General features: G+C 28.9%; 33 protein-coding genes, 1 other RNA gene and 2 pseudogenes. 4 read left to right on the top strand and 32 right to left on the bottom strand.

What is annotated here, in order from left to right; all coding sequences use genetic code 11:
- From A500_RS14060 to A500_RS14030, 7 genes are all read right to left on the bottom strand, one after another.
- A partial coding sequence (locus A500_RS14060; protein ID WP_016208234.1) for a DEAD/DEAH box helicase family protein occupies window positions 1-1,550 on the bottom strand: 1,550 nt, incomplete at its 3' end.
- Window positions 1,543-2,757, bottom strand: coding sequence for a hypothetical protein (locus A500_RS14055; RefSeq protein ID WP_016208233.1), 1,215 nt, complete (start codon window positions 2,755-2,757; stop codon window positions 1,543-1,545). The genes A500_RS14055 and A500_RS14060, both read right to left, overlap by 8 nt.
- Before the next feature lies 1 nt (window position 2,758).
- Entirely contained in the window at window positions 2,759-5,518 is a 2,760-nt protein-coding gene (locus tag A500_RS14050; RefSeq protein ID WP_016208232.1) for a DNA-directed RNA polymerase subunit alpha C-terminal domain-containing protein, read from the bottom strand.
- Window positions 5,519-5,877: 359 nt separating this feature from the next.
- Window positions 5,878-6,129: a hypothetical protein gene (locus A500_RS14045; RefSeq protein ID WP_016208231.1), complete on the bottom strand. Its 252-nt coding sequence runs from the start codon at window positions 6,127-6,129 to the stop codon at window positions 5,878-5,880.
- A gap of 68 nt (window positions 6,130-6,197) precedes the next feature.
- Window positions 6,198-7,433: a DNA (cytosine-5-)-methyltransferase gene (dcm, locus tag A500_RS14040; RefSeq protein ID WP_016208230.1), complete on the bottom strand. Its 1,236-nt coding sequence runs from the start codon at window positions 7,431-7,433 to the stop codon at window positions 6,198-6,200.
- 287 nt (window positions 7,434-7,720) lie between these two features.
- Window positions 7,721-9,142, bottom strand: coding sequence for a Sau3AI family type II restriction endonuclease (locus A500_RS14035; protein ID WP_016208229.1), 1,422 nt, complete (start codon window positions 9,140-9,142; stop codon window positions 7,721-7,723).
- A 169-nt stretch (window positions 9,143-9,311) separates the two neighbouring features.
- Complete coding sequence (locus A500_RS14030; RefSeq protein WP_016208228.1) at window positions 9,312-10,370, bottom strand: NERD domain-containing protein; 1,059 nt, start codon at window positions 10,368-10,370, stop codon at window positions 9,312-9,314.
- A gap of 276 nt (window positions 10,371-10,646) precedes the next feature.
- On the opposite strand from A500_RS14030, the gene ssrS reads away from it, so the two are divergent.
- A non-coding RNA gene (ssrS, locus tag A500_RS20065) (6S RNA) lies at window positions 10,647-10,839 on the top strand.
- 139 nt (window positions 10,840-10,978) lie between these two features.
- Here the strand turns inward: ssrS and A500_RS14025 are convergent.
- From A500_RS14025 to A500_RS14010, 4 genes and pseudogenes are all read right to left on the bottom strand, one after another.
- On the bottom strand, window positions 10,979-11,599 hold the full coding sequence (locus tag A500_RS14025; RefSeq protein ID WP_016208227.1) for a flavodoxin family protein: 621 nt from the start codon (window positions 11,597-11,599) through the stop codon (window positions 10,979-10,981).
- A gap of 17 nt (window positions 11,600-11,616) precedes the next feature.
- Window positions 11,617-13,974 carry a ribonucleoside-triphosphate reductase, adenosylcobalamin-dependent gene (nrdJ, locus tag A500_RS14020; RefSeq protein WP_016208226.1) on the bottom strand — a complete coding sequence of 786 codons (2,358 nt, stop codon included), beginning with the start codon at window positions 13,972-13,974 and terminating at the stop codon, window positions 11,617-11,619.
- 129 nt (window positions 13,975-14,103) lie between these two features.
- Window positions 14,104-15,906, bottom strand: a complete 1,803-nt coding sequence (locus A500_RS14015) for an ABC transporter ATP-binding protein (protein WP_016208225.1) — start codon at window positions 15,904-15,906, stop codon at window positions 14,104-14,106.
- Window positions 15,906-17,630, bottom strand: a pseudogene (locus tag A500_RS14010) (ABC transporter ATP-binding protein). Before A500_RS14010 ends, A500_RS14015 begins: the two are co-directional and overlap by 1 nt.
- 294 nt (window positions 17,631-17,924) lie before the next feature.
- Between A500_RS14010 and A500_RS14005 the strand changes: the two are divergent.
- Window positions 17,925-18,638, top strand: a complete 714-nt coding sequence (locus A500_RS14005) for a MurR/RpiR family transcriptional regulator (RefSeq protein WP_016208224.1) — start codon at window positions 17,925-17,927, stop codon at window positions 18,636-18,638.
- A gap of 81 nt (window positions 18,639-18,719) precedes the next feature.
- The gene (locus A500_RS14000) at window positions 18,720-19,508 is read left to right on the top strand and encodes a MurR/RpiR family transcriptional regulator (RefSeq protein ID WP_016208223.1); all 789 of its coding nucleotides are present in this window, start codon (window positions 18,720-18,722) and stop codon (window positions 19,506-19,508) included.
- A gap of 47 nt (window positions 19,509-19,555) precedes the next feature.
- Here A500_RS14000 and A500_RS13995 read toward each other — a convergent pair whose 3' ends face one another.
- The 13 genes from A500_RS13995 to A500_RS13935 all read right to left on the bottom strand — a co-directional run bounded on the left by A500_RS13995 (window position 19,556) and on the right by A500_RS13935 (window position 32,198).
- The gene (locus tag A500_RS13995; RefSeq protein WP_016208222.1) at window positions 19,556-21,082 is read right to left on the bottom strand and encodes a PTS transporter subunit EIIC; all 1,527 of its coding nucleotides are present in this window, start codon (window positions 21,080-21,082) and stop codon (window positions 19,556-19,558) included.
- Window positions 21,083-21,188: 106 nt separating this feature from the next.
- On the bottom strand, window positions 21,189-22,514 hold the full coding sequence (locus A500_RS13990) for a 6-phospho-alpha-glucosidase (protein WP_016208221.1): 1,326 nt from the start codon (window positions 22,512-22,514) through the stop codon (window positions 21,189-21,191).
- A 278-nt stretch (window positions 22,515-22,792) separates the two neighbouring features.
- A complete protein-coding gene (locus tag A500_RS13985) occupies window positions 22,793-23,770 on the bottom strand; it encodes a diaminopimelate dehydrogenase (RefSeq protein ID WP_016208220.1) in 978 nt (325 codons plus the stop codon).
- A gap of 50 nt (window positions 23,771-23,820) precedes the next feature.
- Window positions 23,821-24,732, bottom strand: coding sequence for a ribonuclease H1 domain-containing protein (locus A500_RS13980; protein WP_016208219.1), 912 nt, complete (start codon window positions 24,730-24,732; stop codon window positions 23,821-23,823).
- Between the two features lie 353 nt (window positions 24,733-25,085).
- Window positions 25,086-26,252 (bottom strand): iron-containing alcohol dehydrogenase, encoded by a 1,167-nt coding sequence (locus tag A500_RS13975; RefSeq protein WP_016208218.1) that lies wholly within the window; start codon window positions 26,250-26,252, stop codon window positions 25,086-25,088.
- Window positions 26,253-26,271: 19 nt separating this feature from the next.
- Window positions 26,272-27,297, bottom strand: coding sequence for an alcohol dehydrogenase catalytic domain-containing protein (locus tag A500_RS13970; RefSeq protein ID WP_016208217.1), 1,026 nt, complete (start codon window positions 27,295-27,297; stop codon window positions 26,272-26,274).
- Between the two features lie 12 nt (window positions 27,298-27,309).
- The gene (locus tag A500_RS13965; RefSeq protein ID WP_016208216.1) at window positions 27,310-27,993 is read right to left on the bottom strand and encodes an L-fuculose-phosphate aldolase; all 684 of its coding nucleotides are present in this window, start codon (window positions 27,991-27,993) and stop codon (window positions 27,310-27,312) included.
- 23 nt (window positions 27,994-28,016) lie between these two features.
- Window positions 28,017-29,063 carry a 2-hydroxyacid dehydrogenase gene (locus A500_RS13960; protein WP_016208215.1) on the bottom strand — a complete coding sequence of 349 codons (1,047 nt, stop codon included), beginning with the start codon at window positions 29,061-29,063 and terminating at the stop codon, window positions 28,017-28,019.
- 127 nt (window positions 29,064-29,190) lie between these two features.
- Window positions 29,191-30,624: a PTS transporter subunit IIC gene (locus A500_RS13955; protein ID WP_016208214.1), complete on the bottom strand. Its 1,434-nt coding sequence runs from the start codon at window positions 30,622-30,624 to the stop codon at window positions 29,191-29,193.
- Window positions 30,625-30,660: 36 nt separating this feature from the next.
- A complete protein-coding gene (locus tag A500_RS13950; RefSeq protein ID WP_016208213.1) occupies window positions 30,661-30,960 on the bottom strand; it encodes a PTS sugar transporter subunit IIB in 300 nt (99 codons plus the stop codon).
- A gap of 29 nt (window positions 30,961-30,989) precedes the next feature.
- Window positions 30,990-31,448 carry a PTS sugar transporter subunit IIA gene (locus A500_RS13945; RefSeq protein WP_016208212.1) on the bottom strand — a complete coding sequence of 153 codons (459 nt, stop codon included), beginning with the start codon at window positions 31,446-31,448 and terminating at the stop codon, window positions 30,990-30,992.
- Window positions 31,449-31,495: 47 nt separating this feature from the next.
- Window positions 31,496-31,903 carry a hypothetical protein gene (locus tag A500_RS13940; RefSeq protein ID WP_016208211.1) on the bottom strand — a complete coding sequence of 136 codons (408 nt, stop codon included), beginning with the start codon at window positions 31,901-31,903 and terminating at the stop codon, window positions 31,496-31,498.
- Window positions 31,904-31,937: 34 nt separating this feature from the next.
- Window positions 31,938-32,198, bottom strand: coding sequence for an HPr family phosphocarrier protein (locus A500_RS13935; protein ID WP_016208210.1), 261 nt, complete (start codon window positions 32,196-32,198; stop codon window positions 31,938-31,940).
- Window positions 32,199-32,514: 316 nt separating this feature from the next.
- Here A500_RS13935 and A500_RS13930 point away from each other — a divergent pair, with 316 nt between their 5' ends.
- The gene (locus A500_RS13930) at window positions 32,515-34,611 is read left to right on the top strand and encodes a BglG family transcription antiterminator (RefSeq protein WP_016208209.1); all 2,097 of its coding nucleotides are present in this window, start codon (window positions 32,515-32,517) and stop codon (window positions 34,609-34,611) included.
- 267 nt (window positions 34,612-34,878) lie between these two features.
- Here the strand turns inward: A500_RS13930 and A500_RS13925 are convergent, their stop codons facing one another.
- From A500_RS13925 to A500_RS13890, 8 genes and pseudogenes are all read right to left on the bottom strand, one after another.
- Window positions 34,879-36,822, bottom strand: coding sequence for a KUP/HAK/KT family potassium transporter (locus A500_RS13925; RefSeq protein WP_016208208.1), 1,944 nt, complete (start codon window positions 36,820-36,822; stop codon window positions 34,879-34,881).
- 470 nt (window positions 36,823-37,292) lie between these two features.
- Window positions 37,293-38,405: a sensor histidine kinase gene (locus tag A500_RS13920; protein WP_016208207.1), complete on the bottom strand. Its 1,113-nt coding sequence runs from the start codon at window positions 38,403-38,405 to the stop codon at window positions 37,293-37,295.
- Window positions 38,406-38,417: 12 nt separating this feature from the next.
- Window positions 38,418-39,040, bottom strand: a pseudogene (locus A500_RS13915) (response regulator transcription factor).
- A 78-nt stretch (window positions 39,041-39,118) separates the two neighbouring features.
- Window positions 39,119-39,790: an ABC transporter ATP-binding protein gene (locus A500_RS13910; protein ID WP_016208204.1), complete on the bottom strand. Its 672-nt coding sequence runs from the start codon at window positions 39,788-39,790 to the stop codon at window positions 39,119-39,121.
- On the bottom strand, window positions 39,790-40,884 hold the full coding sequence (locus A500_RS13905; RefSeq protein ID WP_016208203.1) for an ABC transporter permease: 1,095 nt from the start codon (window positions 40,882-40,884) through the stop codon (window positions 39,790-39,792). Before A500_RS13905 ends, A500_RS13910 begins: the two co-directional genes overlap by 1 nt.
- Before the next feature lie 113 nt (window positions 40,885-40,997).
- Entirely contained in the window at window positions 40,998-42,125 is a 1,128-nt protein-coding gene (locus A500_RS13900; RefSeq protein WP_016208202.1) for a glycerate kinase family protein, read from the bottom strand.
- Window positions 42,126-42,195: 70 nt separating this feature from the next.
- On the bottom strand, window positions 42,196-43,458 hold the full coding sequence (locus A500_RS13895) for a GntP family permease (protein ID WP_016208201.1): 1,263 nt from the start codon (window positions 43,456-43,458) through the stop codon (window positions 42,196-42,198).
- Between the two features lie 109 nt (window positions 43,459-43,567).
- A complete protein-coding gene (locus A500_RS13890; RefSeq protein ID WP_016208200.1) occupies window positions 43,568-43,894 on the bottom strand; it encodes a PucR family transcriptional regulator in 327 nt (108 codons plus the stop codon).
- Between the last annotated feature and the right edge of the window lie 119 nt (window positions 43,895-44,013).

The raw sequence follows: 44,013 nt of genomic DNA, 5'->3' as shown, positions 1-44,013 counted from the left end.
GATTTTTCCGCTATTTCTAATGCATTTCCAGCGTAAGTTCCTGGAATATCCCCCTCAACCCTTTTAACTTTATGGACTTCATCATAAACAAGCAAAGTATTTTCATCAACTATATTTTTTATATCCTCTTTTAACGTGCTAAGCGATTCATAATTAAATAAAAATAAATTACAATTTCCAGTATCAAATTGCAAGGCCTGCTTCTTTTCTTTCGTACTCTTGTATTTGGAATCGTGGCTATTAAATACTTTTAACTTCTCTTTTCCTTTAAAACAAATATTAAATTCATCCATCCAAGAACCAAAAGCATTTTTAGGTCCAATCATTACAATTCTTTTAACTAAATTTTTAGCCTTTAGGTATGCGTAAACGCCTAGTACAGATGAAGTTTTTCCTGAACCAGGAACTGAGAAATTTCCTGACTTAGTCATAGCAAACATAAAAAAAGAATCCCACATTTGCTTTTCTCTTAATTTTCTAGATATATGGTCATTAACTATTCGTGAATATTCTTCAAATCTATCCCTTAAGGATTCATCTTGCTGTTTAATTTGAATTCCTAATTTAGCCCTTTTATCAATATAAATATTTCTTGCTTCGATATAATCTAATAATCTGTTAGTACATACAAATCTTTTTCCTAATGAGTTTGCCTTATTCTTAATTAAGTCTCTAATCTTTTCAAAATCAAGATAACTAAGGGATTCTTTAAAATAAATGATATTATCATCTATTTTATCAACATATCTTTTTAATTTTATCTTATAAAATGCACTATTTAGAATCCAATTAGTATCAGCCATATAAATTCTTAAAGAAAGGATACCCTTATAATCTAAAATAACACAGTTATCTTCTAACAAAGCTTTTTCTGTTATAATTTCATTTTTATTAAACTTCAAAATTTCATTCATAATTACATCACCTGCCTTTAATACAACAATATCTTTATGTTTATTATTCCATAATATTTCAAACTCATTTTTGCTTTTAGTGAGTATTTTCTCATAGAAGCCTTTTGAATCTAACAACCAACTACACGTTACTGTAAATCCCTCATAATTACTATTAATTGCTGCTTCAGTTTCATTATTAGAACCTCTAAAACAGATAATATTTTCATATGCGTCATAAATCAATCCACATTTATCATGAAAAATACCATTTCTAACAAATGCAATTTTAATATCGACTATACCTATTGATATAAGATAAGCTAGATTTGATATATTCTTTTCTTCATCTAAAGTTAACTTAGAATGAAAATTGGATATTAATCTCTCTCTAATACTAGACTTTAGCTCATAACCTTCTTTTATTAGTAAGTAATCTGCTTCACTTATTTCTTCTGAGACTATTAATCTATACTTATAACCATTACGAACAAAATTTTCTAATCCCTTTGCATAATAAGCTAAGGACTTAGCTGAAAAATATGCACTTATTCTATCGAATCTTACTGCATTTTTTAGAACTGGAATATAAAACTCCTCAGCTATATTATCATCGTAAGAGGAATAAATAGGCTTTATATTAATTGTTTTAAACATTTGTAGCATCCTTAATAATTTTTAAAGATTCTTCAATTTTATCAACTTGAGATAATATTGAGGATATTTGTTCTTCATTTAATTTAGAAAAAATATTTATATCAATAGTTTCTAAGTAATTTTCAATTTTCTCCAGAATTTGAGTAGGCCTGTTTCTAGTTTCACTTGATTTTGCTTTTAATTCAGCTTTCTCTAAAGACTTTTTTAATTCTTCCTTAGTATCTTCATCAGTTCTAAATACTTCTTTTATTACAGCTTTAGTAACTTGTCCAACTTCAGGTAACTTGTCCAGTACCTTTTCAGCAATATCCATTTGTTCATCGAGAAATTCAGTTAAATACTTTGATGATACTACAGTTTTAATCTTTCTTATAAATCTTGTCATATCACCATGTGGTTGCACTAGAAAATTTGTAAAAACTGAATTTTTAATATTCTCTGCTTCATCATCATTATTAATCTTACGCAGTACTCCATATAATTCACGTAATGGCCCATCTATCCCCATGTCTCTAGCAATATAAAATTGTTTAGGTGCATTAATTGTTTCTAAAAATTCTACTAATAATTTTGCTACTTCGATTTCCTTATTTACTTCTGATTCAGTCATATTTGTACTCATCGCATATTCTTTTACTGTAAGAAGTTTACTTTCAATAACATCATTATAAATACCAACTAATCTATCAATTGGGTTATAATCAACCTTACTTTCTTCCCCATGCTGAATCATAAGTTCAAGCATTTTAATTTGTTTTGAATTATTCTCTAAATTTTTTTCTAAAATTACTGTTTCAAAGTAATTAAAACGTGGACTATTCTTAGATAAATTACGTAAACATGTAAATCTCCTATTACCATCAATAATTCTTCCATCAGCTAATACAACACCTGGTTCACGTTGATCTACTAATTCAATATTAGCTTGTGTTATCTTTATTGCTTCAGGATTACTCTTAACTATAAACTCTTGAATTATATCATTGTATGTTGAAATATCACTCATATCGATTTTATTAATATTATTATCAGCTTTGTATTGACTTATCCAAGTTGCAATTCTATCATTCTGATCGTTATAAAACAAATAATCTAATTTCACCTTATATACTGGATAAGCCTCTGTATGCCCATCAATAGTTATCTTTCTTGATAAATTTGTTTTTAATACTCCTCCATTTTCAATACCATCTTTTAATAAATTCATGTTATACCTCCTCAAAATACTCATCATAGTCAATATATATTTTTTCCATTATAGCATCGTAGTACAACTCTTTTTCACTAGCTATATAGGAAATTTTCCCTCTATTAATCCTAATACCATACTCTTCATACACATAATCTATTAAATCATACATATCTATCTTTCTAAATTTTGTTACTATATGTTCAACTAAATCATTTAATGTTACTGCATCATTAGATTTTTTTAATATAACATTACCTTCAACTCTTCTTGATTTATATTTTTCATTGCATTTTAATATAGAGCTATAAAACCATTCGTCAAAACCTAAATCGTCTAAATAGTGTTTAAATCCCCTTTTTCTCAAGTATTTTATTGTAAAAATCTCTTCATCAATAAACTCATCTACAGATTTTACAAAATCAAGCAAATCATTTTTAGTTATTCTATTTCTCTCTAATCGCTCTATAGTAATAAATATATTCGGTTCAAATTCTATAATTTCATATTCAAATTTCTTAGATCTGATAACATTATAAAAGGATTGGTAGTTTCCAAATCGCTTCATTAAATTAGTTGCGTCAAAAATTTCATTATTTAAAATTTTATTTTTTATACAATCTTCTAACGAATTAAACTTATCCGAATAAATAAAGAGTGATGTAACCTTAAAGCCAAGACATCTTAAACTGTAAGGATTTATTGTTGTAATATCACCTTGTGGAAAATTCTTTTCATATATACCTTTTAACTCACTTAATAAATAAATATCATCATTTAATATTTTCTTCATTTCTCCTAATTCATATTGATTTAAACATTTATAATCTATTGAATATATACCTTCATTATAATACTCTTCTATAGCCTTGAAATAATTGGCTAAAGCCGTTTCTACTTTTACTCCATACTCCATTTCGTAAAGTTTGGCTAATTCATAATTTGGGATTGGTGAAGACTGAATTAATAATTCTAAAACTTGCATATCTCTATCTGCATTACCAAATTCAATATTTGGCATACGCAAAAACTTAATACCTAAATTATTTTTATCTCCAATAACTTTTTTCATTAAATTATGGAGTTCATATTCATCTCTAATTCCCCATTCTTTCATTACTTCATTATAATCATTAAAAATCTTTAAAGTTGATATCTCTACATTTTTATAATTTTCTAGACTTAATGAGGAAATTATTTTTTGTTCATCAAAGTCACTAAAATCAAAATATCTAAGTCGTTTTTTAAATTTCCATAATACTCTATTACTATTAGCTAAAGTAGATTCAAAATATCTAACAGGATACTTAAATTCCTCTGCATCTAAATTAAAATCTTCTAAAAACATTATATAGATATCATTTAAATCCTCAACTGAAATATCATCTTTACAGAATGATTTTAAAACATAATCTAAAATATGTTGTTTTTCTTTTTTTATTCTTACATTACCTATTAGCAAGTAATCCTTATAAATAAGGCCTTCAAGCCTTTGTCTAACCTTAACTGGAATAGTATTATCTTCTAATGCTTTATTTAATTCTACTGTTCCTTTTTTATATTTATAATTTAGATAATTATAAACTTTAATACTAACTTCAAATGCATGCAAAAATGTTTCTGTGGTCCAATTATAACTTTGAAAAATATTTATAAATCTATCTTCTTTAACTCTTGGTATTTTCCTCATAATTTTTATTTCTTTTTGTCGTACTCCTTCTCTCGTAATATTCAGCATGCTTCCAACTTGTTCCAAGGTTTTTCCTAAAAGTCTATTTTCTATGATAAACTTATCTCTCTTATCTGAAATATTATCAATAATTTCAGATAAAGCTGGATAATAAACACTATATTTTCCTTCAAATTTTTCAATAATATTTTCTTTAATCATATCGTTAATCAAATTTAATATATAATTAGTTTTTTTAATATGATTAGGAAAAAAGCTTACAATATCTTCAATGGTAGATTTACCACCAATATTATTAATATTTCTAGTTATTTCCCCTTTAAAGAATGATATAAAAAATTGACTTTTATAAATAATATTAATATTATCTTCAATTAAGAAATTTTCCACATCATTTCCTTCTAAAGAATTTTCATTAGCAACTCTTTTTAAATTTGGAATGATGTTAGCTCTAAAGTTTGTTAGATTAAAGTTAATTTTACTATCACAAAAATCATCAATAAGCCAGTCTAAATATTTTTCTAAATTTATAGCAGAGTTTCTTGATTTATCTCTTTCTTTATATGTAATATAAATGCATTCGTTAATTAATTTCAAAATCTCATTTCTACTTTTCTTACCTAAATTCTTTATTGCATTAAATTCTAAATATGTAAGTTCTAATAATTCTGAAATATAATTGAACCCTGAGTTTCTTAATGCATTTTTAGACCTAACTGAAAGATTTAAATCTTTAATTGTTAAATCCTCTACATACCCCCAATATGAATTATAAAAAAATATATTTTCTCTTTCTTTTCTTTCATCACTTATTGCATCTATTAACTTTATCTCATTAAAATCCAAATTATTTGAATTATCATTTATAATGTCCTTCAAAGGTATTATTCCATCCTCTACACTTCTTTTTAAATTTTTTATTTCTTCCAAGGATTTGTTACCTAAATTTCTTATTTTGGTTAAATCATCATCATTTAAAATCATTAATTCATTTAATTTATTTATATTTGAGTTTTTTAAACAATTGTAAGCCCTTACTGATAATTTTATTTTTTCTATTTCAATATTTTCTTTAAGTACTAAACACATATCCCCTCCAAATAAATGATTTTTCCTTTACTATTATTAACCTTTAGTTTACTATATTATAAAATATTTACATAGACAATATCAAGAAATGTATAGGTAAATTTGGAATATTTGTAACATAAGTAATAGATATCTTATATTGCTTTATAATAATTCCAATTACTATTTCATCATATGAATACCTAATCTAGTATTTAATTATATATATCTGTAAAATTATATTTTCGCTAAGTACAAACATAGAAATATGATTCTTCGTGCTCTTATAAAACTATGTTTTAAAATGATTATATAAAAATATAACAAAACAGCTACTGCTAAAATATGAATACTAAGCAATAGCTGTTTATTTTATTTATCTAAAATTTATTTTTTATTCTAAATTCTTGATAAGAATCCTCATAGTTATCAGAAAGCTTATAGCAAAATATATTATCAAATGTATTCTCAATTAAATATTCTTGCTCATTCATCAAATTGTAAAACGCTTCTTGTGAATTTTCCCCTTTTGAAATACCTATAACTTGTAAATTCTCTATATCAGGTATATCAGAGTTTGACTTAGCTTGATAAGTACATCCCTCAGCTGTTAAAAATATATAATTATACATTTATGTTCTCCTTACATTAAAATATCAAATTTAATTTTATAAAAGAAGAAATCTAAACTTAAGTAATATTATTTATCTTCCTTTTCTATGATACTATGTAATTTCTTTCCCATGTGTTCTACTAAATTTACAACTAGCGCATTCCCCATACAGAAATATCTAAATGAATTAGTCATTCCTGTATTAGTCCAATTATCTGGAAATCCGTTTATTCTCTCACATTCAATAGGAGTTAATAGCCTTAGTTTTCCAGTTTCAATGTCTCTAACAACATGGGTACTTCTATTTTTACTACCTTCACTTGTCAACATCGTACGTGCAGGTTTATCTATAGGATCCGGAAAAGCTATTCCACCTTCTCTAAATACATATTTATGACCATCTTTAGAAGTTCTCTCAATAGCCTTTGGTCCTTTCATATAAGTCCATTTTTCCAAATCATCTTCAGATAATATATATTTTTCATCCACAGTTTTCTCTAGAATATCTTCTAACGTTATTGGCTTATTTACCAATAAATTGTTTGGAGTGGTTTCTACTGTATATATTACTCCATTTCTATATATACCAGAATTCTTAAATCCAAATGCAAAATTATTAGAAATTTCGAGTATATCTAAACTATACTTTTCTTTTATATCTATACTACTAATAGCATCTTCAGGAAATTTTTCTACGTTAAATGTAGAACTAAAGAATCCATAAGATTGAAGTTCTTCATATGGGCTTTGATTCTGCAACTCTTTGAAGTACTTAGTTGTATTATGTACTGCAAAAATAAATATACGTCTTCTTCTTTGTTGGAACCCATATTCAGCTGCATTTATTACTCTCCATTCAACTGAATATCCTAATTTAGCAAAACAACTTATTATAATTCCAAAATCTCTCCCACGTTGACTAGATGGCGATTTTAATAATCTATCAACATTTTCTAAAATCACAAATGGTGGTCTCTTTGCCTCCAAAATTCTTTCAATCTCCCACCAAAGTACTCCTTTTTTTCCTTGTATCCCACGAGCACCAGTACTAGCAACCGAATAATCTTGGCATGGAAATCCACCAACTAACAATGTATGATTTGGAATATGTTCTACAGGAACTTGAGCTATATCTATATTACTATATTTATCTATCCCACCAGAGGTTTCAAAATGACTCTTATAACATTCAAAAGCGTGCTGAACTTTTTTACTAGGTTCCCATTGGTTTGCCCACACTGTTTTCCAATCTAGTGAACTTTTTTCAAGCCCTACTCTGAATCCACCTACCCCAGCAAATAATTCACAAATTGTATGTTCCATATTGATAACCTCCTATTTAATGTATTGGATTATGCTATAATTTCAAACAAAATTTTACTAAACTAATATTAAATAAACTTTAATACTAATAAATCGCACACACCCAAACGATCGTTCTTCTTATATTTTTAGCACATTTTTAATACTTATTCAAGTATTATTTTTAATAATATTATTATATAGAAACTACTTAACTATAGTAAAAAAATAGATAACCTTAGTAACTTAGAAAATTAAAGGTTATCTATTATATAACTTATTCTACTTTGCTTACCTCACTGCTATTGTTAATAAAATTTATTTATCTGATCTTTAATATATTTAGCATTTAACCAAAAACATTTTCTTCTCTCATAACTTCCTTGAGGGGTAATAATCAAATCTTCCTTATTTCGAGCCTTCGGCCTTATATGTGCTATTTCATTATCACTTATTTTTATGAAAGATTCGTATTTAACCTTCTTAATTTTATCAACCGTATCAAGCCATACCCTATACATACTTCCTTCTAAATCAGATATAGGCATGTTCCAAAACATTACTTTATCCAAAATAATATCATCCAAACTTAATTCTGATTGTTTTTCAAAATTAATTTTACTCTTAAAAATTACCCACAAATGTTTTTTATTTTCGAATTTATCTTTTATAGTTGATGTTTCCCATTCTTCATTTACTATTTCGCAATAATCAATTTGTTCAAAGGACATAGATTCCTTTGGCATTCCATTAGGTTTAAGTACTATTGTTTTAAGCTCAATTGAAGCCTTTTTAAATTCCTCAAAATTTTCAAGCTTGTCTCCAAATACCGCTTTACATACATCATCTACCACTAATCTAATAAAATTTTTAGCCTTTCTTTCTCTATTTATTGAGTAAATACTCATTATTTCAGATACGCTTTTATTCAAAATTCCATTAAATATATTATAAATCTTTTCGTCAAATAGAATATTATCATCTGATAACGACTTTGATGCTTTTACTTTTTTATACTGCTCTTTTTCAAGTAACTCATCTATTATATAATCAACATATTGTCTTTTATAAGAAAATGCCCTTTGTTGGGCCATAATTTCTGAATTAGGCTGAGCTCTTTTACTTTTTTCTGCTGTGCTGCCTTTAGTGCACGCTCCTAGATACATTGTATCTCCTTCAGAAATCTCATGGGCTCTTCCCTCTTTAACCTTATTCGATATTATATTCCAATCTTTCTCTATAATCTTTATATCTTTTTCAGATGGACTCCATAAGCTTATAATTTTAAATATTAATTCTTCTTTTGGAATATCTTTCTCATTCATGTAGAACATTAAAAGAAGCTCTTTACATTTTTGCATTATAGAGTTATTTTCCCAAGACTCTTCATTTAGTTTAAAATAATCTATAATGCTAAGGACTATTCTTTCTTTTGCTGAATATCCAAGTTGTTCTCTCATACTATTTGATTTCGATTTCTTAGTAATATTCTTTAACGGACATACTTTTAATTCTACTCCAACTTCTTTGAAATCAGCTTCCTGTCTGCTATTAACTTTATATCCAAAATACTCCTCTTCTACAACTTGTCCTAATCTCCCCTTAGATTTTTCATTGTTAAATTTACTTTCTTTGCTACTCGTATTTATATTACTCAAACTTTTGTTAAGTAACCTTCTTGCATATTCCTCTATTGATTCTTTATCATTTCTATCATAGTTATATTTCATAATTTTTCATCCTCCACATAATAATCTCTATATAGATTATTATACTAAATATTCTATATAATTTAAAATTTCAGTATAAAACTTATAACTATTAATAAGAATGTACTCTAATTGACTCCTTTATTACTAAAATTATAGAAATCAATATCTAGTACTATATATTAATTATTTATAGGTACTTTTTAATTATATTAATAATATCTTCCCCATACTTACTTATCTTCACGTCTCCAAATCCAGATACCTTTTTTAATTCTTCATTACTTAATGGCATTTTAGAAATTAAATCATTTAATTGTTCATTATTGTATATAAAATATGGTTTTATATTTTCTTGCCTACTTTTATTTAACCGAAAAGATTTTAATTCCTTATAAATTTCTGTATCTTCTATATTTACTTTATTACTTATGTATTTATTATAAGTTTCTTTAACTATATTTATATTGCTTTTTATATAATCTGTTTTGCCATCTTCAACTAAATATTTATTATATTTTTCTAAGTAAGATATATCTTTTTCTTTATGAATTTTAAGAAAGGATTCTGCCCAAGAAAATAATGCTTTCTCTGACATTTCTAGTTCTTTAGATTTATTGTAATTATCTTTTATATAGCTAACTAATTGATCTGCCCTAATAACCTTATCCTTAATTTCTTTCTTTGCAAATCTTGAATTAAGTAAAGTTTTAGGATTAGCTAAAACTACTACTGTCTTATATGAACTTTCAAATAGCTTATCTGTAATAAATTTCATTATTACATTTGACTTATTTTCTATAGCTATTTTTTTCATTAACTTTAAGTGTCTCTCATTCTGAGTTATTGGTGAGTATATTCCTTCTTTAATTTTCTTACTACCGAAATCCATATTTCTAATAAAGTCACCTTGATTATTTATTTCTATATTTCCAAATAAATTTTTACACTCAATTACAAAACAAATCTTTTTTGTAATAACTAGATAATCTATTTGAGAACTCAAGTCATCACTTTCTATATATAAATCATGTATTATATACATTGGCATATGACTATTTCTTAGTTCAAACTCAATATTTTTTTCACCTATGATTCCATACTCAATGCATTTTATTTCTTTTTTAATTTTTTCTTTTCCTTCAGAATTTAATTTTGGTTCTAATTCCTTTAACTTTTCTATTTGCTCTATAGCTTTACTACTTTCCTTTAAAAACACAGGTTCCCTTAACCTATCAAATAACCCCATATATGCCTCTCCTCTGCGTAAAGTAAATTTTTTGTATTTGTAATATAGTTATATTTTTTACAAATGTACCCATCTAATAAAATTCTATTACAAAGTTTTTTTCATGTCAAATTTTGCAAAAACTTAATTTTGTTTGAGAAGAATGCTCTATAATGATATTTTATTAAAATCTTGGAATTTTATAATTAAATTCCCTAGTTAAAATCTATTGAACATATAAATTAAAAGTGTTATTATAATTTCATAAAGAAGAGCTAACTTGAAAAAAACTTTTTAAAAGTTCTGAAATATGCGTTAAGCTCCTATTTTGAACCTACACATTTGCTACGGGAGTTCGATATTTAGATAAGGAAATGTACCATCATGTGAGGCCCTTAGACGGCATTGAAGGAGATTGAGATATCTGTGAGGACACCCACCTATCGAGAGATAGGGATCAAAATTGGAGTACCGGTATTTTGGATAATTTTCTAGGAAAAGCTAAGACTATTACTTATTTTTAATGAGTAATAGTCTTTTTATAATTTCCTTCAGTTTTAAGTGAAAATATGTAAGTTTGCGTTGACTTGGAGCAAATCAAGGTCATAAGCAAACTTATATATTTAACTTTATCTTATAAAGTTAGTTCTAACTGTTTCTTCTCTTTTTGGATATTCTATCCCTGCATTTTTACCGGCTTCTATACATCTAAGAAGCCAAGCCATATTTTTCCCAAGAGTCCTCATTGTTTGCATTCCTTCTTTATCTTGAAGCACTTCTTCTCTTGTATTTCCATGAACCATATTCCAATATTGAGAAGATACAATTGGCATACAGCTAATTGTAAAATATTTGTTTATTTGATCGAAAGCTGAACTTGCTCCACCACGACGACAACTAACTATAGCTGCACCTGGCTTATTTTTAAATATACTACCATCACTATAATAAACTCTATCTAAAAATGAAGTTAACATTCCTGAAGCTGAAGCATAATGTACAGGTGATCCATATATAAATCCATCTGCGTCTTTAGCCTTGTCCAAAAATTCATTAACTATATCATTTCTAAAACATCTTTTACTATCTCGACATGCACCACATCCAATACATCCAGCTATAGGCTTATTTCCTAACTGAAATATTTCTGTTTCAATATTTTCTTTTTCTAATTCTTTTACTACTTCTAAAAGCGCAGTATAAGTACATCCATTTAAATGTGAACTTCCATTTACTAATAATACCTTCATATATCTTACTCCTTTATTTATCTAATAGGACAAATTCCACCTTCGCACCCTTCATTTCCAATATCAAATTCGACCTCTTCTTTTTCGTATTTAGATATTAATGAAGGTACAAAAGGCTTCATTTCTTTCACTCTCTTTTCATATTCTTCCTTATTTATAGCTTCATATGGTAATAACTCATAAAAACTATCATCTAGTGGCAGGAATGATACAGCAACAACTGAATCCCAATTATCCCATACCCACTGTTCAACTTCTTCCCACTCATGATTTCTAACATGAACAGTTATTGAACAATTATGCTCAACATAGTTTTCCATAAACATCTTGTAATTTTCAAGTTGTTCTATAGCACTTACTTCATACTTAGTTTTTCCTTCTGGAGCCTTAACTGGGAATTCCACTACTTTAGTTGTGCAATTTTCAATACTTTGGCCTACCTCTGGTACTACTGGATAGCCTAATTCCTCACATACTTTAACTAATGGATCATCACTTGATATTCTAACACGTCTTATAAAGTATGGTGAATGTGAATAATGCACTCCACTTGATACTGTAGGTAATTGAGATAATGTACCTTCTGGTTTAATTGTAGTTACTAAAAGTGGTTCATTTTGTCCTAATTCCTTAGCATACTCTAATGCGGCATCTTTTGCTGCCTTTTTTAGTTTTCTAAGCAATTCTGCTTCTTGCTCCTTAGTAAAGCTAGTTGCATTTATCATGTCTTGCCATCCAGTTAATGAACATCCAATTAATTTATCTCTTTGCTGTACTCTATCCCAGTCTGGAAGTTCAAGTTCTACACAAGTCATTCTATATCCTGCTCTTGCTGATAATCTTTGTGCTTCAAGTAATGCTTTTTCATCTAAGCTTCCATTTTCTTTAACAAAAGCAAATACATTTACAGTTGTTAAATTACATAAGCCTTGTGAATCTAATAATATTTCACCACATGGATTAACTCCATTCATATTTGGCCTTCTCTTCTCAGCAGCTTCAGCATTTATCCATCCTGGTTCCCCTGAATATCTCATTTTTTCTATATTCCATTTCAATCTTTCTCTAGATGGCTTCTTTGTATAATAAATTGAATTATTGCTCATTTGTCTATGAATTAAATCTTTATTAACACTCCACTTGCCATCTTCTTGCTTATATAAATTAGATTTTGCTTCTATACATTCTTCATCATTAGCATCAATTATTACCATTTCAGCGGTTCTTCTAACGCCACCTACTACAACATTTTCTCCAATAATGTTAGCAATGTCTAAACAGTCTATAGGTGAAAGCTTAATATTATCTTTTTCTAATAAAAGTGATTTTCTTTTTATTACCTTATCAATTTTGTAGAACATGTTTTTTAAGCTTTCATGTCCTGATGCTGTACCTCCAAAGGTTCTAAGTCTTTCTCCTTTTGGTCTTACATGAGAATAATCTATAATTATTGTATTTATATTTCTATATTGACTTCTTCCAACAAGATTTAAGAAGTGCTCTAGTGCTTGAACCCAGCCTTCTTTTGAATCTCCTATTACAATTTCAGCTGAAGTATTATTATAAAAAACCAATGATGTACTATCTTCTCTAAGGATTTTAGGCTTCTCTATATAATCCTTATGAATTAATTTATAATTAGTTCTAAGTTTAGGTATCTTATTTACATCTTCTCTAAGAACTCTTACTCCAACTCCAGAACCTATCATAAGTAAATAAAACAAATCTGTAAAAGCCTGGAATGAATCAATTTTTTGGAATGCACAATTAAAATTACTCATAGGATATTGCTTAGAAACATTTGTATTTCCTACCCAAAAAGTTCTTCCAGATAAAAATTGCCTAAGGTTAAATACATTATCATATAGTTTTTCTGCTTCTTCCTTTGATGTTGGCACTATAGAAGTATTATATTCTACAGCTCTTCTTACAGTTTCCCACCAATACTCTCTTCTTCCTTGTTCCATAAGAAATCTAGAATATGTTCTATAATAAACAAAGTTACCTAATTGACCCATAGGAGATGAATTGTGTTTGTATTTGCTTACAAAATCATCTTTTATCATCTTATAGGCTTCTTTACTTAAATTTTTTCTTCTTTCTTTTTCTTTTTCACTTCTATATATTATATATCTTTTTGCTACATCTTTTCTTTCACTATCCATCAATTTGAACTCTACAACATCTTGTATATCTTCAACTTCATGATACTTTTCAGGTCTATTAGATAAACTTATAAATACCTCATTTGCTATTTGCTCACTTAAATTATGATCTACTCCAATTTTAGTTTCTTCCATTGCCTTTTCAATTGCCTTAACTATTTTATCCTTAGTAAAATCTACTAAGTTTCCATCTCTTTTTCTTACTTTCATATTAACACCTCATAAATTATAGTTAAATTAATAATACTAGATAAATTTCATTATTTATCCATCTATATAATTATACTACATATTGTGTATTTATCCATAGTATTTTTAAAAATATACAATATATTGTTATTATGATGTGAATAAGTTAATATTAGTATCTTCTTTATCTGCAAATTGACTATTATAAAGATCTTTATAAAAACCGTCTTGCTTAATTAACTCTTCATGAGTTCCTTGCTCTATTATATTTCCATTGTTAATTACTAGTATTAAATCAGCACTTTTTATTGTTGAAAGTCTATGCGCTATAACAAAACTAGTTCTACCCTTCATTATATTTCTCATAGCTTTTTGTAGTAATAATTCTAATCTAGTATCTACCGAACTTGTAGCTTCGTCTAAAATTAATATAGCCGGATCTTTAAGTATTGCCCTAGCTATAGTTAAAAGTTGTTTTTCTCCTTGAGATATATTTGATGCCTCTTCGTTTAAAATCATATTATATCCATCTGGCAAGGTCTTAATAAAGTGATGAACATTTGCAATCTTAGCAGCTTCTATTATTTCTTCTTTTGATGCACCAAATCTACCATATTCAATATTATCATAAATACTTCCATTAAATAACCAAGTATCTTGAAGAACCATACCAAACATAGCTCTTAAATCTTCGCGTTTCATATCTTTTATATCTACACCATCAATTTTAATTGAGCCGCTTTGAATTTCATAAAATCTCATTAAAAGGTTAATTAAAGTAGTTTTACCTGCTCCAGTTGGTCCAACTATAGCTACCATTTGACCACTTTTAATCTCTGCACTTAAATCTTCTATTAATATCTTATCTTCATTGTACCCAAACTTTACATTTTCAAAACTTACATTTCCTTTTGGATTTTCAAGTTTATTAGTATTATTTGAAACTTTCACCTCTTCTTCTTCCTCTAAAAATTCAATTACCCTATGAGCTGCAGCTACTGCTGATTGTATTGCTGATGATAATTGAGTTACTTGAGATAAAGGTTGATTTATTTGCCAAATATAACGTATAAATGCTTGAAGATTACCAACAGTTATGCCTCCTGATATTACTGTTATAGCACCTACAACACCTATTGCTGCTATTCCTAAATAGCTAACAAGACTTACTAAAGGCGACATGATACTTGATATAAATTGAGCTTTAAAGCCTGCTGCACACAATTCTTCATTTGCTTCTATAAAATCACTTAATGAATCTTCTTCTTTACCATATAACTTTATTTCATTAAAGCCAGTATACATTTCTTGAACTCTTCCATTAAGTCTTCCTAAAGCTGCTTGTTGCTTATTAAATAACCCTTGTGATTTTTTTACTATTATATTAGTAATTAAAATACTTAATGGTATTATTAGAGTTGCTAATATTGCAAGTTTAACATTAATTGAGTACATCATTATAAGAGCTAAGCTTAGTGATAAAATAGCATTTATTACTTGAATAAAGCTTTGCTGTAATGCATTTGAAATAGTATCAACATCATTTGTAATTCTACTTAGCACATCACCATAACTATGACTATCAAAATATCTTATAGGAAGTCTACTTATTTTTCTTTGAACTTCATTTCTAATATCCCTCATAGTATTTTGAATTGCATTTGTTAATAAAAAGCTTGCTATAAAAGTTGAGCCAGCACTTCCTATATAAATCAGAAATAGCAATATTAATACTTTAATTATATAATTAAAGTTAACTGAAGCCCCGGTAACTCCTTTTACCATATCTTCAACATCTTTAATTAATTGAGTAATTATTAATCCTTCAGTTCTTGGCGCTATTGCTACAAAAACTGCTGATGAAATTATAAATAAAATAGCTCCGAAGAAAGACCATTTATACTTATTAACAAAAGGAGAAATCTTTTTTACTACTAACTTGAATTTATTCATTATGCTAATTCCTCCTCTGTAAGTTGTGATATTGCAATTTCATGGTATATTTCACAATTTTTTAAAAGTTCCTTATGAGCACCTATTCCTACAACTTCTCCTTCATTTAATACAATAATTTTGTCAGCATCCATTATAGAACCTATTCTTTGAGCCACTATTAATACTACCGAATCCCTTGTCTCAGCTTTAAGCCTTTTTCTTAAAACTGCATCTGTTTTAAAATCTAAAGCTGAAAAACTATCATCAAAAATATATATTTCTGGCTTTCTAACTATAGCCCTGGCTATTGAAAGCCTCTGCTTTTGTCCTCCTGATACATTTGATCCACCTTCACTTATTGGTTCATCAAACTTTTTGGGTTTACTAGAAATAAAATCATATGCTTGAGCAACTTTAGCTGAATATTCTATTTCTCCAGTTTTGGCATTCTTCTTACCAAATTTTATGTTGCTTGCAATACTACCTGTAAACAAAAGATTTTTCTGTGGAATAAAACCTATCTTTTTACGTAAAGCCTTTAAATCATATTCTCTTACATCTATTCCGTCTATTTTTATACTTCCTTTGGTAACATCATAAAATCTTGGTATTAAATTAATCAATGTACTTTTACCACTACCTGTACTTCCTATAAAAGCAATAGTTTCTCCCTTTTCAGCTTTAAAGGATATATCTTTAAGAACAGGAACTTCTCCATTTGGATAAGTAAATGATACATTATCAAATTCAATAACACCCTTTATTTCTGTTTTCTTAATCCCATTTTCAGGATTTTTTATTATAGGATTTTCATTTAAAATCTCGGTAATTCTATTAGCAGATACTTGAGCTTTAGGATACATAACAAATACCATTGAAAATAGCATAATAGAAAACATTGCATGGAATAAATACTCTATAAAAGCTACTAATTGACCAACTTGAAGTACTCCTATATTTATCATCTTACTTGAAACCCAAAATATAACAATAATTGCTATGTTAAGTAAGAAAAAGAAGGTAGGCTGAGACTGCCATAAGCTTATTTAACTTTTTAGATGTATCTGCATACAAATCATTAGTTTTCTCAAATCTTTTTCCTTCATATTTATCATTTCCAAAAGCTCTAATTACCCTTATTCCTGTTAGATTTTCTCTAGAAATTCTATTTAGTTTATCTAACCTCTCTTGTAATTTTTCTGATAAAGGTTCTGAAGTTTTTACTATTACTACAACTCCTAAAATTATAAATGGAATTACTACGGCTAAAATCAGAGATAATGATAAACTGGTTCTAAGTATCATTATTAAACTTACAGTAAACATTACAGGTGTAAGTAAAGCTGTTCTTAAAAGTGTATTAGTAAACTGTAAAAGAACAAAAGCATCATTTGTAGTTCTTGTTATAAGTGATGACACTCCAAATTTATCGTATTCTGTATGCGAAAATTCCTGTGCTTTTTTAAATATATCATTTCTTATATCTCTAGTAATACCTGTTGAAATTCTAGATGAACAATACCCTAATAATATTGTTCCAATAACTCCAATTATAGATATAAATGCTATAACAAATCCCATTTTTCTTATATAAGTAATATCATTATTGATTATTCCATTGTCTATAACCTTAGCCATAATAGTAGGAATTCCAAGCTCTACTAAAGCAAATCCAAATACCGATATTATGTTTAAAAGAATAAATGGCTTATAGTTTTTAAATATTTTAGTATTAATTTCATTACTGTATTTCACTTCCTTTCTTTAATTGAATCAATATAAAATAAAAATGAAATTTCTTCATTAATAACATTTTAATTTTCTTATAATACTTAATTCAAATTATCCCAACATTTTATCATAAGTTATGTTAAAAGCTATTTTTATAAATATTGTAAAACATAGATATATGTAATCTTTTTATTCATTGCTTTTAGGTAATCTAAATTTAAATAAAATTATAGCTTTTTATCCTTATTGCAATTTATTGCCCCCTTTGATAAACTGAATTTATGATGATGAAAGGGGGATATTTATTGTTAGATTCTATTGATAATGAGGTTTTAAGTAATCTCACTAAAAGTGAATTATCCATATTACAATATATTGATAATAATGCATCTAAAGTCCTAAGTATGAGTATCCATGAGTTATCTGAGAATGTATTTTCATCAACAGCTACAATTTTACGTTTATGTAAAAAGCTAAATTTTAGTGGCTATTCGGAATTAAAATTTGTATTAAAAAATAACCTTGCTTCTAAAAAAACTTTAAATAGTAATCCTTTGTCTGATGATAACATATTATTAGATTTATATTCTCAAGTTGAAAATACTGGTCGTCTTCTAAATACTAAGAATATAGAATCAGTAATAAGTTACCTCTTGAGTGATAAAAAAATCCATTTATTTTCTACTGGGATAACAAATGTAATTTCTGAATATATGCAAAGATATCTCTTGGCAGTTGATCGATCTGTAATCTTATATAAAATAGATAAATTGTCTTTGGATTCTACTATTAGTTTTACTAAAAATGATGTTTTAATTTTAGTAAGTGTTACTGGAAATGAACCATCTATATTAAAAATTGCTAGACTTGCCCAAAGCAATAACGTTCCTATTATAGCTATTGCTCCACTTACAAGCAGTCCTTTATCGCAGATAGCTAATATTACTCTATACTTTTATTCAAAAGAACGTTCTTTTTCTAATTATGATATATCAAATAGAATTTCTATTTTTATATAGTTGATATGTTATTAGAGTATTATTTCTATCATTTAAGTAATTCTAAAAATAATAATAATGTTTAAAGGAAGGAGAGATAAAGTGCTTAATAATTTTGATTCTGATGCTGTTAAATCTTTAACTTCAAATGAGGATATTATATTACAATATATTATTTCTCATAAGGATGAAGTTATAAAAATGAATATTAATCAATTAGCACAAAATACTTATGTATCTACTGCGACTATCTCTCGTTTATGCCATAAATTAAATTTAAAAGGATTTAGTGATTTAAAATTCAAATTAAAATCTGATAATTTACATAAAAATGATTTATTATCTAATAATACATTAGAAAATAAATCTTCTGAAATAAATGATATAATTCCAAATAGCCTTAAAAGATTAAAGAACACTGTTGAGAAGCTCAATGTAGAGGATTTAAATTATATAGTAAATTGCTTATGTAGTGATAAAAATATTCATATTTTTGCTAGAGGTCTTACACAAATGCCTCTAGAATATCTCTCTAATACGCTATTATCCTTAAATAGATCTTCTACATTTTATATTGATCCACCACTTATTTATCGTGCTGCTTCTCGTATGACTTCAAATGATATTATGATTATTGGGAGCTCAGGTGGAGCTACAATACCAATTATAAAGACAGCAGCCCTAAGTAAATCCAATTCTGCTATCGTAATTGCAATCACCTCAGACCCTTCTAGCGAATTAGCTAGTATAGCTGATATAACCTTATATGGTGAAATTGAACGGAAGGACTTTTTTGGAATAGATATTAATTCAAGATTATCAATTCAGTTCATTATAGAAGCTATTTTAGAACTTTATATTAATAAATTAAAAGCTAACAACATTTTATAATTATTGAATAAAAAAAGAGCAACATAAAAGTTGCCCTTTTTTATAATCTATCTTTTCATTGCGTCTTTTACTTGCTTAGCAATTTTTTCAATCTTTGGTCCATAAACCACTTGAATATGAGTATCTGATGGTTTAACTATTCCCATTGAACCTGTAGATTTTAAAAGTGCTTCATCTATTAAAGACATATCTTTAACATCTACTCTTAATCTTGATATACAATTGTTTACAGCAATTATATTATCATATCCGCCTAGTCCATCGATGATTTTTATTGCTAAACTTGTTACTCCTCCAACATTTTCTTCTTTAGAAAGCTCTTCTTCATCTTCACTAACATCTATTGAAATATTTCTGCTTGAAAAATACCATTTGAAAACAAAATAGTATATAACTGCAAATACTATACCAACTAAAACTATTACATACCATCTTGAACCTGGAACTAAAACACCATAGATTAAAAAGTCTATAACTCCGCCTCCTGTATTACCAACTCCAACACCTAATAAGCTTAGTAGTCCAAAAGAAATTCCTCCCATAACAGCATGGAATAAAAATAATTGTGGAGCGATAAACATAAATGCAAATTCTAAGGGTTCAGTAATTCCTGATACAAAACATGCAGCTACTCCTGCAATCATTAATGCTTTTACTTTTGACTTTTTCTCTATTGGAGAAGTCTTGTAAATGGCATATGCTGCTGCTGGCAGACCAAACATCATAAATGGCATTTTACCTTGACCTAAGAAAGCTGTAAATTGTCTTAATTCTGAAATAGGAACTGAATCAAAGAACTTTAAGAAAATATTTAAGCACCCTTCAACTCCTTGATATACTCCACCAACAGATGTAGTACGGAATACTCCATTTAAAACATGATGTAATCCAGTTGGAATTAATATTCTTTCTAAGAAACCAAATATAAATACTCCTACTGATCCTAAACTTGCTATTAAAGATCCTAACCAGTTAATTACTGATGAAACTGGAACCCAAATAAATGGCATTACTTGTCCTAAAAGCGTCATAGCTCCAATAACTACAATAGCAACAAATCTTTTTCCTCCATAGAAAGCGATTGCAACAGGAAAATCAACATTAAAAAACTTATTATGAAGAACTGCGGTTAATATACCTGTTATCATCCCTGCAAATGCACCCATCTCTATTGTATCTGCTATACCTAAGATAGTTGACATTTTTAGTGAACTAAAATCAAAGAATCCTGATCCTATTACTAAAGATGCACTTAATAGAAAAACATAATATCCTATAAATCCTGCAAATGCAGCAATTTCTTTTTCTTCTTTTGCTAGTCCAAATGCTATACATATTGAAAATAATACCGGAATCATACCAAATACAGTTGAAGTAATCGTTTTTATAACGGTTATTATATAATTAAATGATTGTAATTTTAAAAATGGTAGCAAATCTTGAACTTGTGGTTTTAGAAGTGCAGATGTTAATCCTAATAATAGCCCTGCTGCTGCTAAAGTAGCTATTGGTAACATTAAGCTTCTACCAAGAGCTGAAAAAAAACCCATAACTTTATTATTATTTTTTCTCATTTATAATTCCCCTTTTCTAAATTTATTTTAAAGGCTTTTATAGCATGAGCTGCCAAATTGATATACAATTCAAAGCTTTCAATATAGGCAGCTCCATACACAATTACTATTTAAACTCTGGCCAGTAGCCTTTGTTTGCTTCTATTAATGCATCTAATACTTTTCTTGCTTTCTTAGCATCATTAACTAATCTATTTAAAGTAAATGCTTGAAGTGCTTTAGAATATGATTTTTCATAATAAGCATCCACTAGTAATTTTTCACTTGATACTTGATTAACTAATAATCCTAAGTAAAATTGAGGTATGTTTCCAACCCCCATAGGTCTTGGTCCATTTATACCAAGTTCTGCAACTACTTCTACCATTGCATCATCTTGCATATTGTTTATTGATCCATTATTTTCTGTTATTATAATATATCTTCTATTTTGATTGTAAGCTATTGATTGAGCTACTTCTATCATCATTTCAGCATGAGCATCACTTTCAATTTTTACTCTGCCTTCTGTTGTACCCGCAGCTGCAACTTCTCTACATTCATTAAATACACGATTTTCTCTATTAGCCATAACTTCATCAGCTCTTGTAAAGTTTGGATCAAGATGTGAAACTTTATATTCTGGATATAAATAATATTGATCATAAGTGTTTGGTAAGTAATCAGGGAAGTCTTCCATTATTGTTTGGACCATTCCATAAGTATCTAACCAAGATTTATCTCTTTGCTCTGCATCTTGAGGTAAAAATCCTCTTTCTTTTATTAATTGCTTTAATTTAGGTAATAAATCTTCTCCTGTCTTTCTATCATATATATTAGTAAACCATCCATAGTGATTTAATCCAAAATATACAGGATCTAAATCCTTCCAGTCACATCCTAATAGTCTACTGCATGAACGTACAACATTTTCAGGTTGATCGCATATGTTTAAAATTTTCTTATCATTTGGAAATTCTCTTCTTAATGCTTCTGCAACTATAGCTGCTGGATTAGAATAATTTAATATCCATGCATTTGGAGAATATTTTCTTATATCATAAACAGCTTCAATCATTCCTACTATAGATCTTAATCCATAAGCCATTCCACCAGCTCCACAGGTTTCTTGTCCAATAAGCCCCATACTTAATGGAATATGTTCATCTTGGGCTCTCATCTTAAGTCCACCTACACGCATTTGCATAAATACAAAATCCATATCAGTATAAGCTTCTTCGATATCTGTAGTATAGCTAAATTCAACCTCTGGATATCTTTCCTTCATTAATATTTTTCCAAACTCACCAATTGGTTCTTGTCTTTCTGCATCTATATCAAATAAAACTAATTTATTTAATGGAAATTCTTCCTTCAATCTACAAAATGATTTTAAAAATCCTGGTGTAAATGTACTTCCACCACCAACTATAACAACATTATATCTTTTCATAACAATCACTCCTAATATTAATTTTATAATTACTGCGACTAAGTTTTAAATTATAACTAAAATTTATAAAAACGGCCGTTTCTTTTCTATACTCATATTCTATATTCTGATATCGTTTTAATCAATAAGTTACAAGCTTATAGTCATGAATGATTCAATATGTTATTTGTGACATGAAAAGTAATTTTTTACTCTATTTATCTTATTTATAATAAGTAAAAATAAGTATAGTAAAAGGAGCCATATTTTTAGGCTCCTTTTATTATATTTATGGAATTCTATAATAACTCTTTTCTTAATTCTTCAGCTGATTTTGGTGATAAATAGCTAAATGGTATATCTAGTACAGTACGAGCTCCCCTTTGACCTTCTTTATATAATCTATAAACTGCTCTTGCATAAGCTACTAACACGCTTGAAGTAAACTCTGGATTACTATCAAGTTTTAAACTGAATTCCATTCTTTGATTTGTACTTTCTCCAGTAATTCCTGTACGAATAACAAACCCACCATGTGGCATCCCTTTATGATTCTTATTCATTTCTTCTTCAGTTATAAAGTTCACTGTTGTGTTATAGTGCGCAAAATAGTTTGGCATATTTTCAATTTCATTTTTTATGTCCTCTAAATTAGCCCCATCCTCTGGCACGACATAACAAATTCTTTCATGTTTTTCTTTAATTGAAAGTTCTTTATTTTTTCCAGTACGAACCATTTCAATAGCACTCTCAATTGGTACCGTATATTGAACTCCATTTTTAACACCTTTTACTCTTCTAATTGCATCTGAGTGCCCTTGACTTACACCTTTTCCCCAAAAAGTATAATCTTTTCCTCTTGGAAGTACTACCTCCCCTAAAAGACGATTTAATGAAAATAATCCTGGATCCCAACCAACTGATATAAGTCCAATAGTACCAGAGCTTTTTGCTACATCATCTAACATACTAAAATATTCTGGTATCTTAGCATGAGTGTCAAAACTATCTACCGTATTAAACATTTTTACAATCTCCGGCGTCTGTTGTGGCAAATCAGTGGCAGAACCTCCACAAAGAATCATAACATCAATTTTCCCCTTATAATTCTCAATTTCTGAAATATGTAACATTTTTGAAGTTGCTACTAACTTATCTGGATTTCTCCTTGTAAAAATAGCCTCTAATTCAAAATCTGAATTTTGTGCTAAGGATAATTCTACACCTTTTCCAAGGTTTCCATACCCTACAATACCTACTCTAATCTTATTGCTCATAAATTTTCCTGACTATAAAGTCAGGTGCCCCCTTTCTATAATTTATATTTTTAATTTAGCCATTCTTCTATTAAATTTATAATAGCTATATCATGTGATATGTTTAATTTTTTACATTTGTCATCAAATTTTTCATATAGTTCATTTGGTACATTTATAAAGAACTTCGATTCGTCTTGTGATATATTCCTCTTTATACTAATGTCATCATTATTGATATTATCATTATTAATATAATTATTATTATATTCTACAATAGCATTTTTAGCAGTTTCATCTGCTAAGTCATTATATATACTTTCGTTACTATGAGCTTTAACTTTTATAAAACATATTTCAATTTCATTACTAAATTTCTCAATATTTTTTACATATTCTTGTGTATATTCATTTTTGGCTTGCCATTCTCCGCTAGCCCATAATGAAATGTTTTTCAAATCATGATATATTGCTACTCTTTTAGCCTTATATTCTTCTTTTGCTATATTTAAAGCTAATTTTGTTGCCTCTAACTCTCCTACGATATTCCATTGATTCCATTTATCATAACCAGCACAAGAATAAAGCTTATGCTCATTATTGGCTAAATCTAATACTACTACACCTGAGCCATATGTTTTGCTTTCTTTATCATAACTACCATCTACAAATGCAATAAATTCATATTTATCTTTTAATTCATTGTAATCTATATAAGATTTAAAAACATTTATTTTAGCAGAACTTCTGATTGGTGTAATAAGGCTTTCTTTCTCTAAATTATACTCTACTTTTTTCTCTTTACTTTTTATATCCTCTTTAGAAATAACTATTCCTAAAAATTCGTTAGCTTCTTCAAGTGTTGAAAATCCTTGATATTTTGCTCCTGGAAAACCATCTATGCTTTTTTTACACTCATTCCAATTATCAAATATACCTATTTCTCTACCTACTTTAACTGCATAAACCTTTTTTTTAGCCATATTTAACTCTTCCTTCTTTTTTATTATATTTAACATAACTATCTATAAATATAAGATTAAATTTTAAATTACTCTATATTTAAATTTTGCTTATATTCTTTGAAAATAGCCTTTATTTTCATTTTATCATATAAATTAAATTTAAGACTATTTATTTTAGTTTATACTTTTCAGACTTTCTACTTTTGTAACGAAAAATACCTTTCTTTTTTCAAATTTACTTCTAAAGGTAGTATATAGATATATTCTTATTGAAACTATGAAAAACTGGGCACAAAATGTAAAAACTCCAAGATATTATTTTTTATTAAATATCTTAGAGTTTAATTTTTTAAGAAATCTTACTAAAAAACCTATTGTTTTATTTTTCCGTAATAAATCTTTAATATTAAGGATCTCATTTCTTCATGTGTAGGTTTTACTGGAGTGAATGGTGTACAAACATCTCCAAAAGCCTTTTCTATTAATGTATCTAACTTCTCTAGGACATCCTTATCATTGGGAACTACAGCCTTCATAGTAGGAGGTATATCTACTCTCTTTCTCAGTTTCAAAATTCCTTGTAGAAGAGAAGTTTCACCTACATAATGTGCTAATTGATCATATCGCTCCTTTGTTTCCTTACTGCTAGAATTAAACTCTATAACATAAGGTAAAACTATGGCATTTGCCAAACCATGAGGTATATTATATTCTGCTCCAAATGTATGGGCTATACTGTGAACAAGTCCCAAAGCACAGTTGGAGAAGGCTATTCCCCCCATACAAGAAGCTGCTAGCATTTTTCCTCTAGCCTCCATATTATTTCCATTTTCATAACATTCTGCTAAATTTTCATAACCATTAATGAATGAAGCTAATGCCATAGCATCAGAATAAGGATTAGCTAATGGAGTAACATAAGACTCTATAGCATGTGTTAGTGCATCCATTCCTGAAGCTGCTGTTAGGCTTTTTGGCATTGATACAGTAAAAATTGGATCAAGGATAGCAACGTCTGGAACCATTCTTCCATTCATACAACGAATAGAATACTTTTTCCTTTTTACAGGATCTTTAATTAGGGCAGCTCTTGTAGCTTCACTACCAGTTCCTGCAGAGGTAGGAATGCAAGCAATCCTAGCTTTTACTTTAAGATTCTTTATTTCATTAGGAGGCATAACATCCTCAATTTGTGTATATTCTGGGTTCTCATAGAATACCCACATGGCTTTTGCAGCATCCATAGCAGAGCCTCCCCCAAAACCAATTATCCAGTCCGGTTCAAATTCCTTCATATCAGTTGCACCACGGAGAACACTTTGGAAACTTGGCTCTGCTTCAACATCAGTATAGGTCTTCCATTTAAAGCCAGCCTCTTCTAAAACATCAGTTACAATTTTTAAAGATCCTATATCTTGTAATATGGTACCGCTCATAACTATATATGCCTTTTTTCGCTCAGCTGGTAAATTCTTTAATCCCATTACGGCATTTTCACCACAGAACATTCTTTCACAACCAAATTTAATAGAATACATTTATCTTCTTCTCCTTTATCTATGGATATACAATACAATTCTTTATTACTTTTCCTGATGCATGCTCCCTAATAGCTAACTCTAAATCTTCAAGTTTATATTCATTTTGAATAAAATCTTCACTAGATATAACTCCCATCTTAAGAAGCTCCAGGGCAGTCATGACATGGAGTGGTGTAGTGTGAAAAACACCCTTTATAGTTATCTGTGAATAATGAAGTAGAGTGGCATCTACATGTAGGATGCTGTTGGACTTAGTTCCACCAAAAAGTAGTACAAAGCCACCCTTACGAGCCATCTTTACACTTTTTTCCCATACATCAATGATACCAGTAGCCTCAATAACTACATCACACCCTCTATTATTATCAGTTAAAGCTTTTATAGCTTCCACACTATCTTCTAGCCCACTAACATTTACGGTTTTCCAAACCCCAAGCTTTGAAGCTAATTTAAGTCTATTATCCATCATGTCTGTTACTATTACTTTTGCGCCAGATATAACTGCCAACCTTGCAAACATAAGACCTATTGGACCCGCTCCATTAACTACTATCACATCTCCAGGATGAATAGGACAATTATCTATTCCGTAGACAGCACAAGAGAATGGTTCCATTAAAGAAGCCGTTTTATATGAAATAGAATTATCTAGAAGAAACATATTTTGCTTTACTATTCTTTCAGGAACCTTAACATATTCTGAATAAGCTCCTCTATTAAATAACATATCTTCGCACATAGAAGGAAGTCCCTTTTTGCAGAAGTAGCATTGGTTACAGGGAGCTGTATTATGAACAGCAACCCTATCCCCTTCTTTAAATCCATTTACATCTTTTCCTACAGCAGCAATTATCCCTGAAAATTCATGACCAAAAGGATGAGGCGGCTTTAGCAGAGGATATCCACGTTTGTATATTTTAACATCAGTACCGCAGGTGGTAGAAATCTCATTTTTTACTAAAACATCTCCCGGACCTATCTCGGGTATGGGACATTCTTCTATACGAAGATCTTCTTCTTTATATAAAACAGCACGCAACATAGGCATTCTCCCTTAATAGCTATTGCCATCCTTATTTTCTTCAGATTTTTTTGCTGGTTGTCCATAGGATTTAAAGCATTCCATAACATGGTCCATTTCCTTATCTTCTAGAACAACAGGTTTTCCTACTGCCATTCCACGCCATTGCATTTCTGCTACGAACTCCATATTTACTGCTAAACCAAAAGCTTTTTTAAGGCTAGGACCACAGGTAACAAGACCATGATTTGCTAAAAGTACTGCCTTTCCCTTACTACAAGCAGTGATTACATTGTGAGCAAGTTCTGGTGAACCAAATGTTGCATATTCAGCACAAGGTACTGTAGCCACTCCAGCTCCTCCTATTACATAGTGAACTGCCTTTAACGGCTGATTTAAACATGCAAAAGTTGTACAATAGGTAGAGTGAGTATGAACAACAGCCCTAGCATCAGGTTTTTCTTTATAAAATATGCTATGAAGATCATGCTCACTAGAGGGTTTCTTTGTACCATCAATTATATTTCCATCTAAATCCATAATTACAACATCTTCAGGCTGAGTTTCAAAGTAGCCTATACCAGATGGGCTTATTGCCATGTATCCAGTTTTCGGATTATATATACTTATATTTCCACTTGTTCCTTTGCTAAGACCAGAGGAACTCATTAATTTTCCATATTCAACAACTTCTAATCTCTCTTTTTCCATTAACATAATTATTACTTCCTTCCATATTTCTATTTATTTAAATTAATTACCATATCACTTTTACCTGTTTTCCAAAAATCATTTATAGTTCTTGCAAGCAGCAGCGGTGACTTTGGCAGAGCATCTACAACATTACCTGCATTATGAGGAGTTAAAGTTATATTGTCTAACTGTAAAATTGGATCTTCTGAAGATAATGGTTCTTCCCAAAAAACATCTAAGGCAGCACCACCTATTATTTTCTTTTCCAAGGCATTAACTAAAGCATTCTTATCTAATACCCCTGCTCTTGATGTGTTTATTAAATAAGCTGTAGGCTTCATTAATTTGATTAAATCTTCATTGACAAAGTTTTTAGTAGCAGGAGTAACCCTTAGGTGCAAAGATACAATATCAGAGGTTTTAAATATATCTTCACAAGAAACCATTGTTACCTTTAATCCTATATCATTTATTTTTCCTTGAGTTATAAATGGATCATAAGCTATAACCTTCATTCCTATTCCGATACATTTTTCAGCTACTAGCTTTCCTATATGACCTAAACCTACAATACCTACAGTCATATCTCTCATTGATGTAGTATAATTATTATTAATATAATCCTTTCTCCAATTACCATTTTTTATTGCTGCATGAGCTCTTGCAATATTTCTTGTTTCAGCAAACATTAATCCTACAGCAAAATCTGAAGTAGCCTCTGCGTTACGAATACAATGTATAACTGGTATGTTTTTTGCTGTAGCAGCATCAATATCTATATGCTCCATACCACCACGGCAAGTACCTATTAGCTTTAATTGCCTACCTTTATCTATTAAATCTTTAGGAACTGGGCAAAAGTGTGTTAGTAATATATCTGTATCTTCTATTTCTTTATATGCCTCTACTGGAATCTCTTCTGCTTCAGGACCACTTTTTTCTATGTTTAATGCTTTCTTTTGAAAATCCTGCCTGCTCTCACTATCCCAAAGGATTTCTTTTATAGTAACTTCTTCATTAATAGAAAGAGTTTGTGCAGCTTCAACTAGAAGTTCACAGCTTACGATACGATCACCTATAACTAATATTTTCATTGTTTATTCTCCTTTCAATATTGCGATCATTTATATATCTTATAAAACTTTAATCTTCTGTAAATAAGATACTGTTTGTCTTTTTTTAAGAATCAAACAGTATCTTTAATAAAATAAATTATATAATTTAGCTAACTACTGTTGATTCAGAATCCTGGTTACCAAGAGCTAAGTTTTCAAGATATTCATGAACAGAAGCTTTGTTCTTTTTAAATAATACATATAATACAAGATAAGCTACTACTACAGCTCCGATTATAATAGGATTCATTGTTAAAAATGCCATGGTTATAAGTCCAGCTGTACAGTTTGACATTATAAATCCAATTATTAATGTACCCCCAGCTAATGCTGTTATAGCAGACTCAAAACCTGCATTAGCAGCAACTTGAGTAAATGTGCCTGCCCAATATGAAGCCATAAGAATCTTTGCTATAAATACTATACATGCCATTACCCACGACTTCATAATATTACCATTAGATAAACAAACAGGAACTTCTACCATATAAGGTAATGAAGGCAATACCATAACAGGGATAACTACATTTCCAGGTAATAAGAAAGCTATTAATACAGCAAACGGAATAACTAATAATCCAGTAGTAAGAGTAGCAGCTTCTCCATACCCTAAGGCATCGTTTACAGATATTATAAATTCTCTATTCTTTCCATATTTACTCTTTTTAAGAGTTTTTCTTGAATAGTCTGTTAAAGCTGTGAATCCAGAAGCAAATATACCAGCTATTTTAGGGAATATTGCCATTACTGCGGAGCAGGTAACAGTTACATTAGCAATTTGGCCCCAAGCCTTCATAGTACCAAGATTACTAAAGTTTCCTACTACTCCTAAAATAAGACCAACTATTATTCCTATATACATTGGTTCTCCTAAGAATCCAATTCTCTTACGGATAGTGTCCGGATTTACCTTTATTTTATCCATACCTAATTTACTGAAGATGATATTAAGACCAAGATACATTGGTGCATCACCCATATGGTGAGGAGCTGTCATAGCACAACCTGGATATTTGTAGTACACAGACCAACGCTTTTGTACTACTTCTGAAATTAATAGTGTTACTAAATTTATGAAAAGCATTAAAGCAAAGGCTAAGATTAGATTATTCCTAAGTTGGAATAACATTGACCCCCATACTATAATTGAATAATTATTCCATAAATCTGAAGGCATAAATATATCTGTCCATTTTATAAGCCATAATATTATTTGAAAAATAAGTCCTACACCGATGAACATCATACCTATATTAGTGGAATAAGCAACGGACGCAACAGCTTGCCAACCTATATCAAGAGCAGGAAGGCTTAAACCTGTATAATCAACAATTTGTTTAACCAATTCTGAAAGAACACTTCCAAAAGCACTAGTAATAAATGCCATACCCTTTAGACCTACACCGATTAATACTGCTGATGCAAATGCTTTTTTAACAGGCGCCTTAAAGAACAAACAAATTACAAAAATGATTATAGGCACTGTTATATAGTTACCAAAAGTATCAAAAAAGGATTTCAAAAAATCAAAAATTGACATTATATTCTCTCCTTACAAATTATATTTTTGTATTTTTTATAAATTTAAGCCTTTTAGTATTTCTAACAATTGTTCAACGAATTCATCTTCATTGATTCCTACTAAGAATTGAGTAGCATTTAATACTGGAACTCCATAGTTCCCATCTACAGGGCTTGTATATGCTATTAAATCATATTTACCTGCTTGCATTGCAAGAGGTACACCACCAGGAGCAACTTCTGTTGCATCCATAGAATAGCCATTTTCCTCCAAAACATCCTCTAGCTTTGATGAAAGCATTGCAGAACTAACTGTACCTGAACCACAAACTGATAAAATTTTTACTGGTCTCATAATAAATTCCCCCTTCTATTTTTTTATTTTTAATTCTCTTCTAGAGAAATTAAACACGCTAATATTTCTTCTTTACTCTTGGAGTCCCGAATCATCTTAAGTAACTCTCCATTTTGAATAATTTTCATCATTTTTTTTAGCATATTTATTTGCATATGTGAATCAAAAACCACTAAAGGAATAATAATCTCACAATCCAAAATTTCATCATCTGTACCCATCATAGTAAATTTAATAGGCTTTTTAGGAATAATTACCGCAATACCTGGCTTATTTACAAGTTTATTATTAGTGTGTGGAATTGCAATGTTAATTCCTTTACCAGGAAGCCCTGTGGGGTAATTTTTTTCCCTCTCAACAACAGCATCTCCATAGCCTTCCTTTACATATCCATACTTAAGGAATAAGTCTGCTGCTAATCTTATACCTTGTTCAGCTGAAAATACATCAGCGTTCATAATAATTAAATCTTTATTTAGTAATTTCATTTACTTTTCTCCTTAAAAACTTTTCTATTTTCCTATAGATTATAGAATTAATAATTCACTATTAATATAATGCTAAATGCTGCTATAAGAAGGCTAATAACCTTCGTAACTTTAACTGTCTTTTTAATTCCCAATCCTTGATACCTAATATAGCGGGTAAAAATTAAGGGGTAAAAGTAAACAGCAGTAGCCATAAACAAAAGCGGTAAATTTCTCCACCTAGAATCAAAATTAAATCCAATAAAAATTAAATTTAAAATAACAAAGGCAAATAACATGATGTATAGCTTCATTCTATTATGACTATCCCAATCAATAAATTTCCTAACCTCCTGCATACATTCAGTGCTGCAACAAGGCAGTTCCTCCCTTGCTTTAGGATTTATTATAAATTTTCTGTTATCAGTCTTCTCTCCGCAGTAAAGACAAGGAATTTTATCTATCTCTTTTCTCATAACATCACCTCCATATAGAAAGAGATTTCATTAATTAATCTATTAAGTTATTAATAAAACTAGATATAACTTCTAAAGCTTCTACTTCATCTTCTCCTTCCGTACAGAGAGTAATTTTTGTTCCTTGAGATATACCAGAAGATAAAAGATTTATTATACTCTTTGCATTAATTTCCTTATCATCAGTTTTAATGTATACTTTACTTTTAAATCGAGAGCACTCTTTCACCAGTTGAGAAGCTGGGCGAGCATGAATGCCTGTTTTATTTTTTACTGTTAATTTTTTCTCCACCATAACTTACTCCTTTACCAATTATTTTTATATTTATAATTGTTTATTAATTATCTGATTCAGTTTTAGATGTAAAAATAAACCAAATCTTTCTATGGCTTAATTATATATTCAAAAAAATATATAGAAAAGGGCAATGAAATTACTTGTTTTATGAAAAATATTGAACTTTTATAACTGGTTAAAAATTTTCTCTAATTTATGAATAGTTTTAACTTCAAAAATATATAAATATACTGAAAACAGTTACAATACTGATCAAACTTATCTTATAATAGTTTTATATACTAGAATTTAAGGTTATAGAGGGGGATTTCATATGAATAATAAGGTTTACGAGTTATTAGTTTTTTTAATAAATAATAGGAATAAAGAGTTTCATTTATCAGAGCTTGGAAATTACTTCAATGTTAATGTTCGTACAATTAGGAACTATATATCTATAATAGAAGAACTTTTAATAGATAATAGTTTCAAAGGTGCACTGTTAAGAGATGGAAGTAATGTATCCTTTATAGGCACTGATACTGAAATAAAAGAAATATTAAATATTGCAACGAAAAATGACTTTTATGATTATAGACTTTCTTCCGAAGAAAGGCAAATAATAATATCTATAATGCTTTTATTGTCAGACACCCCAATAACCATTGCAGACCTTGAAGATACTCTATTTGCTAGTAGAAGTACAATAAAGAAGGATATTTCTTCCGCTGGTGATATATTAAGTAAACATGGTATATTTTTCTCCGAAAATAAAAGACATGGTTATATTTTAGATATAGATGAAAGTATCAGAAGAAACGTGATATATAGCTTCTTAAAAGAAAAGGAGCTTTCTAATATAAACTCCTTAGATAATACTTCAGTAGATATATGTCTTTCTTATATAAAGAATCAGATTAACTTTGATTTTTACAAATCTATGGTTGAAAATGCTCTTTGCATTCTTGAACCGCACTTCCAGGTAGTCATGACAGATATAGATTTTAATGAAATATTAATACTTCTTTGTATTGTATGCTATAGATTAGATAAAAATAGAAATATAGAAGAATCCTATGTAATAAATAATAACTCCAATGATATCTTCTATGAAATATCCGGCTATGTATTAAAGTTAATTATGGGTGATAGAGAATTCTCTAGAGGAGATATTCTATACTTAGCTGATAAATTAAGATATAAAATAACTTATAAAAATACCACCCCTGTTAATCAAGATATGATGAATTACTATATAATAGTTAAGGGATTTTTGTATAACTTATCTCAAGATTTCAATATAAGCCTTCAAGAAGAATATAAGTTACAGGAATTTTTAACAGCTCATGTAGCTAGAGTTTGCCACAGAATAAAAGAAGGAGACACTTTAATAAATCCATATAAGGGACAGCTTATTGCCACCTATCCTGAAGATTTTAAAATAATTAGGGATAATATTAGCTTTTTGGAGGAAAATCTTAATGTAAGAATTAATGAAGATGAAAGTTCTTACATATTAATGCATATAGAAGCTTCCCTAGAAAAGATGAGACAAAATCTTATTATTCCTAATGTAATTATTGTTTGCCATGTAGGCTTTGGAACTTCACACTTTTTAGCTGAAAGATTATCAAAGCACTTTAAATTAAATATACTGGAGATAATATCTTCACATAAGCTGAAGGAATATGTGGACAAGGATAAGATAAATTGTGATTTAATTATTAGTACTATTCCTTTAGTTAGTATATCTAGCCCTTGGATTCAAGTAAACCCTATTTTATCTGATAAGGATATAGCACATATTAATATAATAATATCTAATTTTCTCAATAAAATAAGATTGAATAAAGTCGTTGAAAAGAGAGAAGAAACTAAAGAATCCATGATAAATAACTTTTCCAACAATAGAAATGAAGTGAAGGAAATGATAAATAAAGTTCAAGGTGAAAATAGGTTTTCTTCTCTTTTAACAGAGGAATTAATTATTTTAGATAAAGAGGTAGAAAATTGGAAGGAATCAATTATTTTATCTGGAGAACCGCTTCTATGGAAAGATATAATAACACCAGATTATATTAGAGCTGTAGTTAATAATGTAATAGACAACGGACCTTATTTTGTATTTGCACCAGGAATTGCTATTGCCCATGCAGCTCCTAAAGATGGAGCGAAAAAGCTAGGGGCCTCCTTTGTAAGGTTAAAAAGTCCTGTGGAGTTTGGTCACAAAACTAATGATCCGATAAAGATAATAATTATGCTTTCTATTATAGATACTAAGAAAAATCTTAATATGCTTTTCACTACAATGAATACTCTTTGTAACCCTATAGCAGTGGATAAGATTATGGCTGCTAAAAGCAAAAGAGAGATTGTTGATATATTTAGATATTATGAAGATAATGAAGTAAAAAAAGAAAAAAAGTTATAAGATAGCAATATAAAGTTAAAGAAAATACACTCTATATCATTTGTCAAAAACAATAAAAAAAGACCTAAACAGCATTGGAAAGATGATTTCTGTATTTAACAGAAGTCATCTTTTTAAATTCCATTGTTAAATATTCAAAAAGCAATTTCTAAAACAACTCTTTGTCCATTTGCAATAGGAAAAGCTGCCTAAAATATAGAAGTATTATTTATGTATGATATAAGTTATATACTAATAAATAACTTATTAAAAGACTAATATTCATTATTAATCTATTCGTGTTAATTTTAAGGTTTCTCCATTACCTATGATGATAGGAACTTTCTCTATTCTAACAATACTAGTATCTATTCCAAACCATTTCTCTGGTGAAACAGTTAATTTCTTTATTAATAATTTAGTACTTGTAACAAAATTATCCCATCTAGATAATTCACTTTCATTTGAAAGTATTTCTTGTAATAATACAAATTTAAAATCTCCAACAAGATGTTTATTACTATGACCTATCATATATTCCTTTGGAGTATATTTTATCTCCTCACTAAGTACAAGGTCTTGAATAACTTGATATAAAAATATATTTATCTTTTGTTCTACACGAAATCCAAGGTTAAATTGAATATAAAATGCTTCATGTGGTACTATTGTTTTTACATTATATTCTTTTGTATATGGTTCATCTGTTACCTTAACATTTACAAACCAATAAAACTTTGCACGCTTAGGTTGCTTATTAAAAATGGAAAAGATTATTTTACTTTCAATTTCTTCATAATTTTGAGATTCTGTTAAATATACAAGATTTGTTGCAAATAAAGGTAGTTCCTTATCATCTTTTAATGATCTAAAGTGCTTTTTAAAACATAATATACCAACGTACTGACTAAATCTCTTTCTTATAACTGTACCATAAATCCATATATACATTAAAAATATCAATGCACCAGCAATTATAATTGTTACATATCCACCATTAATAAATTTAAATAAGTTAGCATACAAGAAAGCAGCCTCTATAATAGTAAAAACAATAAAAATCATTATTGCCATTGATGATTTCTTTTTAATATACCTTATGTATTGAGATAATAATATAGTTGTCATAAGCATTGTTATTGTAATTGCTAGTCCATATGCAGCTTCCATATGTTCTGATTTTTGAAATTTTAGTACTAATAGTACACATCCAATATAAAGTAACATGTTTACTGCTGGTATATAAACTTTGCCCTTATCTTCATTTGGATATCTAACTTGAAGCTTTGGAAATAAATTCAACTTAATAGCTTCAGAAACTAATGTAAATGAACCAGTTATAAGGGCTTGACTAGCTATTATTGCTGCAATTGTAGCTATTATAGTGCCAGGTATTATAAACCATTCCGGCATAATTAAGAAAAATGGATTTTCTTTAATCACATTTCCTTCTCTTAACATAAGCCATGCACCTTGACCTAAGTAATTAAATATTAAACTTATTTTTACAAATACCCATGTATAATGAATATTTCTTTTACCACAATGCCCAAGATCTGAATAAAGAGCTTCTGCTCCTGTAGTACAAAGAAATACTGCGCCTAAAATATATACACTTCTAGGACTTGTTATTAATAAGTGTATACCATAATAAGGATTTATAGCCTTTATTATACCAGGGAATTGTGCTACTTGAACTATACCTAAAATAAATAACATTACAAACCATATAACCATCATAGGTCCAAAGACTTTTCCTATTACATCTGTTCCAAATCTTTGAAGCAAAAATAATAGTGTTAATATAGTTATTACAATTATAATTATACCTCTTGTTTCAATTGGTATAACTAAGTTTAGTCCTTCTATTGCAGAAGTTACAGTTACAGGTGGTGTAATCATTCCATCTGCAAGTAATGTTGCCCCCCCTACAACAGCAGGTATTATTAGCCATTTAGCCTTTTTTCTTACCAAGGTATATAATGAAAATATTCCTCCTTCACCTTTATTATCAGCTTCTAAAGTTATCATTACATACTTTATTGTTGTTTGAAGGGTCAATGTCCATATAACAAGAGACACCCCTCCTAAAATAAGATCTTTTGATACATGTCCATTGTCTACCATAAGCATTGATTTCATAACATAAAGCGGTGATGTTCCTATATCTCCATACACAATACCTAGTGCTACTAAAAGAGATGCTATACTAACTTTTTTGTTAACTTTCATTTTGTATACCTTCCTACATTTCTTACAATATTAATTCATATAACTACATATTACGCAATTTTTTTAATCTCTATTTGTAAAAGTTATTATTTTATAGAATAATGTCGCTCTCAAAATCAATATTTTATAGCAATATTATATTTAAAACAACATGCTTATATCCTTATATGAACGTTAATTTTATCTATCTATCCCCGTTATCTCAAATCTTGCATATATTATCTCTTTATTTATATTTTTTATGCTGATTTTCTTTAGTTTTTATAAAAAAAGGACTGTGAAATAATATATTTTTAATATTATTTCCACAGGCCTTATACTTCTGTCATATTAACTTTTATATATTAGTGTAACGTCTTCCTCTTGGTACTATAAATGGTGAAGAGGATATTCAATCTGTTAATATATATTCTCCTTATCTATTTTATTGATAGCTTAACAGCAGCTGCTAATGCTACTCCAGAAGATTATCACAGTTTAGTAGTGAATTCCTCTTTCTTAATTAGAATAGTCATTTTAGTTCCTTCACCTATTTTACTTTCACAGTATATTTTCCCACCTAAAAGCTCTAATATCCTTTTTACAATAGAAAGGCCAAGACCATTTCCTAAATTTTTATGCGATTCATCACACTGATAAAACCTTTCAAAGATTCTAGTTGTTTTTTCTTCTGAAATACCAATTCCTTCATCACAAATTATTACCTCTACATTATCATCTATAGAAGTTAATATAATTTTAATAGTACTTTTAGGCCTTGAGTATTTAATTGCATTATCAATTAAATTTGTCCATACCTGATAAAGTAAATCATAATTACTCTTAATAATGACTTTATCTAGCTGCAGATCAAAATTATTCTCTCTGTTATCCCATTTTTCTGATAACATAATTATGCATTTACGAAGCTGTTCATCTAAAGAAAATTCTTTGTTCTTATCAACAATAGACTGATTGTCTAACCTAGAAAGCTGTAACATATTTTCAGATAGTTTTGATAATCTTACTGATTCATTATATACATATCCTAAATACTCTTGTTCTTCTTCTTTACTTAATCCACCATCCATAAGTAGTTCTGAAAATCCTGTAATAGCAGCAACAGGAGTCTTTACCTCATGGGATACATTGCTCATAAAGTCTTTTCGCATATAATCCATTCCACTTAATTCAGCTGACATCTTATTAACACTTTCAGCAAGTTCATCAATCTCATTGCTATACTCGTATTTTCCTCTTAATTTTTCATTTCTCTTAATTTTAACTGTAAAATCACCTTCTGAAACTTTTTTTACTGCATTACTAACTTCTATAATAGGCTTTATAAAATGTGCTGTACCTACCCAAAGAAGTATTCCACCTAATACAATCGTCATAATACAAGCAAAAATGCACATAAAGATTGATATTGGCATTGTAACTTCACCCTTATAAAAAAGCTTCATGCCTAGCAGTACAATAACACAAGAAATAATACATGAAAAAGTCAGTGTAGCAATTGCTACTAATGAAAAGTGTATTCTTAATGACATTTTTAATTTTTTTTGCTTTTTCTTAGTTCTAATATTACTTAGTTTCTTCATAATTCTCTCCATTTAAAGCTTTGCCTTGTATCCTAATCCCCTGACTGTTACAATTTCAAAATCATTACTTTTTTCAAATTTTCTTCTAAGCTTTTTAATATGTGAATCAACAGTACGATCATTAATATCATTTTCCATTCCCCATATTTCATCCATCAATTCATACCTTGTGAATATTTTATTGGGATTGCTAAGTAATTTAAATAGTAAATAAAATTCCTTTGGTGGCATATCATAACTTTCAGTATCTGTATTAACAGTTAATGCATCATAATCTAATATAGTATTTCCAACTATTATCTTTTTTCATTTGCAATTTGTGCTCTTCTAAGAAGTGCCTTTACTCTAAGGACCATTTCTTTCATATTAATAGGTTTTATCATATAATCATCACTACCTACCATAAAGCCCTTTTCCATATCTTCCATTTGGTCCTTTGCTGTAACCATTAGAATTGGTAGCATATATGAAGCATTTCTTAATTCTTTAACAAGTTCATATCCATTTTTATTTGGCATCATTATATCGCTAATAATTAAATCGATATGGTTTTTATCCATAATATCTAATGCTTGCTGTCCATCAAAGGAGGAAAAAACCTGGTAGTTTTCTTTTTTTAATTTTGCAGATATCATCTTATTTAGAGTCATATCATCTTCAACAACAAGAATAGAAAACAATACCTCCACCAACCTCTCTATGTTAGTTTTCTTTTAATTATCTCTCACTAATATTCCTTTGTCCATACGATAAATTACATCTACTAAGTCTAAAATACGTTCATCATGTGTTACCATAACTGCAGCTTTATTATGCTTCATTACTTCTTTTTTAATCATTTCAACTACCTGTCTGCCTCTAGTTCCATCTAAACTAGCTGTAGGTTCATCTGCTAAGATAACATCTGGATTATTCATAAATGCCCTAGCTATAGCAATTCTTTGTTTTTCCCCACCAGACATATTACTTGGATATTTTTTTGCACAATCTTTTAATCCAAGCTCTTTTAATGTTTCATTTACATCAAGAGAAACTTTTTTATTCATATTTTTAACTAATTTCAATTGGTCTTCAACAGTAAGATAAGGTAGTAACTGATGATTTTGAAAAATGAACCCAATTTGCTTTCTTCTAATTTTAGTCCAATTTTTTTGTTTTTCATCTGATAAGCATTTACCATTTAAAACTATCTCCCCACTATTTGGAGATAAAAGCATCCCCGCTATGGAAAGCAGTGTACTTTTCCCAGAACCTGATGGCCCAACTATTGCTACAAATTCTCCATGTTTTACATTTAGAGAAATATCTTTTAAAACTATATTTTCACTTTCTCCATCATGATATTTTTTTGTTATATTCTTAAGCTGTAATGCATATTCATTCATTATTCGTTACCTCCACCTATTGTAATCATTGGATCTACTTTTGCTACTTTTCTTGTAGAAATAATACTACATAAAATTGATATTAAAATAAATATAACTGAAATTGAACATGCAGAGCTTACTTTTAAATAAAAAGGCATACTACTTGGAAGTATTGATGCTATACCAAAAGCTAATGCATTTCCAAAAACAACTCCTATTAATGCTAGCATTATAACTTGGCTAACAATAAAATTAGTTAATTCTTTCATCTCCATTCCAATTGCTTTTAACACTCCAAACTGCTTTTCTTTTTGAATAGTTATAACATAAAAGAAAACACCTAATATTGCTGCTGAAATAACTACTAAAACCCATAATATCATTTTTATTGTAGTTTGCTCTGCAGAATAACCTGGAATATTTTCAATAATAGTTCCCTTATCAACTACCTTTACTCCATCAATATTAATTTCTTCTATATTTTCACCTTGTACTGCAATTGCATTATATTGTAGTTCGTAATTAGGATTCAATTCTTTTCTTATATCTATATATGTTTTTATAGATATAAACCCAACTGGTGTATGACCATACATTTCATCACTTGTAAAACCTACTACTGTCATTTTAATTCCTGTTGATGAATCTTCTACTATATCACCTATTATTATGCCCTCTTCTTTAAAAGAATCATTTAAAACAATCGTATTTTCAGAATCCGTATCTATAAATGCAGTCCCTTCTGTAATTTTAGGCAATATGAAGCTTTCTGTATCAATTGCAAAATATGTTAAATTAATCTTACTTTCTTCACCTGATTTTAAAATATACATTCTCTGCATATTTAATACTGCTACATTATTTTGTGTCTTGTCTCTAATCATTTCATAATCCTCTGTAGATAAATTAGAAACTGTAATTAGATTTTCAGAATCCTCACTAATTATAAAATTCTTTGCATCTACATTATCAATTGCTGAACTTACTGCTCTTCCAAGTCCATTTGCAAGCCCTGATAAAAAGAGTACCATAAATATCATTAAAACTAATATCATCTCAACTAATAAATATTTCTTCTTATTGTATTTTAATTCTTTCCATGCTAATTTCATTTGTTACCTCTTTCTCTATGTTTAATATTTTTAACTTAATATAGTTCAAGAATATGACCTGAATATGACGCAAAAAAACCTTTCTAAATTATTAGAAAGGTTTTTTAATAAATTTAAATTAATGTTCTAACAACATTTTCTACTGTTTTTTCTAAATTTTTTGCTCCATCTTTTAGTGCTTCATCTAAAGAAGTTAATCCTCTTAGTATTCCAAAAATAGAAGTTATTCCTATATCATATAGATTTTCTGATCCATCTTCTACTTTACCAGCAAAAGCAATAGTTTTTACCCCTTGTCTTTTTGCTGCTGACGCAACCCCCATGGGAGTTTTTCCAAATATAGTTTGACTATCTATACCCCCTTCACCAGTAAATACAAAGTCGGCTCCTTCTATTTTGGATTCAAGGTCGGTATGTTTGATTATTAATTCTATTCCTCTTAAAAGCTTTGCATTAAGAAATGCTAAAAGTGCCGCTCCAAGGCCTCCTGCTGCACCTGCTCCTTCAATATAAGCAACATCTTTTCCTAAATCATTTTTTATTACATTAGCATAGTTTTCTAAAGCTTTATCTAAAGATACTATCATTTCTTCTGTAGCACCTTTTTGAGGACCAAATATTCTTGATGCTCCCTTTTCTCCTATTAATGGATTAGTAACATCACAAGCAACTTCAAAGGTCACTCCGTTAAGACTTTCATTTAAATTACTTAAATCTATCTTATTAAGCTTTGATAAAGCAGCTCCACCAAAATGAAGTTCATTGCCCTTATCATCTAATAAGTGTCCACCTAAAGCTTGTATCATACCAGCTCCACCATCGTTAGTAGCACTTCCTCCTATTCCAATTAAGATATGCTTTGCTCCATTTTTTATTGCATCTAATATTAGTTCCCCTGTTCCAAAGGTTGTAGCTATTAAAGGATTTCTTTCTTCTCTTTTTACAAGTTGTATTCCGCTTGCACTTGCCATTTCTATTATAGCCTTACTTCCATCTCCAAGAAGTCCATAAGTTGCCTTTACTTTTTCTTTTCCAATTGGAGGAGTTACAAATGTTTCTACAAGTTTTCCTTCTGTAGCCATAACTAAAGCTTCTACAGTACCTTCTCCGCCATCTGCCATTGGAACCTTTATACATTCTGCATCTTTAACAACTTTTTTTATAGCTCTTTCCATTGCATCACAGGCTTCTTTTGCTGTCATACTTTCTTTAAATGAGTCTGGTGCTAATACGAATTTCATTTTTTCTACCTCCACTTTTAACAGTTAACAATTAATACTTAACCATTAATAATTTTCTATATTTACTATTCTATAAAATTACTCCAAATACTATTGTTGATACTATTGTCATTACTAAACCTACTAAAGATTCATAAGGTATAAGTTTTAATCTTTCTTTTATTTCCATGCCTACACTTCCACCTGTTGCATGAAAGAAGCTTCCATGTGGAAGATGATCTAGTACAGTAGCTCCACTATGTATCATAGCTGCTGCATTTAATCCTGGTATTCCAAGTTCAAGGATTGTAGGTCCAAATACCGATGTTCCAACCGCTGTTCCTGAGGTAGTTGATGCTGTTGCTGCTGACATTAATATACCAGCTATTGGTGCTAATAATATACTAGGCAAACCAACTTTATCAACTCCATTTATAATTAAATCTTTTAATTGTGAGTTAGAAATTATACCTGCTAAAGTTCCTGTTCCAAGTAAAAGAATTGCAACACCACTCATTTTATTTAAACCAACTACTGCATAATCTGAAATATATTTTCCCTTACCCATTATTATTGCTCCAATTATACCTCCAACTGGTAGCGCTATTAATGGATCTATAACTATTCCTGAAATAGGTCTTAACATAAGTAATATTATTGTTATTATAGGACCTGAAATTGCTGCTATAAAGCTTGGTAACTCTTTAGATTCTTTTTCTTCACCTTCTATATTTTGAATTTTTACACCTTTTTTATCTATCCATTTTGCTAACATACAAGTTACTATAACTCCAAATATTGCTGGTATAATTCCTGCAATCATTAAGCTTGTTAGAGGTACTTGTAAGTTTTCTGATGCTACTATAGCATTTGGATTTGGTGACATCAAATTCCCTGCTTTTCCTCCACCTATCATAGCTAACAAAATTGCTGGCTTACTAAGATTTGCTTTCTTTGCAATTGCTATAGCTATTGGAGAAACTGTAATAACTGCTACATCTATAAATACTCCAACCATAGTTAAAAGCATTGTAGCTATTGCTAATGCTATAAGTGCTCTTTGCTGACCTATTTTACTAACTATTGTTTCTGCTATTTTAATAGCTGCTCCTGATTCAATAAGAACTCCTGCTAAAACACCCGCTGTTAAAATTCTAAGGATAGCAGTTATCATTCCCTTTGCCCCATCCATCATGAAATTAACAGTATTAATTAATGAAACTCCACCTACTAAGCCCCCAATTAATGCTCCTAAAATTAGTGCATATGCTGGATGAATTTTTTTAATAATTAAAGTGATTGAAATTATAAGTGCAACTATTGCACCTAACGCTGATACTGAAATAACATCCATTTTCTAAACCCTTCTTTCAAATCTTTTATTAATAATTACAATTTTATTGTAGCTTCATTAGAAAATGTTTTCATTGTGAACTTGCACAATCTTTATTTAAATATCTTTGTTAATGTGAATATATATTGTAATAAATATAAGTGTTTATTAATCTAAAAATATCAATGGAATTATTAAAGGATAACCCTGTTAATTCTTCTATTTTAGATAACCTATAGCTTAAAGTATTTCTATGAATATGTAATAATTCTGCTACCTTACCCCTTTCAAAATTTTCACTTACAAAAACTCTAAAAGTATCTATAAGCTCTTCTCCACCTTCTTGTATCTTCTCTAATAATAATTTTGAATCTTTATTTTTTACTATTTTCTCTATTTCAGAATAAAAAATAGCATCTTCATCTCTTATTACTTTTTTCTTTATACCTAAAGCCATTGCTATATTTACAGTACTTATTCCTTTATAAAAGGTCTTTGATAATATATCTGATTTTTTAAAAATATTATTAAATTTATTTCTTCTCTTCCTTTTTCAAGTAAATCCTCTATTAAATT

Source organism: Clostridium sartagoforme AAU1, from assembly GCF_000401215.1.
Lineage (GTDB): Bacteria > Bacillota > Clostridia > Clostridiales > Clostridiaceae > Clostridium > Clostridium sartagoforme.
This window is presented reverse-complemented; position numbering and strand designations above follow the sequence as displayed.

Excerpts from the sequence above, each read along its gene's own strand:
- A500_RS14055 (WP_016208233.1), bottom strand. The coding sequence starts at position 2,757 with ATGAATTTATTAAAAGATGGTATTGAAAATGGAGGAGTATTAAAAACA.
- A500_RS14050 (WP_016208232.1), bottom strand. The coding sequence starts at position 5,518 with ATGTGTTTAGTACTTAAAGAAAATATTGAAATAGAAAAAATAAAATTA.
- A500_RS14045 (WP_016208231.1), bottom strand. The coding sequence starts at position 6,129 with ATGTATAATTATATATTTTTAACAGCTGAGGGATGTACTTATCAAGCT.
- dcm (WP_016208230.1), bottom strand. The coding sequence starts at position 7,433 with ATGGAACATACAATTTGTGAATTATTTGCTGGGGTAGGTGGATTCAGA.
- A500_RS14035 (WP_016208229.1), bottom strand. The coding sequence starts at position 9,142 with ATGAAATATAACTATGATAGAAATGATAAAGAATCAATAGAGGAATAT.
- A500_RS14030 (WP_016208228.1), bottom strand. The coding sequence starts at position 10,370 with ATGGGGTTATTTGATAGGTTAAGGGAACCTGTGTTTTTAAAGGAAAGT.
- A500_RS14025 (WP_016208227.1), bottom strand. The coding sequence starts at position 11,599 with ATGAAGGTATTATTAGTAAATGGAAGTTCACATTTAAATGGATGTACT.
- nrdJ (WP_016208226.1), bottom strand. The coding sequence starts at position 13,974 with ATGAAAGTAAGAAAAAGAGATGGAAACTTAGTAGATTTTACTAAGGAT.
- A500_RS14015 (WP_016208225.1), bottom strand. The coding sequence starts at position 15,906 with ATGAATAAATTCAAGTTAGTAGTAAAAAAGATTTCTCCTTTTGTTAAT.
- A500_RS13995 (WP_016208222.1), bottom strand. The coding sequence starts at position 21,082 with ATGAGAAAAAATAATAATAAAGTTATGGGTTTTTTTTCAGCTCTTGGT.
- A500_RS13990 (WP_016208221.1), bottom strand. The coding sequence starts at position 22,514 with ATGAAAAGATATAATGTTGTTATAGTTGGTGGTGGAAGTACATTTACA.
- A500_RS13985 (WP_016208220.1), bottom strand. The coding sequence starts at position 23,770 with ATGAGCAATAAGATTAGAGTAGGTATTGTAGGGTATGGAAACCTTGGA.
- A500_RS13980 (WP_016208219.1), bottom strand. The coding sequence starts at position 24,732 with ATGGCTAAAAAAAAGGTTTATGCAGTTAAAGTAGGTAGAGAAATAGGT.
- A500_RS13975 (WP_016208218.1), bottom strand. The coding sequence starts at position 26,252 with ATGTATTCTATTAAATTTGGTTGTGAAAGAATGTTCTGTGGTGAAAAT.
- A500_RS13970 (WP_016208217.1), bottom strand. The coding sequence starts at position 27,297 with ATGTTGCGTGCTGTTTTATATAAAGAAGAAGATCTTCGTATAGAAGAA.
- A500_RS13965 (WP_016208216.1), bottom strand. The coding sequence starts at position 27,993 with ATGTTAATGGAAAAAGAGAGATTAGAAGTTGTTGAATATGGAAAATTA.
- A500_RS13960 (WP_016208215.1), bottom strand. The coding sequence starts at position 29,063 with ATGAAAATATTAGTTATAGGTGATCGTATCGTAAGCTGTGAACTTCTA.
- A500_RS13955 (WP_016208214.1), bottom strand. The coding sequence starts at position 30,624 with ATGTCAATTTTTGATTTTTTGAAATCCTTTTTTGATACTTTTGGTAAC.
- A500_RS13950 (WP_016208213.1), bottom strand. The coding sequence starts at position 30,960 with ATGAGACCAGTAAAAATTTTATCAGTTTGTGGTTCAGGTACAGTTAGT.
- A500_RS13945 (WP_016208212.1), bottom strand. The coding sequence starts at position 31,448 with ATGAAATTACTAAATAAAGATTTAATTATTATGAACGCTGATGTATTT.
- A500_RS13940 (WP_016208211.1), bottom strand. The coding sequence starts at position 31,903 with ATGAGAAAAGAGATAGATAAAATTCCTTGTCTTTACTGCGGAGAGAAG.
- A500_RS13935 (WP_016208210.1), bottom strand. The coding sequence starts at position 32,198 with ATGGTGGAGAAAAAATTAACAGTAAAAAATAAAACAGGCATTCATGCT.
- A500_RS13930 (WP_016208209.1), top strand. The coding sequence starts at position 32,515 with ATGAATAATAAGGTTTACGAGTTATTAGTTTTTTTAATAAATAATAGG.
- A500_RS13925 (WP_016208208.1), bottom strand. The coding sequence starts at position 36,822 with ATGAAAGTTAACAAAAAAGTTAGTATAGCATCTCTTTTAGTAGCACTA.
- A500_RS13920 (WP_016208207.1), bottom strand. The coding sequence starts at position 38,405 with ATGAAGAAACTAAGTAATATTAGAACTAAGAAAAAGCAAAAAAAATTA.
- A500_RS13910 (WP_016208204.1), bottom strand. The coding sequence starts at position 39,790 with ATGAATGAATATGCATTACAGCTTAAGAATATAACAAAAAAATATCAT.
- A500_RS13905 (WP_016208203.1), bottom strand. The coding sequence starts at position 40,884 with ATGAAATTAGCATGGAAAGAATTAAAATACAATAAGAAGAAATATTTA.
- A500_RS13900 (WP_016208202.1), bottom strand. The coding sequence starts at position 42,125 with ATGAAATTCGTATTAGCACCAGACTCATTTAAAGAAAGTATGACAGCA.
- A500_RS13895 (WP_016208201.1), bottom strand. The coding sequence starts at position 43,458 with ATGGATGTTATTTCAGTATCAGCGTTAGGTGCAATAGTTGCACTTATA.
- A500_RS13890 (WP_016208200.1), bottom strand. The coding sequence starts at position 43,894 with ATGGCTTTAGGTATAAAGAAAAAAGTAATAAGAGATGAAGATGCTATT.